This window comes from Candidatus Nanopelagicales bacterium (assembly GCA_037045355.1).
Classification (GTDB): domain Bacteria; phylum Actinomycetota; class Actinomycetes; order S36-B12.
This window is the reverse complement of the sequence record JBAOHO010000012.1, coordinates 1-57671: the sequence shown is the minus strand read 5'-3', so window position 1 is coordinate 57671 and position 57671 is coordinate 1. Positions and strand designations below refer to the sequence as shown.

Sequence of the window (57671 nt, the reverse complement as noted above, 5' to 3'; positions counted from 1 at the left end):
CGAGACGTACGCCGGCGCCGACGTGGTCATCGTCGGTGCCCCGTTCGATGGCGGCACGTCCTACCGCAGCGGCGCGCGGTTCGGCCCTCAGGCGATGCGCTCCACGTGCTACCTGCCCCACGACGGGTCCCGCCCATCCCTGGCGCTGCGGGTGGACGGCCTGCAGGGAGATCTGGACGTACGCGACGCCGGCGACGTCGAGATGTTCAGCGGCGACGCGGCCCGGTCATGTGCCGACCTGGAAGAAGTGATCGCGACCGTCTGCGCCAATGGCGCTCTGCCGCTGGTGCTCGGCGGCGATCACACCATCACATGGCCGGATGCGACGGGTGTCGCGCGCACCCACGGCTGGGGTCGGGTGTCGGTGATCCATTTCGACGCGCATGCGGACACCGGTGACATCGAATTCGGGTCACTCATCGGACATGGTCAGCCGATGCGTCGGCTCATCGAGTCCGGAGCGGTGCGTGGTGACCGGTTCCTGCAGGTCGGACTGCGCGGCTATTGGCCCGGCCCCGAGATTCTGCAGTGGATGGCGGAGCAGGGGATGCGTTCCTACGAGATGACCGAGATCGGTGCCCGCGGGCTCGACGAGGTCATGACCGAAGCATTCGCGATCGCGACGGACGACTGTGACGGCGTGTTCCTCAGCGTCGACATCGACGTGTGCGACCCCGGTCATGCACCTGGCACCGGAACACCGGAGCCGGGGGGACTGTCGGCGCGCCAACTCCTCGATCAGGTTCGGCGCATCTGTTACGAGTTGCCGGTCGTCGGTATCGACGTCGTCGAGGTGGCGCCGCCGTTCGATCATGCCGATATCACCGTGTTGCTCGGCAATCGGGTCGTGCTCGAGGCGCTGAGCGCCATCGCGCGGCGCCGCAAAGACGACCGGGACGCAACCACTTGGGATCCGCGACAGCCGCTGCTCGCCGACCGCTTGCCCGGCGAGGGACCCGGCGAGGGACCCGGCGAGGGACCTGGCGAGGGACCTGGCGAGGGACCTGGCGAGGGATAGGTGTTGGTCAGGTAGGTGGCCGGCGCGCGCGCATGGCCGGAGAAGCCACACCCTTCGAAGCGTTGCGGGCCGACGGGGTTTCGGGTGGGCCACTGGCGAGCGACGGCATCGCCGCCGGGGGCGCCCCGATGGTGATGCGCCGTAGCCGGCGGATCGGGGGATCCGGGTCAGGCGCGGCGCGCCGCCAACTGGACGATCTCCGCTTGCTGCGTCGGGGTGGCCTCCGGGACCAACACGGTCACCTCGACGAACTCGTCGTCCACCACCATGGCCACCCGGTTCTGGGACGGTACTGCGAACGCTGCTTGGGCCCCTTTGACGGTGGTCGGAACCGCGGGACCGAGGTTGCGTTCGGTGTTCAGACGGGACTGCCGGAACGTGAACTCGGGGTCCGCGGTGATCGTGCGCGTGATCACCAGCGCCTCGGCGTCGGTCGCGGTCCACTGGCACTGCACGGAGTTCGCGTCAGACTCGGGGACACTCGGCTGGTCCTGGAATGCGATACCGGTGATGTCGGTGAGGGCCTCGCTGGTGAGCAATGGACACTCCTGAGAGCGGTCCGGCATCGTGCTGGGTAGAGAGCCGACGGGGGTCGGCGCAGCGTTGTCCTGGGCAGATACGCAGCCCGCGAGACCGACGCCGACCAACGCAGCGAGCCCAACCCCACCTGCCGCCCTCCAGATCCGCATCCGGTCAGCGTACGCGCGGTGTGCGTCCGGTCACAGGGTTTCGCTGTTCCCCGCATTCCTGACCCACCCCTACACTGTGCAGGTGGGACGCGGAGACGGACTGCTGAATCACCACCTCCCTGGGGACGACCAAGGCCCCCAGGATGCCTGTGGAGTGTTCGGAGTCTGGGCGCCCGGTGAAGCCGTGGCACAGCTGACCTACTTCGGCCTGTATGCACTGCAGCACCGCGGACAGGAGTCCGCCGGTATGGCTGTCAGCGACGGCTCCCACGTCGTGGTTTACAAGGACATGGGGCTCGTCTCCCAGGTGTTCAACGAGGCCGCTCTGGGCAGTCTGCACGGACATCTCGCCGTGGGCCACTGCCGGTACTCCACGACCGGTGCCAGCGTGTGGGAGAACGCCCAGCCCACGTTCCGGCCCACCGCCAACGGAATGATGGCGTTGGCCCACAACGGCAACCTCACCAACACCTCCGACTTGGCGGAGCGGGTCGAGCAGCAGGCCGACCACTCCGGCGAACTCCCCCTGGGCGCCACTGCCTCCGCGAGTTCCGACACCGATCTGGTCGCGGCCCTGCTGGCCGCGCACCCCGGTGAGAGTCTCGAAGCGGCGGCGTTGGCCGAGCTACCCAGCCTCGAGGGCGCCTTCTCGTTCATCTTCATGGACGAACACACCTTGTACGCCGCCCGGGACACCCACGGCATCAGACCTCTGGTCTTGGGTCGACTCGAGCGGGGTTGGGTGGTGGCCAGCGAGACCGCCGCCCTCGACATCGTCGGGGCGACGTTCGTGCGTGAGGTCGAGCCCGGCGAACTGATCGCGGTGGACGCCGCGGGACTGCGGTCGACGCGATTCGCGCCGGAGCAGCCCCACGGGTGCCTGTTCGAGTACGTGTACCTGGCGCGCCCCGACACCACCATCCGTGGTCGCAGCGTCGAAGCCGTCCGCACCGGCATCGGACGCAGGCTCGCGCGCGAGGCCCCCGCCGACGCAGATCTGGTCATCCCGGTGCCCGAGTCGGGGCGCTACGCCGCGATTGGTTACGCGCAGGAGTCCGCGATCCCGTTCGGCGAGGGGCTGGTCAAGAACGCCTATGTGGGGCGCACGTTCATCCAACCGTCCCAGTCCATCCGCCAGCTCGGCATCCGGCTCAAGTTGAATCCTCTGCGCGGCGTTATCGAAGGCAAACGCCTCGTCGTCGTGGACGACTCCATCGTGCGCGGCAACACCCAGCGCGCGCTCGTGCGGATGTTGCGTGAGGCGGGTGCGGGAGAGGTTCACGTCCGGATCTCCAGCCCTCCCGTCAAATGGCCGTGTTACTACGGCATCGACTTCGCGACTCGGGCCGAACTGATCGCCAACGGGTTGTCCATCGACCAGATCCGCGACTCCATCGGCGCCGACTCCCTGGGATACGTCACCCTCGAGGGCCTGACCGCAGCGACCGAACTACCGGCCGAGCAGCTGTGCCGAGCGTGTTTCGACGGCAAGTACCCGGTGCCGCTCCCCGAGCCGCAGCGACTCGGCAAGGACCTGCTCGAGGTCTGGCCCAGCGAGGACTCCGTCCGGGCCGGTGTCGTCGACACCGACAGCATCGCGCCGCAGCCGGTCGTCGATGGGTCGCCACCGGCGCGCACCGGACGCACCGGAGTGGTGCGGTGACGGTCGGTCCCTCGTCGTACGCCGATGCCGGAGTCGACGTGGCCGCCGGTGAGCGGGCAGTCGATCTGATGCGGGCCAGTGTGGCGTCGGCCCAGCGCCCCGAGGTCCTCGGTGAGTTCGGGGGTTTCTCCGGACTGTTCGACGCCTCGGCCCTGCGCGACTTCCAACGACCTTTGCTGACCACTGCCACCGATGGCGTGGGGACCAAGATCGCCGTCGCTCGGGCGTTGGATCGGCACGACACCATCGGCCGCGACTTGGTCGCCATGGTCGTGGACGACTTGGTCGTCACCGGAGCGGAACCGCTTTTCCTGACGGACTACATCGCGTGCGGCGTGGTCGACCCCGAACGGATCGCGCAGATCGTGTCCGGAATCGCGGTGGGTTGCGCCGAAGCGGGTTGTGCGCTGCTGGGAGGCGAGACCGCCGAACACCCCGGCCTGATGGAACCTGACGAGTACGACTTGGCGGCCGCGGGAACCGCGGTGGTGGAGGCCGACCAGATGCTCGGGTCGCACCGCGTGGTTGCGGGCGATGTCATCGTCGGTCTGGCGTCGTCGGGCCTGCACTCCAATGGCTATTCGTTGGCGCGCGCTGTCCTCATGACCGACTCCGCCCCGGGCCTGGACACCCACGTGGCCGAGTTGGGCCGCACCATCGGTGAAGAACTGCTCGAACCCACTCGGATCTACACCCGCTGGTGCCTGGACATGACCCGCGCCGGGATCGGTGTCCATGCCCTGGCCCATGTCACGGGGGGTGGACTCGCCGCGAACCTGGCCCGCGCGATTCCCCCGGGGATGACCGCACTCGTCGATCGTGGGGCCTGGCGACCGGACCCCGTGTTCGATCTCATCGCGCGCACCGGCTCGATCGAGCGCGACGAGATGGAGATCGCCTTCAACATGGGCATCGGGATGGTGGTTGTCGCGGATCCGGAGGCCTTGGCGACATTCTTCACGCGGTATTCCGTCCTCAGCCCGGTCGTGATGGGGCAAGTGCGGGCGTCCGAACCGTCGGATGTCGCGACAGCCGCGCCCAAGGGGGGATCGGGCGGCATCGTGATGGTGCAGGGCGAGTACCGCACCTGACGGCCCCCGCCGGGCGGCACCCACCTTATGGCTCAGTGCGATGCGCGCGAGCCCAAGACCGCGCGCCGATCAGCGCCCGATCAGGGACCGATCAGAGCGCGATCAGGGGTTAGCGGGATTCGTCGTCGACGTACTTCGCGTAGGGGTCCTCGAGGTCAGCGTCCGTCTCGTCAGCCGGGGCGGAGGTGCCAGTATCGTCCGGCTCGCCCTTGAGTTCAGCTTCGAGTCTCTGCAGATCGGTGTCGGGCCCGCTGTACTTCAGTCGGCGGGCAACTTTCGTCTGCTTTGCCTTCGCACGGCCGCGCCCCATGGCTCGACCCCCTCGCCCGGTGGTTTGGGGCCGCTCTCGCGGCCCGGTGCATGCCTGTCGGTTCGGCTCACTTTACCCGTTCGGTCCGGCATTGGGCGACTGCTGTGGACCCGCGCCACCCCTCGTCAGTGGGCTGAGAGCACGGCGACTGGGGGATTGCGTGGCCGATTTGTGATAATCGGTTGCCGCGGGTAGGTACCTGTGCAACATTCAACGCACACGGCGGGCGGTCCGCAGGACTCGGGGAGGGTCCGACCAGCCGGTTGCGAGTGAGGAGCCACTATGGCCGGACGTCCCATTGACGGCGATGAACTGTTGACACCGTCGGAGGTGGCCGCCCTGTTCCGGGTCGACCCGAAGACCGTCACCCGGTGGGCCAAAGCAGGCAAACTGACCTCGATCCGCACCTTGGGCGGGCACCGACGCTACCGCGCGCACGAGGTTTATTCCCTGCTGGACCGCACCACCGGGGTCCGCACCGAGCCGCGTCCCGAACCAGTCGAGCCCCGGCCCGCCGCCCAGGTTCGTCCGATGCCGGTCCGCACGACCGTCCCGCGCCCGGGGGTTCCCCGTCAGATGGGCCAGCAGGTGCCCCAGCGGCCCCCGGCCCGCACCATCAACCTGGCGGCGACTCGGGATCCCTCTCCGCGCTGAGCAGGTCCCGCCAGATCCCTGTCCGCGCTGAGCCCGAGTTCCGCAAGGCCCGAGTTCGCAAGCGTCACTGCGCGCGCCGCCCGGTCAGCCAGGCGGGCCGCTGCTTCCCAACTTGCCGATGACCTGTGACTCCGACATCTGCTGCATGAGTTTGCGCAGGGCGGGCGGCAGGGTTGGGTTGTCCTCCTCGACCAGATCCAATGAAACCGCGTTGCGACCCCACTTGTTCAGTGTCTGATTGATGCTGGCGACAGCTCGGTAGGCCGTCTTGGCCACCAGCCGGGCTTCGGCCCACATCTGCTCGCGCTCGCGCAGTGCCTTGTCGATGGCCTGCCCTTGGGTCGGGGAAGCCGTGAGTTGGAACGCCTTCTGCAGGGACTCGCGCAGGTCGATCCGGTAGTCGTGCCCCACGCGCTGGAAAATCCCCGGCCTTTGGTTCATGCCGTTCATCAGATCGCACACCGCGATCACGAAGCTCGACACCGGCCGGAACAGGGTTTCACGCGGGACCATGGGCGGCCGGGTTTCGGGAGCCCCGAACCACCACGGGCGGCGCACGAACATCGTGTAGGCGAACTTGTTCACGGGGTCGTCGTGGTGCACCACCATCAAGTGCATTCCGGGGGTGTCGGGAGCCTCGGCGGGTTCGGGGACCACGATCATTCGCCGGGCCGGGTCGATCGCGCGGGGCTGATCGGCCCAGGCGTGCCAGGCCCGACTGCGGAACGGGACCCCGAGATACAAGCCCGCGGTCACGTCCATGCTGTCCAGCCGAGCGACACCGCCGACCGCTGCCACATCGAGTGCGACCTGGGCCCCGAGACTCTCGCCGAACTGGTAGAGCCGGGGTCGGCGCACGGGGGGGATCCGCCGGATTCGATCGCTGATGGCCTGCAGGACTTCGGCCTGCAGCCGGGTGCCCTCGCTGGTCTTGTCCAAGGCCAGTGCCGAGGGAACCATCGCGTACTGCGGAACGACGATCGCGCAGTTGCCCCGGGTGAGGTACTCCAGGGCCTCGGCCATGACGTAGTTGACATATCCGACGCCCGTGGGCGAGGCGACCACGATCACGGATCGCTCGAACCCGCCCAGTGCCTCCAACTCGGCCACCGCCAACTCCGCGCGGTGCGAGAGCGCCCCCTCGCGGGGTATGACAGCGCGCACGGGAGCCACGGCAGCTTCGCCCATGACATTGGAGATCTGGGAGGAGTCCAGGGCCATGAGGACGAAGCGGCGTCCCTCCTTGCCGATCGCATCGAACTCCACCAGGCTGGCCGGTCCGCACGAGACGGTGGCGGAGTTGGGTGGAGCGGGATACGCCGGTTCGAGGATCTCGTTGGCGCGCAAGGTGCGCTGCCGCACCGCGCGTAATGCCACCAGGCCCACCCCTGCGAGACCAGCTCCGGTGATGCTGTGCGATAGCCAGACGCCGGTGTCGCCCGTGTCCGTGCCGATGAGTTTCGCCAGCCCCCGGTTGATCAGGTGGGCCGCGGTCTGCTCGGTGACGGCCAGAACGGTGATTCCCGTCGCTGTCCCGAGCGAGATGACGCCGATCGTGGCGATGGCCTTGGCGCCGCGCACGTGGCTGACGGCATGCCGATCGTGTTCGACCCAGCCGAACTTCTGGGCCCTGCGGTTGCGACGGACCATCGTCCCGGCCGCCATGGCGGCGCCGGCACACAGATCGATCGTGAGGGTCGTGGCGATGCTCGGTTCGCGTCCCAGGAGTTCGTGGGCGATGACATCCGATGTAGTCACCATGCCGCCGGCGAGCGCAGTGGTGGCCACGCTCTTCGTTCCCGCCCACACGCTGGCCAGAACGAGATTGTCGCCTGAGCGGGGGCGCACGACCCGTTCTGCCACATAGGCTCCCGTGCCGGCCACGGCCGCCCCGACCAGGAGCGCCCGCCACCCCGCCCGGCGACCCGGCAGACCTGCCACCGCGCTCGACAGCCCCGCCCACGTCGTCGCTCCGAGGGCGTACTGCGCGGTCGCGTTGGTCCCGACCACGACAGCCTGCTGCATCGGGGTTCGGGGCAACAGGCCGCGCGCGAACGAGGGCGCGATGGACCATGTGGCCTGCAGGAATCCCGTGCGCACGGCCGGGTCGGTCGAGAACTGCTGGACCGGTTCCGGGATCAGTTTCGAGATCCGGGCGAACAGCGACATGGGCTCATCATGCCGTTCCTGACCAGCCGACGCGTGGTGCATCGGACGTGCGGCGGGATGAGGGGCCGACAAGGCAGGAGGGGCGGCCAAGGGATGGGGGGGGGGGACGAGGGACGGATAAGGAGCGAGAGCGGGAAAGGGCGAGAGCGGGCAAGGAATGGTCGAGCGCGGAGGTGGTTGTGATAAGTATGAATGCTCAACAACTTCCAGCGCTGTTCCTCGGCCATGGGGCGCCACCCCTGCTGGAGGACCCGGTATGGCCCGGCCAGTTGCGCGAGTGGGCCGACAGCCTGCCTCGTCCCACAGGGATCCTGATCGTCAGCGCGCATTGGGAGTCAGCGCCGGTGGCGCTGAGCAGCCCAGCGCCCGGCACACCACTCGTCTACGACTTCTCCGGCTTCGGTGCCCACTTCTACCGCATGCAGTACGCCACCCCCGACGCGTCCCAGCTTCTGAATCTGGTCACCGGCCGATTCGCCGCGGCCGAACGCCCGCTCGTGATCGATCGCGGGCTCGATCACGGCGCCTGGGTACCGCTGAAGGTCATGTACCCCCACGCCGACATCCCCGTGCTGCAACTGAGCGTGCCCAGCGAGGATCCCGAAATGCTGATGGCTCTCGGCGCCCGCCTGCGGTCTTTGCGGGACCAAGGGGTGCTGATCATCGGATCCGGCTTCCTGACCCACGGTCTACCGTTCCTGCGCCCCCAGGACTGGCAGGGCACCGCGCCGCCGCCAGGCTGGTCGCGGGACTTCGACGACTGGGCCGCCGAGGCGCTGGCCCGCGGTGACGTGTCCGAACTCGCCGCCTTCCGCTCGCGGGCGCCGGGGATGCCCTACGCCCACCCCACCGCCGAACACTTCCTGCCCTTGTTCGTGGCCCTGGGCGCCGCCACAGATCCCGAGTCGCCACCGACGACCGAGATCGACGGGTTCTTCCTCGGCCTGTCCAAGCGCTCGGTGGCTCTGGCCTGATCCGCGGTGCTCTAGTCTGTGCGGAGCCGGACCAACAATGGAGACGCAGCCATGGAGACTTTCTGGGACTTGTTCGCGACCACCGTATGGATCTTCCTGCTGTTCGCGTTCATCCTCGTCCTGTTCTACATCTTCTCGGACATCTTCCGGGACCACACGATGGGTGGGTTCGCGAAGGCCATCTGGATCATCTTCTTGATCCTCATCCCACCGCTGACGTCCCTGGTCTACCTGATCGTGCGCGGTAAGGGCATGCAGCAGCGCGCCCTCGCCGAAGCCGAGGCGGCTCAGAAGGCGCAGAGCCAATACATCCAGCAGGTGGCGGGCGCTACGGATCCGGCCGAACAGATCGCCAAGGCCAAGCAATTGCTCGACCAGGGAGTCATCGACGAGGCGGAGTACTCGAAACTGAAGGCCAAGGCCCTCGGCGACGCCTGATCCGCCGAAGCGGCCTATTGTCGCGGCGGAGGCCCAGCAGGCACTGCCCGCACGGTCGCCCGACCTCACTGGCAGGGCCTGACCCGGCGGTCGCGCCGGACTGTTCGACGGGGCGTGATCAGCCGCGTTTGGCCTGGATGGTCGCCACGAGGTCCGCATCGAGTCCCAACTCAGCCGAGAACTGCAAGGCCAGGTCGCACGCCATGTGCGACCTCTTGTGACCCTCGACGTCGATCACGACATCGGCGGCGCGTGCGTAGAACGGTTCCCGCTCGCGCATGACCTCCTCGGCACTGCGATCGGTGGCGAGCGTGGGTCGGCGTGGGTCCTGCGCCGTCTTCGCCACGAGGCGCTCGATGCTCCCGCGCAGCCACACCACCGGACCGCGGTCGCGCAGCGCGGAGACCTTCCGTTGACTGAAAACCTCGGTCCCGTCCTCAGCGAGATCGACGATCACTCCACCGCCGCAATCGACGATCACCTTGTCCATGGCGCCGATGCGTTCGATGACGGCGAACTCCCTGTTGCGGAATGAGGGCCACCCATGTTCGGCCACATAGTCGGGAATGGTCATCCCGGACTCGTACTCGACGAGGAGGTCGGTCGACAGGACCGGGCGCTTGGTGAGGAACGCGAGCCGGCGGGAGATGTTGGACTTCCCCACTCCCCGCATGCCGATGAGTGCGACGTTCACGCAGGCACCCTATGGTCCTTCGGTGGCCGTGGCACGCAGCACGACCAGACCGTTGAGAGTGCCAACGAAGAAATCCCCGCCAGGCCCGAGGTAGGCGGCGGCGTAGTGGTTGTTGAAGGACACCCCGGCTCCCGCCAGCCGGGTCCAGGATGGGGCGCCGGTGGCGAGGTCGACGGCGGTGAAGTACCAGCCGTCCGTGCCCATGATCTGGACGGGCTTGCTGTAGGTGAGCACGACATTCTGAGTCAGCGATGCCTTGGACACCACCGACGGTATGCGAATCTCCTCGTTCTGCCATTGCAGCTCGCAGGAACCGGTGCGCGGATCCACCCGGACTGCGCTCAGGCCCGCCTCGACACTGCCTCCGGCGACGGTGGTCATCACGGCCGGGGCGTAGCCGTAGTTGTTCTCGACGACCAGTGTGTTCCCGGCCGCGATGAGGGCGTTCTCGGTGGCGGAAGTCTCAGCGGAGAACACTGGCTGCCGACACGTCACTGCGCCGGTGTCGGTTCGTGCGACGACGACGTTCATCTGAGGATCGGCGTTGTCCGTGATCGCTACCAGTCGTCCGGCTGCGAATACCGTCGGGGTCGTCCCGGATGCTCGACTGGTCTGGCCGGGTTTGCGCCGGGAGCCGGCGTCGTACTCCGTGCGCCACGTCACGGCAGGAGGTTCGTCTCGTGTCGCTTCCAACCGGTACAGCGCCGCTCCAGTGACGACATAGATGCCGTCGCGCGTCACGGCGAAGGAGTTCTCGATCGTTTCCCCGCCCAGGTTGATCGCGCGCGGCTCGGCATCCCCACCGGCGATCCCCACGGTTCCGCGGCTGCCGACGTACCAGTAGCGGTCCGGCTGGTCGGAGGCAGTCGGGTCGGCGGCCGGGCTCCAATCGGGGAGGACCGAGGTCACCTTCTCGTCGGGCAGGAGAGTGTCCGCGACCGGGATCGCGGCCGCCTCAGTGATCGAGGGGCTCGGCCCACCGGTGTCGAGCACACGCAGCGTCGTACCACCGGCCGGGAAGATGATCCGGTCGCGGCTGTCGAGAACGAAGTAGCCGCCGCCTGCGAAGTCGGTGAGGTTGGGGGTTCGTTCGGCGACCTCCTGTTGGGCCAGGACCGTCAGAGTGCTCGGGTCGACGACATAGGCCACAACGCGAGTCAACGTGTTGCACAAGGTGACCAATCGGCCGCGTGAGTCGAAGGTGATGGTGGCGCAGTCCCCGCCGGTGAACAAAGACTCGACGGGCGCACCGGCGGGTTGCCGCGGTCCGTCGAACCAGTAACTGTCGGTGCCCCACGAATCGTTGTGGATGCTGTTCCATGGGTTCGCCGCCAGTTGCGGGTTCTGGGGCGGTGGTGGCGTTTCGGGGATCCCGGACAGTGGCGCCCGTCCTTGTCCTCCGCTCAACACAGCCGCCAACGGGTCGGCGGGCAAGGCCCGCGATGTCGCGCCGATGGCAGCCACGAGGGTCACGCCCACGCCGAACGCGACGATCCACCACCACCATCGGGAAGGTGCAGAGGTGGACGGATGCCGCAGGGAGGCGATCAGGACTCCGGTGGTGGTCAGCGCCAGGAGCGTCGTGATCAACCAGCCGACGCTGACGTGGTGCAGCGTGCCCATCGGGCGCAGGGATGGGATCAAGCCCACGGCCAGCACAGCCGGCTGGAGCACGAGTGCACCGATCCCCCGGTTCCCCCACCCAACCCGCCACGCCGCCAGCAACAGCAGAAGCACCAAGAGGGCGCTGGCGATCCAACCAAGGCCCTGGGCCGTCACATCGGCGATCCGAACGAACGCGATGCTCTTGCCCAGGATCTGGGAGCCGACGAAGAAGTTGGAGACCACCAACGCCGGAGCCACGACGAGAAGAGCCTCCGCCACCAGGAGGACGGATCCGACCCGGCGCAGTCTGGTTACCGTGGACGCGCCCATGTCGGTGACGCTAGCGGAGGGCGAGATCGGCGGGTTCGTCGGTCGGCATGCCGCGGGTCGGCGACCGCGCCGCCGACTGGGTGCCCGAGTGCGACTGGGACCCGAATGGTGGTGCGTGATAGCCGATGGACCAGTGCAGGCGAGGTAGGTTCGAATCGTTGCGGTGTCGCGAGGAGGTCCCCGATGAGTGTGGCACTGGGCGGCTGGATCCTGGCGGGTCTCGGCGTGGTGCTCGCATTCACGGGAGCGCGCTGGCTCTGGTTGACCGGAGCCATCACCGGAGCCGCGGCCGGCTGGCTGGTGATCACCTGGCTACTCCCCGACCTGGGCGCTGCGGTGAGCGTGCTGGGCGTGACGATCCTGGCCGTGGTCGTCGGCTATGCCACGCGGCGTAACCCGCAGGCGATGGCCCCGGCGATCGCAGCGGTGCTGGTGGGGCTGCTCGGACTCGCCCTGCTCGAGGCATGGGCTCAGGGGAACTTGCTGTGGCAGTGTGCGGGCTTCGTGCTGGGGGCGGTGGTCGGCACGCTTGTCGTTCGGACGTCACACGAGGGCGCCGTCCCACTGGTGACCGGGATCGGTGGTGGTGGCTTGGTGTGGACTGGGATCCTCCAGGCCTTTCCGTCCGCTCCTCGGTGGTTTCCCGTCATCACCGCGATCGTGGTCGGCGTTTTCGGATACGTGGCCCAGATGTCGATGGCGGGTAGTCCCGACAGCCCCGACAGCCCCGACAGCCCCGACAGCTCCGGCAGTCCCGGCGCGGCAAGACGCCCTGGGCAGCGAGGTCCCGATACTGAGTGACTGGTTCCCGCTGACTGGCGACCGTTGCCCGCCTGATGCCCCCGTTGCCCGCCTGATGAGCGTTGGTCGCGGTTACGGCAGGTAGCGTCGGGCTCCCGCGTACTCACCCCAGCGCACGGGAACGATCCGGACGTGTCCTGCGGAGTCTGGCGCTTCCATCATCTTGCCGTTGCCCACGTACAGCGCCACATGATGGACGTAGTTCCGATTCCCCCAGAAGATCAGATCGGCGGGCTCGAGGTTCTTGCGGCTCACGGGCTGCCCGGACCTGAACTGCGGATCGGCGTCTCGGGGGATCGTCATGCCGTGGGCGCGGAACAGGTTCCAGATCAGTCCGGAGCAGTCGAATCCCCACGCCGACAACCCGCCCCACGTATAGCGCAGGCCGAGGAAGCGTCGTCCCTGGTCGAGGATGGACTGGGCAGTGGGTGTCAGCGGCGGCCCGACGTCCTCCGCGCGGATGCTCCCAGGGCCATCGGGGGTCACTACCCGGACCCAGTCGGGACCGGTGTCGTCATCGGTGGGCTCGGGGACCGAAAGGCGGGTGCCGTAACTGACCCGCACCGGACCCTTGGCCACTCGGACAGACGCCCGTTTCGCCAGGACGACGACGTAGTCCGAGGTGTCCCTGATCACCGGGACATCGCCCGGAGGACGCAACTGGCGCCGCGGCAGCCAGCCGGGATAGCCCAGCGGATCTTGGGAGTCCGGTTCCTCGGGGAGGGCGACCTTGACCCACTTCCCTTTGCGGTCTCGGACGATGGCTCGTTGTGCGTAGAGAGCTTGCGTCTGGACGTTGCCCACGAGCCAGCGCCGGTCGGCGGCGGAGCGCATCGAACGATTCCACCGCACCAGATCCACCGGGTTCTTCAGGGACGGACGGTCGCTGCGCCGGTGAATCCCGGGGGCCCGCCACAAGGTGGCGACGGACACATCGATCAAAGCCGTCGACCCGACGGGGTACTGGGTACCGTCGGCGCGCGCCGGGCCGGTGAGCGACACCACGAAGGTGAGCGCCGTGGCACCCGAAATTGCCGCGGACAGTGTCAGGCGTCCGCGGGGATTCGGCCAATTCCGGAAGCGGGTCGACATGGGGATCAGTGTGTCAGGCATTCCCGGCGGCAGGGCATGCGGCCGAGCGTCTTCGCCGGCTGAACTCGCGACTGCTCTAACGGGACGCTTCTAGGAGGTGGCGTCGGCGACCTGGATGTCGAAGTTGACGGTCGACCCCTCGATGGATGTCACGGTGACCGTGACGGGCAGCGATTCGCCGGCTTCGGTCAAGGTGCATTCCAGCTTCGCGCCGACCTCTGCCGGTAGGTCGCCGGGGCAGGTGACGGAGTCGGGGGACTCGCCCACCTGAGCGGCCAACTGCTGGGAGATCTGCTGCTCCACATTCGCCTTGTCCACCGAGGCAGAACAGGCTGCCAGGCCGAGGATGAGGGGAATGACCAGGACTGCCGGTTTCCAGATGCGCATGGTGTCCTCCGCGGGAGGCGGGCCGTTCCCGACCTCTGCCGGGGACGTTATCAGTCCGGGGCCCTCGGAGGGGAGCGCATTTCGGTCCTCTCACCAGTTGGACAACGGCAGTGGCGGCTCCCTCATTGTCCGGGCAGTCGGCACATGAACCGAGCCCGGGCGCTCACCCACACTCACAGATCCGGGATGACGTCACCAGATCCGGGATGAGTCACCAGATCCGGGATAACGTCCACATCATGTCCATGAAACTTCGTGCAGGCGCCGTGGCCGCACTGGTGCTCGCGCTGACCTCCTGTAGTTCCTCGCCGGGGCCGCAGCCGACCGAGGCGCCGTCCGCCGCCGCGGCGGCACCATCAGCCGGCCCCAACGGTGTGGCCGATTTGGCACCGACGGAGATTCTCGCGAAGACCGAAGCGGCGATGCAGACGGCCACGAGCGTCACGATCGACCTGGACGACGGCCTCGGTGAATCCGTCATCCGCATCGGTCCTGACGGGTCGAGCGGCACCCTTGGCGGGGACTTGGGGGCGACGGAGATCGTCGAAGTCGCAGGGACCGTCTACGTCAAGGGCGAGGGCTTGGCGGAGCAGTTGGGAGTGGCCGCGCCCGCGGACAAGTGGGTGGCTATTCCGCCCGACGATCCGCTGGCGGCGCAGTTCACGTTGTTCGACTCCCCGAGCGATTTCGTGGCGTCCTCCGGGTTGCTGACCGCGGAGACGAAGATGACCAAGGTCGGTCCGCGGGACATCGCCGGGGTCGAGGCGGTGGGTCTGCGGTCCAAAGACCGCACCCTGTGGGTCGCCACGAGTGGTGAGCCCTACCTTGTCGCCGTGACCCCACCGTCCGGGGAGCCGGGCAGCGCGGTGTTGCGGGACTTCAACGTGCCGGTGAACGTCGTGGCACCGCCTGCCGATCAGGTGGTTGACGTCACGACTCTCAGATAGCCCGGACGCCGGTCCTTATCCGGGCCTAGTGCTTATCCGGGCCTAGTGCTATCCGGGCCTAGTGCTTATCCGGGCCCAGTGAAGGAACTCAGCTGAATCGGACGATGGCCGTCAGAGAACGCGCCAGATCCGACCGCTCGGACGATGTGGTATCGGTGACCGGCGCGGCGGCGTCGCGGGCCTGTTGCTCGCGTTCCTTACGCCAGCCGGCGCGGCGCGATCGGGACTCCTGCCTCGCTCGGCGAGCGGCGCGGGCAGCCTCGTGTCGGGCACTGCGCGCGGCGCGAGCGGCACGCGAACTCTTGCTCTGATCGGTCATAAGATCCCCTGTCATCCCCTCATCGGGGGTCGACATCCCCCGTCAGTGTGCGCTGTGACAGCTCGGAAGTACAGAGCGGGGCCTTGACTCGCCCTCACCGATCCGGGGTCGACCGCGCTGGTGGCCCGATTCGGGAGGTGTCAGGCACAGTGGATACGAGGCGTAACTGGAAGGTTGCGCGGCGTAGCCTGAGGTTATGGACAGTAGGCGTCCCGAACGCCTGCACCGGCGGTGGCGTCGCGCCGCCGGGTGGTTGTTGTTGGCCATCGCGGTGACCTTGCCGGGCAGCGTGGCGGCGGCCGCGCCCGCGCCCGCGCCCGCCGTGTCCGACGCACGCGCCGAACTGATCCAGCGGACTCCGGCCCCCGGTCGACTCATCCAGGTGGCTGGGTTGGGTCATCAGCACCTGTGGTGTCGCGGACCGATCCCCGGCCCTACGACTCCGACGGTCGTGGTGATCTCCGGGGCGGGGGATTTCTCGTTGTCGTGGCGACAGGTCCAGTCACGGCTGGCGTCTCACAACCGAGTGTGCACCTACGACCGAGCCGGGCTGGGGTGGAGCGCCACCGGGCCCAGCCCCCGCACGGGGGCCACCATCGTCGACGAGTTGACCGATCTTCTCGCCGCGGGCGACATCCACGGACCTCTGGTGATGGTCGGGCATTCGATGGGTGGGATCTACGCGCGGATGTTCGCAGCGCGACACCCAGCACGGGTCCGCGCGGTGGCCTTGATCGATCCCGGCGACGAACGGCTGGACGTCACTGTGCCGGCTGCGGAACGCGCCGGGATGCGGGCGGGGACGGCTGCGGCCGTCACCCGTCAACTCGCGTCCGGACGGCAATGTACGGCTGACGTTCTTTGCCCACGACCTGTCACTACTGCCTCTCGTGGAGGACCTCCCGTTGCGCGACGCGCGAACCTACCGTCGGTTGCAGGCTGCCCGATGCCGAATGTGGCGCACGGTAGCCGCGGAGGGCCTGGGAGCGGCCACGACCTGGAAGCAAGCGCGCCGGCTCGACCTCGGAGCGGGTTCACTGGGACATCGACCCGTCGCGGTGCTGGTCAGTGACGCGGATGTGCCCTTGGTGGCTGACCCGGCCCTGAACGCCGTCGTACTTCGCCAGTGGCGAGCCCTGCAGCGCACCCAGGCGCAACTCAGTGACCGCAGCACGTTCGCCGTCGCGCCCGGCAGTTCCCATCTGATGATGCTCGACCGCCCGGGTTCCGTGGCCCGCACGATCCGCTGGGCGCTGCACCGGGTCCGATGAGGACACTCCCGCAGCCAGCCCGGGAACCTGCCGGAGATCCTCGGCGCCTCCAGGGGTGCTCGGACGGCGCCCAGCACCACGCCCTCCGGTGTTCGTCGCGGAGATTCGCGGCACGCGGCGCCGCTTCTACCCTGGTCATGTGCCCCGCTGGATCGCCGCCCTCCTCGACGTCGTAGCCGTGGTCGCTTTCGTCGCCCTGGGGCGCTCGTCACATTCCGAGGCGCTGTCCTTGGCGGGGCTGCTGACCACCAGCGCCCCATTCCTCATCGCTCTCGCTCTGGTCTGGGTGGTTCTGCTGGCGCTGCGCCGCGACCCGGCGTCGTTGCTGGCCGGTGTGGCCGTGTGGCTCGGGACATGGGGGCTCGGCATGGTCATGCGGGCGACAGTGTTCAGTGCGGGGACCGCTGTCGCGTTCGTCGTGGTCGCGGCCGTCTCACTCGGGGTCACCCTGATCGGGTGGCGATTGGTGGTGTGGGCGGGGAGCCGGGCATCGCTCGGGCGTCGCGGGCGGGCTGGCACGCCTGCCGAGCGAGGCTGAGTTACGGTGACGCCATGAGTGTTTCCGCATCCAAGACCGTCACCATCAACGCCCCGCTGGACCAGGTGCTCGCCACCATCCGCGATGTCGCCGGCCAGAAGGACTGGTGGCCCGGGACCATCTCCTCCGACGTCCTCGAAACAGATTCCGAGGGGCGGCCGACCAAGGCTGCCCTGGTCAACGACGTCAAGGTCGCGAAGGATTCATTCGAGCTGGACTACACCCACTCGGACACCGGGATGGCGTGGACCCTGGTGGCACCGAGCAAGGCGCAGAAAGCCCAGACCGGTTCCTGGGAACTCAAGGACAAGGGCGGCAGCACTGAGGCGACCGTCTCGCTGACTGTCGACTCATCGCTGCCGCTGCCGGGATTCGTCCAGAAGAAGGTCATCGGGGACACGTTGAAGGGCGCCACCGAGGGACTGAAGAAGCACCTCAACGGCTGAACCCGGATCCGGCCCTGCCGGACCGCGTGGGCCCGATTCACCCGCTTCGAAGCGGTTCACGTTGGGGGGATCACCCGTCGGACGGGGACTCGTCGTGGTCCTGGGGGTCCTGGGGGTCCCGACCGGTCACCGACCGATACAGCAGGCGCGCTTGCTCGGCGAACAGTTCGGGGAGGCGTCCTGCGTCCGGGATGAGTTTCGCGTCAGTGCCGAACCCGACCTGCACCCGACCGTTGTAGCTGAAGATGCAGATGGTCATCGGCTGATCACCTGAGCTCGGAGCCCACCCGAGCACCCCGTCGACAGGTGTCCCGGCGAGAGCGATCTGAGTCCTCGGCCCCGGCACGTTGGTCAACACGCCGACGGCCTTGTTCGCGAAGAAGTTGGTCAAAAACACACTCAATCGCTCTGGGGTCTCCGAGATGACCCGCTGGACACCGAAGGTGACCACCGCTTCCTGTGAGTCCTTGATCTTGCCGATACGGCGATTGACCTCGCGCAGCCGTTCTTTGGGGTCGTCGATGTTCAGCGGCATCTCGAACGCGACCAACGCGAAGTGGTTGCCCAGTTCCTCGGGCATGCCGGGGTCGAACGGCCTGAGGCTCACGGGAATCATCCACATGACCTCGTCGAGGTGCTCGCCCTTCAGGTGGAGGTACTGCTGCAGGGTTCCGGCGACCACGGTCAACAGGACGTCGTTGACCGTCGTACGGGACCGTCGCCCGACTTCCTTCACCTTGTCCAGCGGGAAAGCATCGACCCAGTGAGCAGTCTTGGCGACCCCGGGGGTTCCGCTCCACACCGTGTCCACGCTGGGACCGGCGAGCCCGAGTTTGGCCACGGAGTCCACCGTGTTGACGGCTTCGTCGGGCAGCGGCGCGAAGGCGGTGAACGCGTCGACGAGCCGGGCCGGATCACCGACGACACTGAGCGCCTCGTCAAACATCGACTGCCCGCTCGACGCCACGGACTTGACCGCCCCGCTCACTTGACCGGGTACCGCCGCTACCGCATCCGGGATCGCCTGCGCGGTTCCGGTGGGATCCGACGCTGCGGCAACGACCCGCCCCACCACCTCGGTCGCCGAGTCCCGCAACGCGTCGACACCGCCCTTGACCGTGTCAGCGGTCGCACGTCCGGTCTCTTGAACAGAGTCTGTGACGGCACCGAGTGTGTCCAGGACCGGAGTCAACGGGCCCCTCGAGGTGGAGTCCTCGACTCGTCCCCGGCCCACCGTGGCCGAAATCGCCGCATCGCCCTCGACGGGGTCACACAGCCCCAGGAACACCTGGGTCAAGCGGACACCGTCGGCGATGGAGTGGTGGAACCGGGCCATGACGGCCGCACCACTTGTTCCGTCGGGGAAGATGACGTCGTCGATCAGATGGAACTGCCACAACGGCTTGGACTTGTCGAGTGGCTTGCTGCGTTGGGCTGCGACATAGGCCTGCACCGCGTCGATCGTCGCGGGGGCCGGCAAGTCGGCGCGGATCAGGTGATTGTCGAGATCGAAGTCCGGGTCCGTCACCCAGAAGTGACCGTTCTTCTTCTTGACCGCCTTCGCAGAGAACACAGGGAACCGATCGACCATCCGCTCTTGGACCACCACAGCGACCGCATCCCAATCGGGACGTTCCCGAAACCACATGATGGAGTCGATGATCATCAGGTTGTTGGGGCGGTCCATGTTCAGCCACAGGGCGTCTTGGACACTGATCGGGGTCTGAGTCATGGGGTCCACGTTAGCCGCGTCCCCCGACGCTCTGCGTGGCGAGCGCAGCCGCATAACGGCAGGGTTCCCGGCGGCGACACTCTGGCCAGCGCAACCTCGGATTCCCTGATCCACCGGCCACCGGGCGCCACCCTCGCGGCGCCGTGTTCACCTGGCGCTAGCGGTGGATCTCGGGGTTCACAGAGGCCTCGCTGGGTTCCGTGCCCCCTGCGGCGATCTCTTCGTCGCTGGTCTGTTGCACCTGGAATCCGTAACTGGGCCCCCGCAGTTCGGACTCACTAGGCAACTCGGCCTCGATGTCGTCGGCGGTGGTGGCGTGCAGCATGAGCCAGCCGGCCCAGGTCAGCAGCACCACGATCGTGATTCCGGTGGCGATCCCCGACCAGGGATCGGGAAGCACTGTCACCTTCAACACCACGAACCCGACGAACGCCGCAGCGGGCAAGGTCAGGAACCACGCGATCACCATGTCGCGCATCACCCTCCAGTTCACCCGGCGCCGCTCGCCGACCCCCGATCCGACGATGGACGCCGAAACCGCCTGGGTCGTGGAGATCGGAACGCCCAGGTTGGTGGCCCCTTCGATCGAGCTGATCGCTCCCAGGTTCGCCGCGAATCCCGACGCTCGTGTGATCCGGGTGATCTTCAACCCCATCGTCTCGATGATCTTCCAGCCACCCCAGATGGTGCCTGCGGCGATGGCAGCGTGCGCGAGGAACACCACCCAGATGGGGGGCTCCAAAGAGGACGCATCGGTATCCACCAGGTAGCCGCCGGCGAACAGTGTCGCGGCGACAACACCCATCGTCTTCTGGGCGTCGTTGGATCCGTGCCCCCACGAGACCCACGCGGACGACCCGACCTGTGCCCACCGGAAGAACTCGGAGTCCTCGTGGATCTTGAATGCGCGCTGTAACAGCCGTACGAGTTGTACGGCAATGATCGCGATGATGAACGCGATGATCGGTGACGCGAAGATCGCGGCCACCGTCGTCTTCACCGAATCCCAGCTGATCGCGCCGAGACCACCGGCGGAGATTCCGGCGCCGATGAGACCCCCGATGAGTGCGTGACTGGACGATGACGGCAGCCCGAAGTGCCAGGTGAGGTAGTTCCAGAAGACCGCTCCCAACAGGGCCGCCAGGGTCATGCGTACTCCGAGTGGAACTCCGCCCGACGCCACTGACGGGAGAGCGTCGATGGCCACGGTCTTGGAGATCGTGTTGGCCACGGCCGTGCCCACGATGAATGCCGGCAGGAAGTTGAAGATCGCCGAGAGCCACACCGCCGTCTTGGGTTTCAGCGAGCGGGTGGCGATGACAGTGGACGTCGCGTTGGCTGCGTCGTGGAAACCATTCGTGAAGTCGAACAGGATGGCGAGGGCCACGGTCACGATGACAGCGAAGAGGATCACATCCATGGCGTGACCCTGTCCGCGCCCCTGCTGCCGGTCCAGCCGAGCAGAGCATCGTGGGCGTGCCGCCTTCAGAAGTTCGCGTTGCGTTCACCCGTCACGGGCGCAATGCCACCCCGGTCGCGATCTCGAGGACACACAGTGCCGCCAGGCGGACGGTACGTTGGTCGGCCGTGTCGGCCGTGGCGTCGACCTCGGCGATGTCCAGACTGACCACCCGCGGATCCGCCGCCGCCAGGCGGGCCGCCGAACGCAGCTCGGCCGCGGAGATGCCACCCGGCACAGACGCCGGGCAGGCGGGGGCCACACTCCGGTCACAGACATCGACGTCGAGGTCCACGTGGATGCGGCCGCCTGAACCAGCGCCCGCGATGTCGAGGGCTTCGGCCATGACGTCGGGCCACGGCCGGCGGTGCAGCGTGTCGCGGTGAACGACCGTGATCCCGTAGTCGCGGGCTCGTTCGGCGTAGTCGTTGCTGTTGGTGAAATCGTCGATCCCGATCTGGACGACCTGCGCACCGGCCAGGCCGGCTTCGATGAGACGGCGCACGGGGGAGCCGTTGCTCCGGCCGTCCCGCAGATCGTGGTGTGCGTCCAGGGTCACCAGGCCATCGGCCCGGCTACCCCGGGCGACGGCGAACGTGATCGAGTTGTCGCCGCCCAGGGCCAGTAGTGGTGTCTCAGGGAGAGCGCGCACCGCCGCGATGGTCCGCTCCTCACCGTCCGGGCCATCGGGGTCGGCGACGTCACCCAGATCGAGGATGGCGAGCGAGCTCAAGTCGATCCCGGCGGAGTCCACCCATGTGGAGTACCGCTGGAGAGCGGTTCGGATCGCCGCCGGCGTGGTGTACGCCCCGGTCGCTGAGATCGATGTCTTGTGCGCGGGAACCCCCAGCAGTGCCAGATCGACCACCGACTGCGGTGTGTGGTGCCATCGGGCGGTGGAGGCCGCGATCCATGCCGCAGCCCGGGGCCAACGAGGGTCATCGGCCATGGTGGTCCTCACGCAGCATCGGTCGACCTTTGCGCCACACCTGGGCGATCAGGTCCACTCCGGGACGGTACGCCAGGTGCAGGTAGGACGGCGCCGCCAGCAAGACGAGGTCGGCTGGTCCTCCCACGGCGAGCCGACCGAGTTCGGGTCGCCGCAGGGCAGCGGCACCTCCTGCAGTCGCCGCCCACAGGGCTTCCGCGACCGTCATGTTCATCTCGCGCACGGCCAAGGCGATGCACAGCGGCATCGACGTCGTGTAGCTGGTGCCCGGGTTGCAGTCCGTAGCCAGGGCCACGGTCGCCCCCGCGGCCAACAGGCGGCGGGCGTCCGGATAGGGCGAGCGCGTGCTGAACTCCGCGCCCGGCAGCACGGTGGCCACCGTCCGGGAGCCCGCCAACGCGTCGACGTCATCGTCGGACAGGTAGGTGCAGTGATCCGCCGAGGCGGCCTCCACGGCAACTGCGACCTGAACACCGGGCCCGGGCTGCAACTGGTTGGCGTGGACCCGAGCGGGCAGTCCGGCTGCCGCTGCCGCAGTGAGGATCGTCGTCGCTTCCTCGGCGTCGAATGCGCCTCGGTCGCAGAAGACGTCGGCCCAGGCCGCGTGCGGCCGACAGGCGGCCAGCATCGGTCCGGACACCAACTCCACGTAGCCCGCCCGGTCCTCGGCGTATTCCGGCGGCAGCACATGAGCGCCGAGGAAGGTCGTCTGCGCGCTGAACTCGGCGGCGATGCGCAGGCTGCGTTCCTCGTCTCCGACGGTCAGGCCGTAACCCGACTTGATCTCGAAGGTCGTGCTGCCCTGGCGGATCAGTTCGGTGACGAGCCGAGCGGTGTTCGCGCGCAGCTCGTCGTCCGTGGCCGCTCGGGTCGCGGTCACCGTGGTGCGGATGCCGCCGGCGGCGTAGGGCAGTCCGGCCATTCGGGCCGCGAACTCAGCCGCCCGGTCGCCCGCGAACACCAGGTGGGCGTGACTGTCGACGAACCCCGGGATCACACCGGCGCCCGCGCAGTCGATGCGGTGGTCGGCGGCGGGGGCCCGCGCCGCGGGTCCGATCCACTCGATCACCCCGTCCGCCATGATCAGTGCGGCGTCGCGGTGTAGGCCCAGGGCAGCGACGTCCGCGCCCTCGGGGTCGGAGTCGATCTCGCGGTCGTCTGCCGCGGCGTCGTCGGGGGTGTTGGTGACGAGTTCACCGATGTCCGTCAGAAGGACCGAATCACCGGCCACGTCAGGCCTGCGAGTCTTCCCGCATGGGAATCCGCACTCCACGCTGTTCGGCGACCTCGACCGCCAACTCGTACCCGGCGTCGACGTGGCGGATGACGCCCATGCCCGGGTCGTTCGTCAGCACCCGCTCCAGCTTCTGAGCCGCGAGGTCTGACCCGTCGGCGACGGACACCTGCCCGGCGTGGATCGACCTGCCCATCCCCACGCCACCGCCGTGGTGGATCGACACCCACGACGCGCCCGACGCCGTGTTGACCAGTGCGTTCAGCAGCGGCCAGTCGGCGATCGCGTCGGAGCCGTCCAACATCGCCTCGGTCTCTCGGTACGGAGAGGCCACGGATCCGCAGTCCAGGTGATCCCGGCCGATCACGATCGGGGCGCTGATGCGGCCGTCGGCCACCATCTCGTTGAAGGCGACACCGGCTTTGTCGCGTTCGCCGTAGCCCAGCCAGCAGATTCGGGCGGGCAGCCCCTGGAACGCGATGCGTTCGTCGGCGGCCCGGATCCACCGCGCCAGTGGTTCGTTGTCGGGGAACAAGTCCAGGACGGCTTGGTCGGTGGCTGCGATGTCGCGGGGATCACCGGACAACGCCGCCCACCGGAACGGTCCCTTGCCTTCGCAGAACAGCGGTCGGATGTAGGCGGGCACGAAGCCGGGAAAGGCGAAGGCCCGCTCGTATCCGCCCAACTGCGCCTCGCCGCGGATGGAGTTCCCGTAGTCGAAGACCTCGGCTCCGGCGTCCATGAATCCGACCATGCCCTCGACATGACGGGCCATGGACTCCCGGGCGCGCACAGTGAATCCCTCTGGGTCCGCGGCGGCCAGTTCGTGCCACGCGTCCGCCGAGACCCCGATCGGACAGTAGGACAGTGGGTCATGGGCGGAGGTCTGGTCGGTGACGATGTCGATGGGAACACCGCGGCGGAGCAGCTCCGGCACCACCTCGGCGGAGTTCCCGACCAGTCCCACACTCCACCCGCGGCGCTGCTCTTTCGCCTCGAGCGCCCGCGCCACCGCGTCGTCCAGGTCGTCGGTCCACTCGTCGAGGTATCGGTGTTCCACACGGCGCTCCAGCCGGGTGGGGTCGACGTCCACGATCAGGCAGGCGCCCTCGTTCAACGTGACGGACAGTGGCTGCGCGCCGCCCATCCCGCCACAGCCCCCGGTCAGCGTCAACGTGCCGGCCAGGCTGCCCCCGAACCGTTTCTGAGCCACCGCCGCGAACGTCTCGTACGTTCCCTGCACGATCCCCTGGGTACCGATGTAGATCCACGACCCGGCCGTCATCTGCCCGTACATCGTCAGGCCGAGGGCTTCGAGGCGACGGAACTCCGGCCACGTCGCCCAATCCCCGACGAGGTTGCTGTTCGCGATCAACACCCGGGGAGCCCATTCGTGGGTGCGCATGACGCCGACCGGTCGACCTGATTGCACCAGCATGGTCTCGTCGTCGCGCAGTGTGGTCAGCGTCCTGATGAGCGCGTGGAAGCTGGGCCAGTCGCGCGCCGCGCGCCCCGTGCCTCCGTACACGACCAGTGAGTCGGGGTGTTCCGCGACCTCCGGATCCAAGTTGTTCGACAGCATGCGGATCGCGGCCTCCTGGGGCCAGCCGACCGCCGACTTCGTCGTGCCGCGTTGCGCTCGCACCGGGATGGGTGTGCCGAGTTCATGTCCCATGGCCACTCCAGACGTCGGGTACAGACACGATCGAACCACGCGGTAGGTCCGGTTGCCGCTCCGCCGACCGACCCGGGTTCGGTTCCCGCGTCACTGCAGTTCGCCGATCGCAGCGGTCACGGCCGCACGCAGCTGACCGGATCCGACGACCTGGGTCGCCGCCGCGATCTCGTCGGCCACGACCCGGTCCGGGCCTGGGCCAGGGACGACCTCACGCAGTGCCGCCACCGCCGCAGCGGTGCCCGGCGCGGGTCGCAGCGGAGCGCGCAGGTCCAGAGCACGGGCTGCCGTGAGCAGTTCGATGGCCAGAACTTGGCGCAGCCCCGCGACCGCGGCCATCAGTTTGCGCCCCGCGTGCCACCCCATCGAGACGTGGTCCTCCTGCAACGCCGAACTCGGGATGGAGTCGACACTCGCCGGGACTGCCAGGCGCTTCAGCTCGGATGCGATCCCGGCAGCGGTGTACTGCGCGATCATGTACCCGGAGTCGACGCCGACTTCGTGCGCGAGGAACGGCGCCAGCCCGTGGCTGCGGGTCCGGTCCAGCATCCGGTCGGTGCGCCGCTCGCTCATCGACGCCACATCGGCCACGGGAATTGCGAGGAAGTCCAAGGTGTGCGCGATCGGCGCCCCGTGGAAGTTCCCGTTGGATTCGACGCGTCCATCCAGCGTCACGACCGGGTTGTCGATGGCGGAGTGCAGTTCCCGGTCCGCGACTCCCATCGCGTAGTCGAGGGCATCGCGCGCGGCGCCAGTGACCTGCGGGGCGCACCGCAGGGAGTAGGCGTCTTGCACGATGTGTGTCTTGTCGTTGCGATGGCTGTCCATGATCGGGGAGTGCGCCAGGAGTCTGCGAAGGTTGCCCGCCGACAGTGCCTGCCCCGGGTGAGGGCGCAACGCCTGCAGATCCGCCGCGAAGACCCGGTCGGTTCCCAACAGCGCCTCGACGGTCATCGCGGTCGTGATGTCCGCGATGGGGAGTAGCTCGGCGAGGTCCGCGAGCACCAGGCACAACATCCCGGTCATCCCGTCGGTGCCGTTGATGAGCGCCAGCCCCTCCTTCTCGGCCAGGGTCAACGGAGCGATCCCAGCGTCCCGCAGCGCATCGGCCGCGGGTCGGACCGATCCGTCCCGGTCCACGACCGACCCCTCCCCGGTGGCGGCAAGTGCCACGTGCGCCAGTGGCGCCAGGTCACCGCTACAGCCCAGCGAGCCGTGCTCGCGGACCACCGGCGTCAGTCCCGCGTTGAGCATGGCGGCGAGCGTCTCGACCACGACGGGGCGGACACCGGTGCGTCCGGTGGCCAGCGTGCGCAGCCGGAGCAGCATCATCGCTCGCACGACGTCGCGCTCAACCCCAGCACCCGAGCCCGCGGCGTGGCTTCGGATCAGGCTGACCTGCAACGCAGCCCGGCGTTCCGGGGGGATGCTCACGGTCGCGAGAGCGCCGAATCCCGTCGAGACTCCGTAGGTCGGGTTCGGCGACGCGGCCAGGGCCTCGATGGCCGCGCGGGTCTGTTCCACGCGGGTCAGGACCGCGGAGGTGACCTCGACTGGTGTCTCGTCGCGGGCCACGGTCACCACGTCGGCGATGCTCACGTCAGCGAGGTCGATCGCCTCCCGGGGAGTACTGGCCGTCACGCGTCTCAACCTGCGCAGGGTTCACTCTGGATCGAGCCGTTGGGGCACGTGACATTGATCCACACCGCGCGCGGGAAGATCGCGCCGGTGAAGTTCGCCCCTTCGAAACTCGAGTTGATGATGATCACGGATCCGAGCGAGGCGTCGGTGAAGTCGGCTCCGTTCATGGCAGTCAGTTGGATCGAACTCGCGTGCATGAAGGCTTGGCTGAAGTCGGCGCCGTCCAACAACCCGCTGCTCAAGTCGGCTGAATACAGTAGGGCGCCGCTGAAGTCCGCGGGTGTCGTCGCGACGACGCCGTAGAGGTTGGCGTTCTCGAGGTTGGCATTGGTCAGGTTCGCATCAGTGAGGGTGGCTCCCCAGAAGTTGGTGTTGATCAGGTTGGTCGTGAGCTTGGGTTTGGCGGTCGAGAACGGGGGTGGCGGCGGGGGCTGGTTCGCGCCTCCGAGGTCAGCGCCAGTCAGGTCCGATCCGTAGAAGTTGGCGTTGCTGAAGTCGCCGTTGTTGAGGGCGGCCTTCTGCAGGCTCGCCCCTTGGAAGTTCGCATCCTCGGCATCGACCTTGGCCAGGTCCGCCTTGTCCAGGTCCACCCCGGTGAGGTCGGTGTCGGACAGTTTTGCGCCCTGCAGGTTCGCCCGCTCGAGGATGGCACTGGACAAGTCGGCGTTACGCAGATCGGCGCCGCTCAGATCGGCAGCGGTCAGGTCGGCCCCGCGCAGGTCCGCACCGCGCATCTTGGCCTTGTGGAAGTCAGCTCGCTTGAGGCTGCCGTGGGCGCGGACCTTCCAGTTGAGTGACGCCTTGGCGCACTTCGCGCGGGGCCCCAGGTCGCAGGTGGCGGCAGTCGCGGGAGGGGCGATGACTGAGGCGGCGAGGGTCACCCCGGCCACGGCGAACGCGGTGATGAGTCGTTGAATCGTCACGCGCTCACTGAATCACGCGGTGGCCCTCGTGTCCCGCGGACCGCCGCCCCAGCTGCCGGCTCAGTCGCTGTGGGCCGGCGCTGCCGTAGGTGACTGCGGCAGTGCTGCGCAGGCGAACCCCACGGCGGCTATGGCGAGCACCGCCGCCAGCGGGAGGACCACAGACAGAATCCCCGCGGCGATGACGAGCACCATCCCGGCGATCAACCAGGCCGGGGCGCCCAGTCCGGTGCGTATCCGGATGAGGATCATTCCGCCGAGGATCAAGAGCCCTGCCGCAGCGAGTGCCGGACCGGCGATCCCATGCAGATGCCCGCCCAGTCCTTCGGTCGCGGTGACGATGGCGGACTTCTTCAAGGCCAGGGCCAGGGCGATGATTCCGGCGATCAGGCTCAGGTGTCCGTAGGAGAACGCGTCTCGGCCCAACCTCGCCTGTTCGGCCCCGCTGCGCGCCGCCAGCGCTGCCAGCATTCCGTCGGCTGCACGTCGGAAGTAGAGAACGTACAACAGTGCGGCACACACCACGCCGATCAGGCCGAGCGCGATCGAACCGGCGGTCGGAGGCGTGCCCGCGATGGCCAGGCCGACGGCGATCAGCGACTCACCGATGGCGATGATGATGATGAGTCCGTGGCGTTCGGCGAAGTGATCCGCCGCCAAGTACCAGCCGCGGCCCCCGCCAGTGAACGCCCCGATGGGGTCGATGATCACCGCGAGCGCGACGAAGACCACCGCCGCCGTCCCCCCGACGATCGCGCCGACGAGCAAGAGCGCCGACGCGACTCCGGCGCTGGCCGCCAGCTGCATGGTCGCCTTCCGCAGTTCGGGTGAGTCCGCCCCCAACAGGCGGAACAGGACGATGTGCAGCGCTCGAACGGCGATGTAGCTGCCGGTGGCCACGATCGCCCACACCCCGCCGGTGAACCAGGCCGGCATGAGCACGGCGACGACGAACATCGCGGCCATGGCTCCGAACAGGGCTGCGGTCGGGGCGCGGTCGTCGACGCGCGCACTCGTGCCCAGCCACGAGTAGGCGACCCAGGAGAAGTACACGAGGCACAGCAGGAGCAACCCCTGCAGAGCTCCATACCCGGTGGGATCAGCCGCCACGAAGGCGGTGACCTGGGTGATCGCGAAGACGAACACGAGGTCGAAGAACAACTCCAGCGTGCTGACGGAGTGCTCCGCATCGGCCCTGACAAGGCGGCTCATGCCGAAATGCCTTCATCCGGTCGAGTGATGTCGGAACCGCTTCGCATGGCCCCTCCCTGGGGGTGTGGTCCGCCCGCCGCCGATCTCGGTGTTTCGGCGGGGATATTACTTTGATATCAAAGTAGTCTGGCAGACATGGCTCGACGGGACAACATCACGAGCGCCCACGATCCGGGCCCTGCGGGCGAGGACAGCGTCGCGGCCAGTGGCTCCGGCTCCGCCGCTCGTGACGCGGGCTCCGCCGCTCGTGACGCGGGCTCCGCCGCTCGTGACGCGGGCTCCGCCGCTCGTGACGCGGGCTCCGCCGCACATGCCGCGGGTCCCGCCGCTCGTGACGCGGGCTCCGCCGCACATGCCGCGGGTCCCGCCGCACATGCCGCGGGTCCCGCCGCACATGCCGCGGGTCCCGCCGCTCATGACAGTGTCGCGGAACTCATCGCCGAGTGGGCCGGGGTGGACCCGGCGATGGATCTGGCCACCGTGGCCATCGTCGCCCGCCTGGGACGGATCAGGACTCACATCGCGATGAGGATGGACGAGGTCTTCGCCGCGCACGGAATCTCCGCGGCGGACTTCGCCGCCATGTCGATCCTGCGCCGCCGAGGGGAAGTGCCCATGCGTAGCGTGGCGGACGGTCTGTACCTCACGGCCGGGACGGTCACACCGCGCATCCGTCGTCTGGTCGACCATGGCCTGGTCCGCGTCAGTCCCGACGTTCACGACGCGCGCGTTCGCCTCGTGGCGCTGACGACCCTGGGAGAACGCACCTTCGATGCTGTCGTGCCGGCCCATCTCGCGACCCAACGCCAAGCGCTCGAGTCGTTGACCGCCGCCCAACGGCTCGAGCTCGCAGGCTTGCTCGCGATCCTGTTGACCGATCTGGAGTCGTGATCAGCCGGCGACCCCGCGCGCGCCGCGTCGAGGTGCTGCCGATTCGCTGAGGACCGGTCGCTGCCGGATCGCTGCCGGATCGCAGCGGGAGGTGATGGGCTCTGGCGGGATGTCTCGGGTGCGGGTGCGGGTGCGGGTGCGGGTGCGGGTGCGTGTGGGGGTGCCTGTGGTGCTGGACACATGCGGCGGAAGTCACAGCCGATTCGAGGCAGGGCCGACAGGGAACCCCGTAGGGTAGAGACACAGCCCCCGCCGCCGCATCTCCCCCGAAGCGACGGCGGGGGCTCATCAATAGTGTGGAGTCAGTTCGGCTTCAGTCCAGGTCAGTTCAGGTCAGTACAGCTCAGTTCAGGGTCGTTCCTGAGAACACTGCGGCACCGGTGCTGCTCCAGGTGCGGAAGCCGACCTCGGAGCCGGTCGGTTCCTTGTACCCAGACGACCGGCAGCCGGAGCTGGTCATCGCGTCCTTGAGGCTGCTGACGTCGAACAACTTGATGCCGTCGATCGAGGCGTACATCGAGTCGCCCTGGGCGATCACTGTGACCAGGTGAGGGCCGTTGACGGTCATGCCGCTCGGCCACTTGACCTTGGCGACCGGATTGCCGCACTCCTTGCCCTGGTTCCAGACCCGCAGCAGAAGAGCTTTGCCGAACGACTTGTTCACGTTCTCGTATCCGGGGTCGTACTGGAACGAGTAGCCGGTGGGTGAGGCTCCGTTGGACAGGCTGGCCCGGGTCCAGATCCCGTAGCCCCACCCAGACCGCAGATCGGCATTGGTCGTGAAGACCATGTCCTGGCTGGAGCGCTTGGTGGTGCTCATCACGCGGGCCTCGTTGCCGTACGTCATGCTGACGTTGTTGCCGGAGATGTCGGCTCGACCGTAGACGAGCTTCCACTGAGTGGCGGGGATCGCCCCGGTGTCGCACCGGTTGAGCACCTGGCGACCGAACTCCTTGGTGTCCTTCGGGCCCTGTCCGGTGACGACCACGCTGAAGACTCCGCAGGGAACACGGTCGAACACGACTTGCCCCGCCCCGTTGCTCACCTCGTGATTGGCGCGGAAGCCCTTGCCGCCCAGCGTTGGTGCGATGGCCACCTTCATGTTCGGGTACTTGGAACTGGAACCGACCGCGCTGTCGAAGTCGACGACGACAACGCCGTTGCTTTCGACGATGCCGATCTTGGGGTCGACCTCAGGCGTAAGTGCCTGGCCGGCTGGATTGATCCGCAGTTCCTTGCTCGTGGCGGTGGCGCCGTCGCTGCTGACGACCCGCACCCACACACTCCAGGTCTTCGTGGAGTCGAGGATCAGATTGTGGCTCAACCCGCTCCCGACGGGATCCCACGTGGGACGGCGGGAGGTGGGGGCGCGATAGCCGACCTCATAGCGTTCGATGCGTCCGAAGCCAGACCAAATCGGCGCCGTCCAACTCAACTGCACCTGATCGGGGTTACCCGGTGCCCGAACCGCAGTCAGCCCACGCGGCTCTGTCGGCTTGCGGCCCTGGAGCAGGACGCTGCTCGTGAAGCAGCCGCCGTACTTGTTGTGTGGCGTGATCTTCGCGACGTAGACACGATCCCCTTCGAGTCCGTCCAAGGACTCCGAGGCGTTGCCCGAGTCGCGGTCGACCAGTGTCTTGCCGTTGGACAGCTGCTTGACGAGGACCCGGTACCCGTCGATGGGGGCGGCGCCCACACTCGCCGGGGGCTGCCATGACAATCGCGCCGAAGTGGCCGTCCGGCTCGCTTCGACCTTGGTGATCCCGCCTGGCGCGAGACGCTCGACGCGGTAGGTGTTCGTCTTGGCGGAACCGCCCACGTCGTCGTAGGCCGTGACCACGACGCTGTACTGGGCACAGGCGCCGGACACTGCCACCGATCGCGATGTCTGGTCACCCGCCACGGTGAAGGACTGATCCTTGCTGCCGTCGAACACGTTGACCACGTAGTGGTCGGCGCCCGGGACGGCCTTCCACGTGATGTCGAGTTGGTTCAGGTCAGCACCGCTGCGGGTGACCTTGAGGTTCCCGGGCGCATCGATGGCCGGCACGGCAGCGACCGCAGCCGGTGCGATCAGGACCGCCGCCGCTGTTGCCGCTGCGGCTGCTCCGGCGAGCGCCCGCCGGAGCATTGTCGTCTTGGTTGTGTCGCTGCTTGCTGTGAGCCGAATACCCATCACTGCCACCTCTTCTGGGCAAGCAAACCCACTTATCGATGCTACTCCGCAGGCGGCGGTCACTCGCGGCGACGCCGTTTCGGCGGACCCGCCAGCGGCTGCCGTGATCCCGCCAGATGCGGCGACATGTGAGCACTGGTTGGCGGGCTCTCGTCATTTTGGGCGCCGCTTCGCCTGCCAGGGGATCGTTGCTGGTGCCCGGCGGGGATTCGTCTGGACGTCGACCGAGGGGTCCGAGGGGTCGGCGGCGTACCTGGTCGTCTAGTTCGCGCACGTTGTGCTGTGATCCCGCCAGGGGCTGCTGTGATCCGGCCAAATGTGGCGACTTCTGAGCACTGGTCGGAGAGCGAGGGCGTCGGCATCTCGCTACGAACCACGATCTCCGACACGGCGAACCGCCCACCGTGGTCCAGGTTGGCGCAAACGAAACTTCGTGCTCGCGCTGGCCGCACCACAGATATGGAAGTAAATGTCGCGATCTGCCACCCGGCAGGGTTTTCACAGGGACCTATGGCCCGAATCGGAACGCGAATCGCACACTCCCGTGGTGGTGGTGCTACACACGAATCGCGACGCTCAGGAGGTCACCATGTCGACAGCTGCCCGAACAGCCTGGGGATCACTCACGATCGTGGGGACGGTGGCAGCACTCGCGATGAGCAGCCTGACGCCGGCCGCGCTCGGCGGCGAAGAAACCGATCAGGCGTTCGACGCTCCCGTCGCGCCCCAGATGACCCAGAACCAGTGGAAACCGGTCAAGGACAACACGACCGTCAACTTCACCGTGGGGCTCAAGCGGCGCGACTCGGCAGCGGTAGATCAGATCGCGGAGGTGTCCGACCCGACATCGCAGCAGTACCGCCGTTTCCCCGATCGATCGGCCATCCGGAACGACTACGGTGCGCGAAGCAACTCCCTCGACGCCTTGCGTTCGAGCGCCAAGTCCTACGACCTCGAAGTCCGTCTGGACCGAACGGGTGTGTTCGCAACGGTCACGGGACGCGCCGGAGACATGGGCAAGTGGCTGGGCAAGCCGGTGAAGGCAGTGGGCGGAGCTGCTTCGGGTCTGGTCTTTGAGATTCTGCGCAGTCAGGGAACGCTGCCGGACAAGGTGTCCAAGAAGGTCCGCGAACTCGTGGCAGTGGACGTCAAGACCGACGCGGATCCGCAGGCGCAGGCCCGCGCACTTCCCCCGTACGAGGGGATCAATGAAGGCACACCGATCAGCTGCTATCCCGAGGACTTGAAGGAGATCGTCTACGGATACAACCAGCTCAGGACCGCCTACGGCGTCGACGATCTGCCTGCGAGTGATTCCGTGGCGAAGAACGCACGAATCGCGATTCTCGCGCTGGAGGATGGATACACCAGCGTGGCTTTGAAAGGCTCCGCGGATTGCTTCGAGGTCGGGCGGTCCATCTTCACCCGCCGTCCTGTCCAGGGGTTGCGGACGCAGTTGCCCCAAGCGACCGAGGGTCAAGTGGACGTCCAAACCGTGCAGGCTGTGCTTCCGGCAGGAAGCCGGGTCGATGTCGTTGAGCAGTCACCGTATGACGGTCGCTGGCACCTGGCGTGGGCCAAGGCGTTCGCGTTGCCCCGGATGCCCGATGTCATCACGGTCTCGTACGGCGTATGTGAACAGGAGTACGAGGGCGGCGGAGGCCTCAAAGGTATGTCGAAGTCGCTGGTTGAGGCTGTCCTGCAGCGCTTGGCGCTCGCGGGCACCTCGGTGTTCGCGTCAGCCGGGGATCAGGGGTCCAGCGACTGTGTCGAGAACAACGGGACGGGCAAGGGCAACAAGAAACTCGCGGTCGACTACCCGGGAACGAGTCCTTACGTCACGTCGGTCGGGGGCACCCGCATCATCCTGGATGCGGCGAACAACCGCACCGGGGAATGGGTGTGGAACTCCACGGCTCAGCTGCCCCCGGACGGTCCGTTGCTGGGTGGTGGCGGCGGCGGAACCTCTCGGTGGTTCGAGCGCCCCTGGTGGCAGCCGAAGTCCATGACGAAGTCGTCGAGCCGAACGGTGCCGGACGTCTCCGCCCATGCGGCTCCTGGCCCCAACTGGCCTTACTTGATGAGCGAGGGTCCCGAGGTGTTACTCAGCGGCGATGGTGGGACCAGCTTCGCGGCTCCGTTCACCGCGGCTGCGGTCGCCGTCATCGTGGCTTCTCAGCGAGCCAAGGGCAAGCCTCCGCTCGGCACCGTGCAGCCGTTCCTCTATCGCCTGAGTCAACAGCACCCGGCGGCGTTCTACGACGTGGTCGATGGCAACAACGACGTATACGACCGGGGTTGCTGCTCGGCGAAGGTCGGCTATGACAAGGCATCAGGTCTGGGGTCCCCGAACTTCGCCCTGTGGCTGGAGCACCTGCCCAAGCCGGGTCGCTGATCCGGGCTGACCGATGCGTCAGCCCAAGTTGTCCCACACCAGTCGAGAAACACCTTGGATCGTGGTGATGCCGTAGGTGAAGCCCTCGGTCCCGCCTGCGCCGACGGGGTCCTTGGTGGTGAGTACGGCGATGACATAGTCGCGGCCCGCACCCTTGACCCAGCCGATGCTGTTGACCTGCCAGGGACATTGGGCGATGGGTTGCGAACACGTGGGCAGGGTCTTCCACCCGTTCTTGTGTGCCACGGTGATGTCCGGGTCCCGAGGGGCGTAGTTGGGTGGGTCGCATGTCGTTCCCCAGGGCCCGCAGGTGATTCCCCAACTCTGGTCCGCCTGGATGTTCTCCATCAGGCCCAGGCCATAGGTTCGTGCCGCCTTGCCGAGGACCGGCTTGCCCTTCTTGCCCTTGGGGTTCTTCTCCGGGGTTCCGTAGGCGAAAGCTCTCATCAAACGCACCTGGTCGGCCGCGGTGGTCTCAGTGTTGCCCCAGCCGTAGTACGTGGGGCTCTCGCACCCGACGTCGGTGTTCGGCATGGGGATCTTCTTGTTGAACTTCGTGAACGCTCGGCACCCGCCCCCGAAGTGAAAGAGCGCAGTGGCTGCGGAGTTGTCGCTCACCTGGATCATCTGGGTCATCAGGTACTGCAAGGAATAGGGGACTCCTGAGGGGATCTCGGTCTTGTCGTCCTGGAACGAACGCAGCCATCCGGCCAAGATGTCGACCTTCATGATGCTCGCCGTGTACTGCGTCGTGTCCGCGTCGGTGTAGACCGAGGTCTTGCCGGTCGTGTTGTCGTAGACCGCGACTTGTACGACTCCTGCGCGGGTTGCCAGGTAGTCCTCCACACCGTCCAGCGGCGCGGCCGCAGCGGGGCCGGTCGAGACAACAGTTACCCCCAGCGCTGCCGTGGTCGCGGCGGCGAGTGTCGTGAGGGTTCTCTTGAAGGAGTTCACACTCCACGGTAGCCCCGATCACCTGCTCGTCGGCGGCGCGCAGCAGCCGGTGGATCGGTGGATTGAAGGTTAGTCTGCCACCGAGAAGCCGGGTTGACGGTGCGAGAACGGAAGCGGGAGAGATGGCCGGGGATCACTTCGTGACGTGCCGTCAGGTGGTGGTCGGATGACGCTGATCACCAAACCCAAGCCGGGGACGCCCAAGTTCGCGGCCATCATCCTGGCGGCGGTCCTCGTGCCGTCTTTCGTCGCCACCGCGATCGGCGGTCAGTACGCCGGTATGGCCTTCGGTATCGCGGCAGGCTTCGTCATGGCCGTTGCGCCCATGTCCCACACGGGTGCCGCCGCCGCGTCTGCGGTTCTGGCCGCAGCGCTGGCAGCCGTGTCGAACGTCGCGGGAAACACCCCTTGGGCGATCGCCGTGTTGATGCTCGTGTCGGCGTTGCTGCTGGGGCTGACGAACCAGCACTCCGCCGGGCTGATGACATTGGCGCCGATCATCGTCATCATCTTCGGCCCCGGTCCGGTGCAACTGGACTGGTGGCAGGCTGGGGCGTGGACCCTGGCAGGCGGCATGATCGGACTGATCATCGTCAAGGTGCTGAAGTTCGAGGCGCCACCACGACCGACACCCGCAGCCGTGGCCTGGCGCCACGCGTTGGTCCTCGGCATCCTGTCGGCGGCCACGATGTACTGGGCATTGGCCAATGGGATATCCCATGGCTACTGGGTGACAGTGACGATCATCGTGGCCCTGCGACCCATGCCGGAGGAACGCGGCGAAACCCTGAAGGGGCGATTGCTCGGCACCGCGCTGGGTGCCCTGGTGGCGCTGCCGATCGTCTTGTTCCTGCCTCAGATGGCTGCTGCCGCGCTGGCCGCCGTTTTCCTGTTCCTGCTGGCCGCGTACTCCATGGGCGGCAACTACTTCATGCAGACGTTGTTCCTGACCCCGATGCTGCTGGTCTTCGCGTCCCTCGGTGATCCACAGAAGGGCTTCACCATCACGGTGGAACGTGTCTACTACACCGTCATCGGGATCGTAGTCGGAGTCGCCGCAGCCTTTCTGTTGGACCGTTGGGATTCGCGGGACACCGAACGGGTGGCCGTGCAGGAGCAGTGAGCCGCGGTCTTCCGGCTGCCGTTTGAGACGCATGCTGGGGAGCAACAGTGTGTCGACGTGTCGCATGATGAGAGTTGACCTGTGCATGGTGTCGTGAGCAACGAGCCCTCACGCTGAACTTGAAGGCCCGAGGTCCTCGTGGACGTGGAACAACCCACACTGGCGCAGCGGTTGGGTCGGGCACCCGATGCGCGGATCGTCATCGTCTCGTGTGACGACATCGGACTGCTGCCCGAGGTGACCCACGGCGCAGTGGACGCCCTGACCTGGGGCGTGGCGACGTCCGGCTCGCTCATGGCGCCGTGTCCAACCGCGGAAGCAGCCGCCACCGAGGTCGCCGGTTTGGATATCGGGGTTCATCTCACCCTGAACTGCGAATGGGAGGGTGTGCGATGGCAGCCGCTGACGCTTGGGGGCAGCCTGTGTCGGCATGACGGCACCATGTTCCGCTCCGTCCCGGGGCTACTGGAGAACGCAGCCGAGTCCGATGTCGCCGCCGAGCTGCGCGCCCAGATCGAACAGGTCCTGGCGTGGGGTGTCGATGTGACGCACCTGACCTCGCACATGTATGCCGTTCAGGATCACTCCCGGTTCCAGGGCCTCTACTTGGAGATCGCCGCGGAGTACCGTCTGCCCGTGCGCCTCAGCGGCTCGGCCACCCACCCCTCTGTGGCTCGCCAGCGCGCTGCGATCGCCGGCGTCTTCACCCCCGACCACCTGATCCCGCTCACGCATGTGGGATCACGGGACGCGCTGATAGCTGCGCTCGCTGACATCCCGCCTGGGGTCACCGAGTTCCACGCTCATCCCGCGCGTGAGACGCCGCAGTTACGCAAGGCGTTCACTGACTGGGAAGGGCGCGTGGATGACCACCGGCTCTATTGCACCGACGAGTTCTTCCGCGCGGCACTGGCCGGGATCGAACTCATCGGATACCGAGAACTCCGGGACCTGATGCGGTCCCCCGGTTAGGCCTGCGGCAGTTCCTGGGCCATCTGCCGGAAGGTTCGGCACGGGCGGGCGCCGAGGCGGGTGAAGTACGACACGGGCCCCACCCAGGCGATCTGCGCGGTGTCGACCCCGCGTTGTGCCAGGTCCGCGCACGCAGCGGACATCGTGGCGGCCCCGACCCCGCGACTCTGATGCTCGGGATCGGTTCCCATCGGCCCCAACCACCCATGGCGCAGTGTCGAATGGGCCATGAAGGCCAATGGCTCAGACCCGGCGAACGCGACGAACAGTGTGCCGGATTCGACCGCGAGGTCGAACTCCACCAGCCACGGTGGCCAGTTCCGTCCGACCAGCTCGCGTGCCGCCGCGACCATGTCCGCGTGATGGGCAGCGGAGGTCAACCGCTCGATCGTGACACCGGCCGGAGGCTCGATGTGGAAGTCGGTGGTCAAGCAGAGGTTGACGGCCTCCCCGGTCTGTCGGGCTCCCCGGTGGGCGGCGAGCGCCAGCGCAGCGTCCCACGCGGCGTCGATGCCCGGCCAGAGGTACCAAGGTGCCTCAGCTCCCCACCGCAGGGATGTGGCGCCTTGCCTCACCATCCAGTCGATTGCGGCATCCAGCAGTTGCGAGGCCACGCCCTGGCGCCGCCTTGCGTCGTCGACGGCGATCAAGCGCACATGGCCGCGTCGACCAGAAGTGCTGCTTCGCAGCGTCGCCGCGAGCACGCCGGAGCGGTCGGGCGTGACGAGCACCAAGCCGGGATCAGCGGCCAGAATCCGGCCCACCTCGGACGGCGACAAGGGCTCCTGCGGTTGTGCTCGGTTCCAGATCTCGACGACCTCGCCCCTGGCATGGTCTAGGTCGGTCAGCCGGACGAGTGGCGCCATGGGGGATCAGCGTAGCCACGCTTGCGGATTCGGGGTGCGCCTGCATTCGCGTCGCGGTAGTTGCGGGATGACCGTGGCAATCGCATCCGGGTCCGTGCCGGCGGGCCTGTCTGGATCTCGAGGATGCGGGGGAGGTCATGACGCTCGGGCGGGGAGCACCGGCCGATGAGGTCAGGCTGGGACTTGGGACCCTCTGACGTCAGACTGGGGATATGGTGCTCAGCGCGGGTCTCTTGCCGTTTCAGTGGATCGAGGGCGATCTGCACGTGTTCCTCACCCATATGGGAGGACCGTTTTGGGAGCACAAGGACGAGGGCGCGTGGTCCATCGCCAAAGGTGAGTACGACCCGGCCGAGGAGGCGCCCGCCGATGTGGCTCGGCGGGAGTTCACCGAAGAACTCGGCATCCCGGCACCCGCGGGGGAACTGATCGAGCTGGGCAGCGTTCGAGTGCACAAGGGCAAGACGGTCCAGACGTTCGCAGTGGAGGTGTCCTGCGAGACCGCGGCCGGACTGAGGTTCCTCGCGAGCAACACGTTCACGATGGAGTGGCCGCGTGGATCCGGTCGACTCGGAGAGTTCCCCGAGTGCGATGGCGCGGCCTGGTTCGACCTGCCCACCGCACGCGCCAAGGTGATGCCGAGCCAACTGCCCATCCTGGCGGCGCTTGTCTCCGCCTGCGACGCCGCGGGTCAGTGATCCGTCCGAGTGTGATTCACAGTCACGCACTGGCTGACGGAAGTAGCCTGAGCTCATGAGGTCGACACGACTGGTGTTTCTGTCCGCCCTGACCGCAGCCACGTTCGGCGCCACCGTCTCCGCGGCGGCCGCCATTCCCGTGTCACCCGCAGCAGGTGAGACGACGCCGACGGCAATGCCGACGTTCCAGTGGGCCGCTGAGCATCCCGGCCAGTTCTCGACGTTCCTGCTCGCGGGGTCTCCCGAGGTGTCCGGCTCGGCCGGCGAGATGTCCGCCGAGAAGATCGACGTCAACTCCAACACCAGCGGCGAGACGAGTTACACGCCCGTGGACCCCATCGACGCCGGTCGAGCGTGGTGGCAGGTGTGCGAGCAGGCGCCGGATTTCTCACGCTCCTGCTTTGCTCCCCGTGAGGTGTACATCCCCATCGACCTCGACGAAGCGCGCCGGTCGTATTCGAGTGCGACGCGCACGGTCCGCGTCAGCCTCAGCGGCAACCTTTGGCGGGGCGGGAGTGCGTCCGTGCGGCTGTCCGCGTCGGGATGGTCGCGGACCTATCGCGCTGAGGTCAGCGGCGGTGGCGTCACTATCGACTCCGCGCGGATCCCTCGTCGCGTCAAGGCAGTGACCTTCTCGGGAGTTGTGTCGATCCAGGGCGTCTCCGAGACATTCCGACTCCCGCGTGTCCGCACCCGCTGACTGCGGTGCCGATGAAGGCCCGCCTGTCGTGATTGGCTTCTGAGGCTGGGAATTTGGTTTGATCGAAACGTGATGGCGTGGTTGTTCGCGGAGGTTCCTGGCTGGGTCCGACTTCTTCTCACGGTGGCGATCACGGTGGCGATCACGGTGGTCATCGTGTGGCGATTCCATGATCGGATCCTCGCGCTGTCCAACGGCGATCCCTGGCCACCGGAGCCCCAGGAAACGGCCGAGGAGTCCGACGGCAAGGCCGACAAAGAGACCGACGACGACAAAGACGACGACGACTCCGGCAAGCCCCCCAAGCCGTTTTACCTGGCCGGGCGGATCATGGCCATCACCACGACAGCCTTCGTGTTCCTCCTGGCGTTCACGCTGAACAACTTCTGGGGTAACGCACAAGACGCCCGGGTCGCGCTCGAAGAAGAAGGCGGCTACTACCAAAGCGCGGTGCTCGCCGCGGCGGGGTTGCCCGATGGACCCCACAAGGACGCTGTCCTCGAAGCTCTGCGTGGCTACGGCACTGCCGTCGTGGAACAGGAGTGGCCGCTGCTGGAGCAGGCGAACAGCGTCGAGGCCTTGAACCTGCACCGCCGCCTCGGTGCCGAGTTGGCCAGGGTGACGGTTCTGGCCGACCCCCCTGCAGAAGTGACCAACGACCCGTCCTGGGGCGCGATCACCACTGCCATCCCGGACATCTTGGATCAAGGAACTCAGCGGATCCACCAGCTCCCCCGGCCGCAGGCCCCCGGCATCATCGGGCTGATCTTCCTGCTGGCGATTCTGAACCTCGCGGTGACCGCTGCCTACCAGCCGGCACCGTTGGTCCAGAACATGGTCCTGATGGGGCTCATGGCGGGGATCGTCGCGTTGATGTTGTTCATCCTGGTCGAAACGAGCAACCCCTTCGCGGGGTCGGGGGCGGTTCTGCCCACGCCGTTCCTGCGCTGAGCGGACCCTCAGCCGAGGACTCTGAGGTCTCGCGTAGATCACCGCTCATCCGAGCACCTGAGCCCAGCTCCGGTCTCCTGAACAACCGGGATTCCGCCCCGCCCAGCTATTTATTACACTGGGCCCGTGGAAAATCCCGGGCCGACGGCAACCAGCCTCCCGCAGGAGGAGCGGTCTGCCGTCAGCCGCCCCCCGTCACCACCGCGGGCGACCAAGCCGCCGGCCACCGTGCGGGGTCGTTACCTGCTCCTGGGCGGCGCAGGAGCCTGCCTGCTGCTCGGGCTCAACGCCGGCGTCCTGCTCCTCGGGCTGCCCGCCCCCTTCAACACCGAGCGCCTCGCCGAAGTCCACGCTCAACTGATGCTCATCGGGTTCCTCGGGACCCTCATCGCGCTCGAACGAGCCATCGCGTTGCGCCGCACGTGGGGTTTCGTGGCACCCGCCGGGACTGCCGTTGGGTCACTGCTACTGCTGTCCGCCGCCCCCGCGGCGGTGGGGCAACTGCTGCAACTGGCGGGCCTGGTCACGCTTCTCTTGGTCTACCGGCAACTGTGGCGCCGCTCGCCCAGCACCGCCGTCGCCGTCCAGACCCTCGGTGCGGTCCTCGCCATGGGGGCAGTCGTCATGTGGCTGGGATCGGTCGCCACACCGGCGCTGTTCCCGTGGTTGGGCGGGTTCCTGATCCTGACCATCGTCGGCGAACGCCTCGAACTCGCCACCGTCGGCGCTCCTCCCCGCAGCGCGGAAGTGCAACTGCTGGTGACGTCCGCCGGCTACGTGGCGGCCGCCGCCGCCACGTTGCTCTGGCCGACGGTCGGGTCAGTGTTCCTGGGATTGGCCACCTTGGCGCTGGTCACCTGGCTGCTGCGGTTCGACGTCGCCCGCCGCACGATCCGGGCGACCGGGCTGCCCCGCTATGTGGCCGTGAACCTTCTGTGCGGCACCGCGTGGCTCGGTGTCGCCGGCGCTGTGTGGCTGTTCGGGGGGCCCGTGGTGGACGGCGCCGCCTACGACGTCGTCGTGCACGCGGTGGGGGTCGGGTTTGCGCTGTCCATGGTGCTCGCCCACGCGCCGATCATCCTGCCCGCAGTTCTGCGGCGCCCCTTCCCCTACCGCCCCGTCCTGTATGTCGCCACCGCCGGACTTCAGGTGGCACTGCTGCTGCGGGTGGCCGGTGATTTCCGCTCGGCGACCCAGCTGTGGCAGGTCGGCGGCATGCTCACGGTCGTCGCGATCCTCGCGTTCGCGGTCATGTCGGCGACGTTGGTGGCACGGCGATGAGGCGAGCCACGTGGCATATGCGCGCCTCGGTGCTCGTCATCGGGTGGCTGCTCGCGGCGGGAGTCGTCGCCTTGCTCCATCGGCAGATCCCGGCGGCGCCGTGGCTGCTCGTGCACCTGCTGCTGCTGGGTGCGGTGACGAACGCCCTGTTCATCTGGACCTCCCACTTCAGCCTCGCGCTGCTGCGCCTGCCCGACCCCGGCACCCGCCGTGCGGAGGCCCTGCGGCTCGCCACGCTCAACGCGGCCATCGTCGCCGTCGTCTCGGGAGTAGTCGCCGGTGTTGCAGCGCTCGTCGGCGCAGGCGCGGTTGTGCTGGCTGCTGCTGTGATCGCCCACGTCGCGACGCTCGTGGGCCGACTGCGCCGCGCGCTGCCGAGCCGATTCACCATGACCGTGCACGCCTACATCGCCGCCGGGCTGCTGCTGATGCCGGGGCTCGCCCTCGGCGCCGGGGTGGCAGTGGGACTCGCCCCCGCCGGGCAGGAGCAGCGCTGGATTCTCGCTCACGCGGTCATCGCGCTCTTCGGCTGGATCGGCATCCCGATCCTCGCCACCGTTGTCACCTTGTGGCCGACCATGCTGCGGACCCGGATGGCGCCCGGATCAGAGCGAGCCGCCCGCACCGGACTGCCCTGGCTGATCACAGGAAGTGTCATCACCGCCGCCGGCGCGCTGCTCGCCATCCGCCCCCTGACCGCCGTCGGCGTGGTCGCCTACCTCCTGGGAGCGGGAGTCACCGCGGTTCCCCTGATCGCCGAGGTCCGGCAACGCGCGCCGCGTTCATTCGCGTCCTGGTCGCTGCTGGCCGGGTTGACGTGGCTGCTCAGTTGCCTGCTGATCTTCGCGGCGCTCACGCTGTTCGTGCCCGACGAAGAGACTCTGACCAGCGCCGCCGGCAGGTTGACCGCCGCCGTCCTGGTCGGCAGCGTCTTGCAGATCCTGCTCGGTTCGCTGTCCTATCTGCTGCCGGTCATGGCCGGGGGAGGGCCCGCCGCGATGCGGTGGCGCAACACCCGTGCTGACACGGCCACGTTCACCCGGCTGGTGAGCGTCAACCTCGGCTTGCTCGTCTGCGTGCTGCCGAGCCCCAGTGTCGTGCGGGTCATCGCCTCCACGATCGTGCTGCTCAGCCTCTTCGCGACCGTCGGGGTGCTGATCACCGCGATGCGTACCCCCAAGCGGTCTGAGCCGGAACCTGAACCGACGCCGGTGGCTCCGGCATCAGGGGTCGCCGTCCACAGCGGCGGGGTCGTGGTCGGGCTCGCCGCTGTCGTCCTCGCCGTGGCGGGCGGCGTCGCGATCGACCCGGCTGCGGTGGGCACCACGGCCACCGATGCCGAGCCGGCAGCCGCCGGAGTCACCGCGACAGGACAGACCACCACCGCCGACGTGACGATCAGTGGGATGCGCTTCACTCCCGCTGTCATCACGGTCCCCGCGGGCAACCGGCTGATCATCAACCTGCACAACACAGGCGACGATCGGCACGACCTGGTCCTCGACACCGGGCAACAGACCGCCCGACTGGCTCCCGGCGAGCGCGCGCAGCTCGACGTCGGCGTGGTGGGGCGCTCGATCGAAGGGTGGTGTTCGGTCGCGGGTCATCGCCAGATGGGCATGGTGCTGCAGATTCAGGTCACCGGCGCCGCCCCAGTCGCTGCGGCTGATCCGCACGCCGCGCACGGCCACGGCGCGGGTGATTCGGCCACGCCGTCGGACACCGCCGAACCCGCGGCGGCTGGTGGACAACTCGACTTGATGGCCGCGCCCGGAGCGGATTGGCGGCCGCGTTCTGCCGTTCTGCCGCCCGCCGGCCGTTCCCGGGTGCACCGCGTCCGGATGGTCGCGACCGAGCAGGAACGAGAGGTCGCGCCCGGCTTCACCCAGACCCGGTGGACGTTCAACGGCACCGCGCCTGGACCGACCCTGCACGGCCGCGTGGGGGACCGCTTTGTCATCACCTTGGTCAACGACGGCACCATCGGGCACTCGATCGACTTCCATGCCGGGGCGCTTGCGCCGGACCGCCCCATGCGCACCATCGAGCCCGGCGAACAACTGACCTACCGCTTCACCGCCGAGCGCGCCGGAGCGTGGATGTACCACTGCGGGACGATGCCGATGTCGATGCACATCGCCAACGGGATGTTCGGAGCCGTGATCATCGACCCACCCGGGCTGCCGCAGGTCGATCGCGAGTTCGTGCTCGTCCAGTCCGAGGGGTACCTCGGGGCGCGGGGTGAGACCGCGGACGCCGCCAAGATCGCCGCCGGCACCCCCGACATCGTCACCTTCAACGGCTATCCCATGCAGTACGACCACCACCCCCTCCAGGCCCGCAGCGGCGACCGGGTCCGCATGTGGGTCGTGGACGCGGGACCCAACGAGCCGTCGTCCTTCCACGTCGTCGGGGGCCAGTTCGACACGGTCTACCAAGAAGGCCGGTACCTGCTGCGGAACTCCCGAGACAGCGGCAGCCAGGCCCTCGGCCTGCTCCCCGCAGCGGGCGGATTCGTGGAGTTCGAGGTCGACGAACCCGGACACTACCCCTTCGTGTCCCACATCATGTCCGACGCGGAACGAGGGGCCCACGGCATCCTGCACGTGCGCTGAGCTTCGGCCGTTCCAGCGGCCCGCCTCGCGACTCCCGCCTCCTGCCTCGCGTCACGCGAGCGGCGAGCGGTCCGGCATTCTGGACCCGTGGCGGTGACGACGCTCAGGCAGCGACTCGACACGTGGTTCGACCTCACGTCGCGCGGGTCAACCGTCGCCCGCGAGTGTCGCGGCGGGGTCGTCACGTTCGCGGCGATGGCCTACATCCTCGTACTCAATCCCCTGATCCTCGGCACCGTGCGCGACCGGGACGGCGACCTGATCGGAGCAGCCCCGGACCAGGCCACCGCCATCGCCCTGGTCATGGCCGCTACCGCCTTCATCGCCGGCGTGCTGAGCATCATCATGGGGGTGGCCGGACGCCTGCCGATGGCCGTGGCGGCCGGGTTGGGCCTGAACAGCTTCATCGCCCTCACCCTGGTCCCGACCATGACCTGGCGAGATGCCATGGGCTTGGTCGTCCTCGAGGGACTGGTGATCCTGGCCTTGGTCCTGACCGGGCTGCGCCGCGTTGTCTACCGGGCAGTCCCCGCACCGCTGCGGTACTCCATGGGGGCCGGCATCGGTCTGTTCATCGCCTTCGTCGGACTGACGAACGCGGGATTCGTCCAGGTCAATGGCCCCCAGATCACGATGGGCGACGACGGCAGGATCCTGGGGTGGCCGCTGGCCGTCTTCGTCGTGGGGCTGCTGCTCATGATCGCGCTTGTGGCCCGTCGCGTCACGGGAGCCATCCTCATCGGGATCGTGGCCACGACGGTGCTGGCCGTGGCCGTCGAGGCGGTCGTCGGCCTCGGACCGAGCGATGCGGACCACCCCACCGGGTGGAGCCTGACCGTCCCCCGGATCCCGGAACAGCCGTTGGCGACTCCCGATCTGTCGCTGATCGGGCAGTTCGACCTGCTGGGGGCCTTCAGCGCGGTCGGCGTGGTGGCCGCTCTGGTAGCGCTGTTCTCGCTGGTCCTTCCCGACTTCTTCGACACCTTGGGAACCGCGTTCGCCCTGGCCGACGAGGCCGGGATCGTGGCGGACGACGGTGACATCCCGCACCTGCAGTCGATCCTGGTGGTCGACTCCCTGGCAGCCGGAGCCGGTGGCGCGTGCTCGGTGTCCTCCAACACCACTTACGTCGAGTCCGCGACCGGCATCGCGGACGGTGCCCGCACGGGCATCGCCGCGCTCGTAACCGGCGTCTTGATGCTCATGGCGATGTTCCTGGCGCCGGTGGTCGCGATCATTCCCTTCGAGGCCGCGGCACCCGCTTTGGTGATCGTCGGCTACCTGATGCTGACCCAGATCAGGTCCATCGACTTCCTCGACATCGGGCAGAGCCTTCCGGCGTTCTTCACGATGATCGTCATGCCGTTCACGATGTCGCTCACCAACGGTATCGGCGCCGGGTTCATCGTCTACGTCGTGGTGGCCGCAGCCCAGGGCCGAGCGCGGTCCGTGCCCTGGCCCACCTGGCTCGTCGCCGGCATCTTCGTGCTGTACTTCCTGATCCCCACGTTCCAGCTCATGTAAGTACTGCTCGCCATTCTTCGTGCCTTTCATGTCGAGCCGGGCGTCTCGACCCGGCGACAGTCGCTCGTCGCCGGGTGGGGGGTCAGTGATGGAGATAACCGAAAGGGGGCAATCGTGCAGGCAGTCGTGAACGCCCGATCAGAGATCGAACAGTGACTGACCCCAGTAGCCGCCTGGCTGGACCCCCGGAGGCACGGCGAAGACCGAACTGCTCAGGTAGCGGACGTACTCGTTCATGAGGTCGGACTTCGACAGCCGCATCTGGAGGGGAATGAACTGCTTGTCCAGGTCGCGCTGGAAGGCGAGGAAGAACAGCCCGGCGTCAAGGCGCCCCAACCCGTCGCTGCCGTCGGTGTAGTTGTAGGCGCGGCGCAGGATCCGCTGCCCGTCATTGGCGGACGGATGAGCCAGCGCCATGTGGGAGTCCGCCGCGATGAGCGGTTGGCCGTCACTGCCGGCCATCGTGAAGTCGGGGGTGTCGAACTCGCCGCCGCCGGACAGGGGGGAGCCTTCTCGTTTGCTCCGCCCGAACACCGCCTCCTGCTCCCGTAGCGAGGTTCGGTCCCACGTTTCGATCGTCATGCGGATCTTGCGCACTGCCAGGTAGGTGCCGCCAGCCATCCACGCCGGGTCGTCGGTCGGGGCGACCCAGAGGAATCGGTCGGTGTCGGCGGGGTCACCGGTGATATTGGCGGTGCCGTCCTTGAACCCGAAGAGATTGCGCGGCGTGGCATCGTCGGGGGACGTCACGGAACTCTTGCCGAAACCCGCCTGCGACCAGCGGACAGTGGTGCGCCCGAAACCGATGCGAATCAGATTGCGCACGGCGTGCACCGCGACCTGCGCGTCGTCGGCGCACGTCTGGATACACAGATCGCCACCGCTGATCGCCGGATCCGTCATGTCGCTGGGGAAGTGCGGCAGCTCCCGCAACCCGGGCGGGCGGTCCGCGGCGATCCCGAACCGGTCCCGCCCGCGCTGGTCGCCAAAGAGAGTCGGGCCGAAACCGATCGTGACGGTCAGACCCGACGCAGGCAGGCCCAACGCCTCGCCCGTGTCCTCGGGCGCAGCGTCATAAGACCCGCCCAGGGCACCGAGGGCGTCGATCTCCCGGCCCTGGGTCATGGCGGCCGCAGCCTCGGTCCACTGCCGCAGCAGGTCGATGAGGTCCTCGCGGGAGTCCGTCGTGACATCGACCGCCGCGAAGTAGAGGTTGTTCTGCATCGGCGTCGTGATCCCCGCCTGATGCGCTCCGAAGAAGTCGAACCGACGGTCGCCGGCCGGCGCCTCCCCTGCTTCTCGCGCGAGCGCCACGCCGGCAGCCCCGATGCCTGCCGCGGTCGCGGCCCCGGCACCGAATACCCCCAACAACGCGCGACGCGACAAGCCCGTGCGAGCTGTCCCCTCCTCAGCCGGTTCGCGCATGTCAGCGCCCTTGCAGCACGGTGACAGTCAAGGCGGACAGCGGCTCGCCCAAGGCATCGACCGACGTCGCGAGTTCCCGGATCTGCTTCGGGGTCAGGTCGGGGTACAGGACGAACCCGTCGCCGCGACGATGCCGGTCGAGGGCGCTCTGGATGTTCGCGAACTCCTCATCCAAGGTCGCGGCGAGTTTCGGGTTCCGATCCGCCACCACCGGACGGACTCCGGCGTACATCACCTGAGCACCCTCGAGATTGGCCTGGAAGTCCCACAGGTCCGTGTGCGACCAGGCTTCCTCCTCGCCCGTGATCTTCCCGGTGGCGACCTCGTCCAGCAGTTCCTTGGCGCCGTTGCCCAACTGATCGGCCGTGAAGGTCAGATCCTGGGTCCGGTCTGCCAAGGTCGTGGTGTCGGTGACGAGTTGCTCGGCGAGTTTGTCCCGCTGCTTCTGCGTCAACGGCTGGTACCCGCTGCGTGGTGGCCACAGGTCCTTCTCGATCCGATGCCACCCTGTCCACTTCTGTCCCGGCTCGAGGTCGGCCTCGCGGGCGTCCAGGATCGGGTCGAGGTCGCCGAAGGATTCCGCCACCGGCTCGATCCGCTCCCAGTGCATGCGCGTGGGCGCATACAGCGCCCTGGCGGTGTCGTCGTCCCCCGCCTGGTACGCCGCGGCGAACTCCTTGGTGTCCTTGAGGAGTTGGTCGGATTGATCGCGCACGTAGGCGGCGTAGTTGGCCGTGGCCCGTTCGATCACCGCCGAGTCGTCGTCTGATGTCGGCATCGGCACGCCGGAGTCGTTCACCGCGAAGTCGGAGCGGATCCCGTCACCGGTCATCCCCGGCTTGCAGGCCAACTGATACGAGCCCGGGGGCAACTGCACCACGAGATCCCGGGTGAGGCCGGGCGCGATGTTCTCCGCCTCGCCCATGACCCGCAAGCCGTCCTCGCCCAGGACGTAGAACTCGGTGACCTGGCTGCCCGTGTTCGATACAGCGAAGCGAACGACCCCTGAGGCGGCATCCGCGGCACTGACCTCACACGATTCGTCGCTGCTGGCCACTGAGACCACTCCGGTGTCGGCGCTCTGAGACGGGGTGGACGACTGGCAGGCGGCCACGGTGACGACGAGCAGTGGCACCGCGACAGCAACGACCCCGGTTCGGACAGACAGATCCACGGACCCTCCAGATTCGCGACCCCACCCTGAGGTCAAGTTAGGTAAGCCTAACCTTATGAAGGGACTGGGGGCCTCTGGGGGCCGTTCGGTTACCGGCCCGCTGGTTCGACGTCCTTCAGGCAGAAGAACCAGTCGACACACTCGACACCTTCTTCGGCGCCTTCCATGCGTTCCTTCGCGGTGCCGCAGGAGCCCGCCGGCGGGACGATCACGCGGTCGCCGGGGCGCCAGTCCGCGGGGGTCGCCACCGCATGCTGGTCCGCGGTCTGCAAGGCGATGATCGCGCGCTTCAACTCATCGAAATTCCGACCCATGCTCAGGGGGTAGTAGATGATCGCGCGGATCACAGCCTCGGGATCGATGATGAACACCGCACGCACTGCTTGGGTGCTCGACTCGCCCGGCATGATCATGCCGTATTTCGACGACACCTCCATCGTGATGTCCTCCACCAGCGGGAAGGTCACCTCGACGTCCTTCATGCCGTTGAACTCGATGCGCTCCTTGATGGTCCGCAGCCACGCGATGTGGCTGAACAGGCCGTCCACCGACAGTCCCAGCAGCTTGGTGTTCAGCGCGGCGAACTCGTCCTGCATGGAGGCGAACGTCATGAACTCGCTGGTGCACACCGGAGTGAAGTCCGCCGGGTGGCTGAAGAAGATGACCCAACTGCCCGCGAAGTCCTCGGGGAACGACACGTCGCCTTGGGTGCTCTTCGCGGTGAAGGCCGGCGCCTTGTCGCCGATCCGGGGCATGGGGGTCGTTGCGGGCGTGGGGGTCGTTGCGGGCATGGGGGTGGAGTCCTGAGTGAGGGTCATGGGTCTTCCTTTCGCTGGCCATGATACCCCAGGGGGTATCTGTGGGTGGCGTCAGAGGTGTGACACGAATAGCTCTTGCGCCATCTGCACCTGGCGAATCGACGAGGCTGGCGGCCAGCCTCTGCCGAGAAGTCCGTTGTCGGACCATTGGCGCGTAGGGCAGGACTTTGGTCCCCGCAGCGTGCAGGGAATCCGGCCTACCTTGGACGTAGGTGTCGGAGTGTGAGCGAACACGTCTGGCCCGTTCGGAGCGAGGTGCGGCGTGGTACTTCGACGGTCCCGCGGGGCGACTCTCTTGGTCGTTGCCGTGGCACTGGTTCTGGGTCAGTTGTTGGTGCCGGCTTTCGGTCGGGCCTCCTCCACGCCGGGTCTTGAGACGTCCATCGCACTGCCCGGATACCCGAGTTCCACCGTCGGTGGTGTCACCGGTCCGGATGGCAACCTGTGGGTCCCCTCGACTGGCGGCCAGATCTACGTGGTCAACCCCACCAGCGGGGCCGTGAACACAGTGACAATCGGCAGTGGCTACAACCGGATCACCGGACTCACCGCTGGGCCCGACGGCAACATGTGGGGCACTGTCCTGCAGCAGACTTCCACCAGCGCTCATGTTGCGGTCGTCCTCATCTCCCCGAACGGTGTTGTCATACCTTTCACGTCGGGGATCAGTTCGACCGATGGGCTCGGTCAGATCGTGACGGGGCCGGACGGCAACCTCTGGTTCACCGAAGGTCCGAACAAGAGGATCGGGCGGATGAACCCCTCCACCTACTCCATCACGGAGTACACGACACCCTTCGAGCCCGGAAGGCTCACCGCTGATCCCTCCGGCTATGTGTGGATGTATTCCAACCTCAGCGGCTCGGGATTCACCACCGAGTTCGGCAGGATCTCCACCAGCAACTTCTCGATTCCCACCTACAACTTCGGATACGACGTCTACGACATTGCCATCGGCCCCGACGGCGCCGTCTGGTACGCGGAGACCACCAACGTCGCTGTGCCGACCGTCACCAAGTGGTTCCCCGGCGGCACATCAGCGACCTACCCCGTGCAATACGCGGGGGGTGGGCTGACGTTCGCCGCCGACGGGGGACTGTGGGTCTTGGAGTCCACCGGTAGTCAAGGCCAGGGGAATGCGCAGCGACTCAATCCTGCGACCGGTGCCGTCACCGACACCTACACGTTGGACCCCAGCCTGGGACTCGGCGGGGTCTTCGCCGGCCCGGACGGAGGGCTGTGGGGGAGCGGATCGCGATCACTGACGCGGCTGTCGACCTCGGTGAACCCCACGATCACGGGACCCACCATCAGCGGGCAGCCCTACCAGGGGTACCCGCTGGTCTGCGGGGGCGACACCTGGGGGAGCGTCACCGCGCCGATCACCCCGACGCAGCGCTCCTACACGTGGTTCCGTACCGGAACCGCCGCCCCCGTCGGCAACGCGAGTACCTACACACCCGTGGCGGCTGACGTCGGCAATGCTCTTTCGTGTCGCATCACCGCCACGTTGCCGGCGGTTCTCACGCCGCAGATCGCCACCAGTGGACCGGTGAGTGTGCAGGCCCGACCGATCCCGGTGGTGGCATCGGTCGCAGCCTGATGAGGGGCCTTCGGCCGGTGGGACCGCAGTCGACTATCAGCGGCACGGGATTCGTCACCGGAGCTCTGGTCGAATTCGGGGATACGGAGGCCACCGATGTCACGGTGGTGTCCGCCACGGAGATCCAGGCGACGACCCCGCCGGGCGCAGTCGGTGACGTGGACGTGATCGTCACCAACCCGGACGGAACGGCGGCGACCCTTCCGGACGGTTACCAGTACCTGCCCCCGGACCCGCCCACCATCGCGTCGGTACTGCCCACCTCGGGTCCCTCAGCCGGCGGTAACCAGGTCACGATCACCGGTTCCGGCTTCACCGCCGCAACGACCGCCCGATTCGGTGGCAGTGCGGCGACCGTGTCCGAATGGTCCGCCACCGCACTCACGGTGACGGCGCCGGCGGGCAGTCCCGGGGCCGTGAACGTCAGCGTCACCGACGTCGGGGGTACCGCCACCCTCACCAGCGCCTACACCTACACCGGGCCTCCCGCCATCACCGGCGTCCAGCCGGCATCGGGCGACGACCAGGGCGGCACATCCATCACCGTCACCGGATCCGGGTTCACCGCCTCAGGAGCATCGGTCACGGTGGGCGGTGCGGCTGCCACCAGCGTGACGGTCGTGTCCAGCACTCGGATCACCGCCGTGACGCCGGCCGGGACTCCCGGCAGCAGCAACGTCACCGTGACCAACCAGTGGGGCAGCGCGACCCTCACCAACGGCTTCACCTACGTGTCCACGCCACCGACGATCAGCGATGTCTCACCAGGGTCCGGACCCGCAACCGGCGGCACCGAGTATCACCATCACGGGAACCGGATTCGTCGATGGCGCGACCGTACAGGTGGGAGGGCGTAACGCCACCAATGTGGTGCGGGTTTCGGCCACGGAGTTGACGGCGACAACCCCCAGCGGTCAGCCGGGCTCGGCGTCCCTGGTGGTGACCAATCCCGACCAGGGTGTGGCCACGGCATCCTTCACCTACATCAGTTCCCCCACGGTCACGTCTGTCTCACCGGCGTCGGGTGACGACGCTGGGGCCACACAGATCACGATCACCGGCACGGGCTTCATCGACGGTGCCGCTGTGACCGTGGGCGGGTCGCCGGCCACCGACGAGTCGGTGGTCTCGGGGACCCGGATCACCGCGGTCACCCCCAGCGCTCCGGGCAGTTGCGCATCGACCTTCCCGTGCACGGTGAATGTGACCGTGACCAACTCGGACTCGGGGACCGCCACCCTGGTGGACGGCTTCACCTACGTGGCCGTCCCGCCTGAAGTCGACGCCGTCTCGCCGTCGTCGGGACCGCTCGTCGGCGGCAACGTCGTCACCCTCACAGGCGCTCGGCTTCCAAGACGGCGCAGCGGTTCAGTTCGGCAGTCGGTCCGCTTCTGAAGTCTCCTTCGTGTCCGCGACGGAACTGACCGCCACTGTGCCGTCAGTGACCCGCGCCCAGACAGTGACGGTGACCGTGACCAACCCGGACGGCGGGACGAACAGTCTCGCGAATGCCTACTGGTACCTGGCGGATCCACTCGTCCAAAGCGTCGCGCCGTCCTCCGGGCCGACATCCGGCGGCACGACGATCACGATCACAGGATTGGGATTCGAACCTGATCTGCGTGTTCTGGTCGGAGGGGCTGCGGCCTCCGATGTCCAGTACGGCTCCTCGACGTGGCTGACAGCTGTGGTTCCCGCCGGCTCGGTTGGTGCGGTGGATGTCGAGGTGGTGGACCCCGACGACGAGAGCGCGCTGCTGGCGGATGGGTTCACCTACACCGCCGAGCCGACACCGACGCCTACGCCCACGCCTTCACGCCCACTCCGACGCCCGACGCCCACGCCGACGCCCGACGCCGACCCCCACGCCTTCCGCCCACCCCGACGCCGACCCCAACTCCGACGCCAACGCCGACACCCACGCCGACGCCATCCCCATCCCCCTCGACCCGAACGACCCTGTCGGTGTCGGCGAAGACCCTGAAGGGCAAGCGTGTCCGGTTGACGATCACCGCCTCGCCGGCGGCTGCGCGCCGGGCCGAGATCTATCGCCGGTCGGGCAAGAAGTGGGCCCTCGTCCAGCGAGCGCCGACCTTCCCCTCACGGCAGTCGGCCGCCGTGGTCACCGTGGTGAAGAGGGTCAGCCCCGGCACGAAACTGAAGACCGTTCTGCCCGCCACAGCCAGTGCGACGGCCGCCTCGGACGTGGTCCGCGTCAAGAGCCGCTGACCCGGCAGCGATAGGTGGTGGTAATGGCCCTTTCCACGGCGGGGTGGCTCAGCGGCCGACCACCGTCAGGTCCACGTCCGGCTCCAGGAGCAGTCGCACCCCGCGGCCGGTTGTGCAGGACAGGACATGACCACCCGCGCGCCGATCCGAGGTGAGGCCGTGCAAGTGCACGCCCACCGGCGCCGCTCCGCTCAGATCCGGCCCGGTGCGAAAGCCCACGAGTTGGGCGCCACGACCCGACAGGTCGAACTCGGTCTGATCGGTGGTGACGTCGGCGAGCGCGGCCCACGGTCGCTCCTGTCGCGGCACGCTGCGGGTGGTGAGTTCCGTGAAGTTGCCTCGCACCTTGACTGCCACCAGGCCACGCGTCGTGCCGACGGCGTCGTCGATCACCTGCACCAAGTTGGTGCACTGCGCGCCGGCGGGGAGTCGTCGCTCGATGACCGGGTGGAACTCGATCGTCTGCGCGAACGGAGTGCGTCGTGATAGTGACACCTGCTCCGGCTTGCCGCTCGTGGGTACCCGATACGCGGTGCCGCCCATGACGACGAGCTCACCGTCGAGCGCATGGAACGTCCCCAGTCCGATGCTGCGCGGGGTCACCACGCGACGCAGGGGCGCGAGACCGGAGTAGTTGGGGGAGTTCAGCCACGCGTAGGTGCCGATCTGGCGCGCCTCGCCGCGGGAGTCCGTGGGTCCGCCGAGTACGACGCCGTTGGCTGCGGGCAGGGCCAGGGCCACTGCCGTCACCGCTGCCGTCGCCACTGCGAACAGCGCGGTCGTGAGCCGGAACGTCATCCGCACACTCGCCTCCTTCGGTGGGTGGCCATTCTGACAGGTGCCCTCTCGACCGATTCACCATCACCGCCAACCCTGACACCGGACCCGACCAACCCCACTGGCTCATCACCACCACCCCCGACACCAATGGAAACGACGATCTCCATGAAACGACGTCAACGAATCGGAGTCATCGAAACGGGTGCGCGTGCGGAGTGGTCCGTCACCAGTCCTCGCCCGGTGGCGGCGGAGCGGTTGCGGTGCGGTCCCGGCCGTCGCGCTTGGCGCGGTACAGAGCGGCGTCCGCGCGGCTGAGCAGGGTGTCGGGGTCGTCGCCGGGTTGCGCAAGCGCGACACCGATGGACAGGGTTACGGGTACGGTCCCTCCGGTCGTCGTCACCGGTGCCCGCACCGCGGTGTGGATCTTCTCTGCGATGGCGACCGCGTCATCGAGCCGGTCCACCGCGGGCAGGACGGTGATGAACTCGTCTCCGCCGTACCGCGCCACAAGGTCACCGGCGCGTACCGTCGCCCGGATGCGGATGGCGACCTCCCGGATGACCTGATCGCCGACGACATGGCCGTGGGCGTCGTTCAGCGGCTTGAGGGAGTCGAGGTCGAGGAAGAGCACGGCCACGCCACGGCCGGTGTGGGACGCGTCGAGCAGCAACGCCTCCACTCGAGAGAACAACTCGCGCCGGTTCATCAGCTCGGTGAGCGAATCGTGCGCAGCGAGGAACCGCAACTGGTCGCGGACCTGGCGGGACTCGGTCACGTCGATGAACTGCGACACGAACGAGGTGGCGGTCCCGGTCTCGTCCCGCACGACGCCGATCGAGTGCTCGACCCAGATGCGCCGCCCATCGGCGCGGATCATCCGGTGCTCGCGGGTCACGGATCGCTGGCCGCTGGCCAGGAGGTCCGCTCGCATCCGTCGGTCGAGGTAGTCGTCGTGTGCGTCGAGCACATCCCCAACGCCGTGCTCGGTCAGCCACGCCTCGTCGTGGCCCAGCAGTCGGCACAGCGCCGGGTTGACCTCAAGGAAGTCCCGTTCTGGGGACACCACAGCCATGCCGGCGGGTGCGGACTCCAGCGCTGTGCGGAACCGCTCCTCACTGCGAGCCAACGCCTCCCGGGTCTGTCGCTCGACTTCGATGTCACGTGCCGCTGCGACTCGCCCGACGACCGCACCCGTCGAGTCGGTCACCGGGCGCAGCGTGACGGCCATCCACCGATAGGTGCCGTCCTCCGTGCGCCAGCGCGCCTCATACTCCGCACGCTGACCGTCGTTGGCGTGGGTCCCGGCCGTCCGCATCTGAGCCACGTCGTCGGGGTGCAGAAAGGACGTGACGGGCCTCCCAATGAGGTCGTCAGGGTCCAATCCGTGGAGGTACTGCACGGACGGTGACACCCACTGCAGTACCGCGGACGCGTCACCGAGGGCGACCACGTCGGAGGCGTTCTCGGCCAGCAGTCGGTAGAGCTGTTCGGACTCGGCCAGCTGCTCCCGCGCGGACCGAAGATCGGTCACGTCGAACCCGACGCCGCGCAGGACGGTCGACCCGTCCGCCCGCGCGACGCACTGCGCACGGACTCGCATCCACACCGACGACCCGTCCTGCCGAGTCGCGCGCAGTTCCTCTTCGGTGCGCTGACCAGGCTCGAGCGCGAGGATCGCGGAGAGTCGGTCTGCGTCGTCTTCGGCGATCTGCGAGCCGAACAGCGCGGGATTCTCACGCAGTTCGCCGGGTGTTTGGCCGAACAGCCCCTGGATCGTGTCGCTGATGTACTCAACCGCACGGTCGGGTCGAGTGCGGACCTCGAACACCACGCCACCGCCGGCCTCGACGACCGCCTCCACCCAGCCTCGGGGCTGATCAGCAGGGACGCTCACACCGCCCCCTCACCGTCGGACGCCTTGGTCCATCGACCTCTTGCCACACCAGTGCTGAGTCTAGTGCCGGGCGACGAACGGAGCCCGCCCGGCGAGATCGACCACGTTGTACGGTCGTGGGTGCCGATGCGAGGCGAGCGACAGGGAGGCGGACATGGGGAAGGCCACCAGAACTTTCGGGGCCGCGTTGGCCGGGCTCACTCTTGTGCTGGCAGCGGCCGGACAACGTGTCGGCTCCGCCGCACCGGCGACGGCCGAGGTGGCCTCCATTGGGACGCCCGCTGTCCGGATCACCTCGGTGAAGGTGCGGTACACCGCACGAGAAGTAGTGGCGAAAGTCGTCTTGGGGCCACGCGGGGCAGTGGCCGAGACGATAGCCGGCGGCGGCAGCGTCTGGACGAAGTTCTTCTTCCTCGGCGGACCCACAGTGGTACTCAGACGCAACGAGTCGAACCCGCAGATCCCTCCCCGGGCGCCGATCAAGACCTTCCGGAACTCGCAGCGGATCAACTGCGGAGCCACCGTCGCGGCCGACCCCGACCGCGATCGCTATGTGTTCACTGTGCCCATGGACTGTGCGCCCGGCGCGGGCAACAAGGTCCGCGCGCAGGCGGCCACCTACATCCCCTTCTACTCGTCCATCACCCCTCCGACGTCCAGAGGCTGACCTTCCGAGCAAGCCACTGACAAGCCTTCCGAGCAGGCCACTGACAAGAGCGCCTCGACCACGATCAACTCAGAAGCTGTCGGTGTATCAGGGGCAAGGGTCACCGAGAGCCACCTGGCCTCTCACGTCCCCCCCGACGGGTGATGCATCCGGCCGCGCACTCCACCAGACTCGGTCGGCATCGACAAGGTCGTCGTGGATGTCTCCGGTGACAGGGACCTGGACCACGAGGCGCAGGTGCGCGGCTGGTTCCTGCTCCACTGATGCCACCCGCAGCGCAAGAAGTACTGAGAAAACCAGCAAGGACACGAAACCAGCAAGGAAACGAACCAGCAAGGAAACGAACCAGCAAGGAAACAAGGCGAGAGGAAGCGACATGGGACTGCGAGATCGAATCCGAGGCGACGAAGGCTCCCACAACGCGCGATATCAGATGCGCGAGAAGTTGATGTCCATCGGTGACGACTTCTGGATCGAGGACGAGAACGGCCAGCGGGCCTTCAAGGTCGACGGCAAAGCCGTTCGGATCCGTGACACGTTCGTGTTGCGCGACGCTGCGGGACAAGACGTCGCCAAGATCCAGGAGCGCAAGGTTCGGGTGCGCGACACCATGGAGATCGAACGACCTGGGGGGAACGTCACCGTCAAGAAGGCCCTCGTGGGCCTGCGTGACCGGTTCGCCATCGACGTCGAGGGTGGCCCCAGCATGAAGGCGCAGGGCAACATCGTTGATCACGAATACGAGATCGAGGCCGATGGGGCCACGGTGGCGACCGTTTCGAAGAAGTGGTTTCGCGTCCGTGACACCTATGGCGTGGAGATCGCACCGGGTCAGGATGCCGCGCTGTTGTTGGCGATCACCGTGTGCATCGACAGTCTGACCAGTCCTTGACCGCTACCGCGCAGTTGACCGCAGGTTCCGCCTGGCCATCCAAGCCATGACGTCGTCGACTGGGCGGCCGGTGCGCAGAGCCTCAAGCGGTGTGCAGCGGGTGCGGAATCCCCGATCAGGGTGAGCGCCGGGGTGTGCTTCTGTGCGCGCCTGGTTCCAGCAAACGTGCCGCGAAGAGGGGTTCCCCGAGCTCTTGGAGGTCGCGACGCGACGAGACGCCCAACTTCCGATAGATGGAACCCGTTTGGGTCTTGATCGTCTCTGGGGAGACGAACAGCGAGTCCGCGATCTCGCGAAGTGTCGCTCGTGTCAGGAGTCGCTCGAAGACGCGCCGCTCGGCTTGGCTGAGATGGGCGAGCCGGAATTCACCCTCCACGGTCTCGTGCGCCATGGCCACGAGGTCGGCCAGGAGCGGCGAAGTGTCGAGTCCTCGGGCCGCCGCCACCGCCGCCTCGAGGTGGTGTCCGGCCTGGATCCGGTCGCCCAGGATCGCCTGGGCGGCAGCGGAGAACGCATGGCTGATCACGTTCAGCCACGGAAACACCGGTCCGAACGTCAGTACCGCCTCGTGTGCTTGGCGAAGGCGCTGTGCCGCCTGGGCGTCTTCGCCCGAACGCGCGGCGAGGAATGCCGCGGGACCCGACAGCAGTGCCCCCGACGCAAGGAAGTGGGTGAGGCCTCGCTCCTCCCAGGTCTGCAGGGCCTCTCGCACCAATCTGTCTGCGGTTGCGATGTCACGGCGAGACAGTAGAACGGTCGCCAACAGTGCTTTGGTATGCCGA

The 57671-nt window shown here is 67.6% G+C and carries 54 protein-coding genes and 1 pseudogene (1 of these 55 running past the window's edge); 29 read left to right on the top strand and 26 right to left on the bottom strand.

The window, feature by feature from the left end:
• On the top strand, positions 1-1018 hold the 3' portion of the coding sequence (speB, locus tag V9E98_05075; protein ID MEI2716357.1) for an agmatinase. 74 nt of this gene lie to the left of the window's left edge; only the last 1018 of its 1092 coding nucleotides appear in the window; its start codon lies beyond the left edge, outside the window; the stop codon is at positions 1016-1018.
• A gap of 167 nt (positions 1019-1185) precedes the next feature.
• Here the strand turns inward: speB and V9E98_05070 are convergent, their stop codons facing one another.
• Positions 1186-1707 carry a DUF3558 family protein gene (locus V9E98_05070; GenBank protein MEI2716356.1) on the bottom strand — a complete coding sequence of 174 codons (522 nt, stop codon included), beginning with the start codon at positions 1705-1707 and terminating at the stop codon, positions 1186-1188.
• 82 nt (positions 1708-1789) lie between these two features.
• Here V9E98_05070 and purF point away from each other — a divergent pair, with 82 nt between their 5' ends.
• On the top strand, positions 1790-3370 hold the full coding sequence (purF, locus tag V9E98_05065; protein ID MEI2716355.1) for an amidophosphoribosyltransferase: 1581 nt from the start codon (positions 1790-1792) through the stop codon (positions 3368-3370).
• Positions 3367-4461 (top strand): phosphoribosylformylglycinamidine cyclo-ligase, encoded by a 1095-nt coding sequence (gene purM, locus V9E98_05060; protein MEI2716354.1) that lies wholly within the window; start codon positions 3367-3369, stop codon positions 4459-4461. Before purF ends, purM begins: the two co-directional genes overlap by 4 nt.
• Positions 4462-4570: 109 nt before the next feature.
• Here purM and V9E98_05055 read toward each other — a convergent pair whose 3' ends face one another.
• Positions 4571-4771, bottom strand: a complete 201-nt coding sequence (locus V9E98_05055; protein MEI2716353.1) for a DUF3073 domain-containing protein — start codon at positions 4769-4771, stop codon at positions 4571-4573.
• 282 nt (positions 4772-5053) lie between these two features.
• Between V9E98_05055 and V9E98_05050 the strand changes: the two are divergent.
• A pseudogene (locus V9E98_05050) lies at positions 5054-5227 on the top strand (BldC family transcriptional regulator).
• 282 nt (positions 5228-5509) lie between these two features.
• Here the strand turns inward: V9E98_05050 and V9E98_05045 are convergent.
• Entirely contained in the window at positions 5510-7594 is a 2085-nt protein-coding gene (locus V9E98_05045) for an alpha/beta-hydrolase family protein (protein MEI2716352.1), read from the bottom strand.
• Between the two features lie 188 nt (positions 7595-7782).
• Between V9E98_05045 and V9E98_05040 the strand changes: the two genes are divergently transcribed.
• Together V9E98_05040 and V9E98_05035 are read left to right on the top strand one after the other, a co-directional pair.
• A complete protein-coding gene (locus V9E98_05040; GenBank protein MEI2716351.1) occupies positions 7783-8568 on the top strand; it encodes a class III extradiol ring-cleavage dioxygenase in 786 nt (261 codons plus the stop codon).
• Positions 8569-8619: 51 nt separating this feature from the next.
• Complete coding sequence (locus tag V9E98_05035) at positions 8620-9006, top strand: SHOCT domain-containing protein (protein ID MEI2716350.1); 387 nt, start codon at positions 8620-8622, stop codon at positions 9004-9006.
• 118 nt (positions 9007-9124) lie between these two features.
• Here V9E98_05035 and V9E98_05030 read toward each other — a convergent pair whose 3' ends face one another.
• Together V9E98_05030 and V9E98_05025 are read right to left on the bottom strand one after the other, a co-directional pair.
• Complete coding sequence (locus tag V9E98_05030; GenBank protein MEI2716349.1) at positions 9125-9700, bottom strand: shikimate kinase; 576 nt, start codon at positions 9698-9700, stop codon at positions 9125-9127.
• Between the two features lie 9 nt (positions 9701-9709).
• A complete protein-coding gene (locus tag V9E98_05025) occupies positions 9710-11635 on the bottom strand; it encodes a hypothetical protein (GenBank protein MEI2716348.1) in 1926 nt (641 codons plus the stop codon).
• Between the two features lie 183 nt (positions 11636-11818).
• On the opposite strand from V9E98_05025, the gene V9E98_05020 reads away from it, so the two are divergent.
• A complete protein-coding gene (locus V9E98_05020) occupies positions 11819-12436 on the top strand; it encodes a hypothetical protein (protein MEI2716347.1) in 618 nt (205 codons plus the stop codon).
• Positions 12437-12508: 72 nt separating this feature from the next.
• Here the strand turns inward: V9E98_05020 and V9E98_05015 are convergent, their stop codons facing one another.
• Positions 12509-13528: an NlpC/P60 family protein gene (locus V9E98_05015; GenBank protein ID MEI2716346.1), complete on the bottom strand. Its 1020-nt coding sequence runs from the start codon at positions 13526-13528 to the stop codon at positions 12509-12511.
• A gap of 90 nt (positions 13529-13618) precedes the next feature.
• Positions 13619-13915, bottom strand: a complete 297-nt coding sequence (locus V9E98_05010) for a DUF4333 domain-containing protein (GenBank protein ID MEI2716345.1) — start codon at positions 13913-13915, stop codon at positions 13619-13621.
• A 245-nt stretch (positions 13916-14160) separates the two neighbouring features.
• Here V9E98_05010 and V9E98_05005 point away from each other — a divergent pair, with 245 nt between their 5' ends.
• Positions 14161-14862, top strand: coding sequence for a hypothetical protein (locus V9E98_05005; protein MEI2716344.1), 702 nt, complete (start codon positions 14161-14163; stop codon positions 14860-14862).
• Positions 14863-14950: 88 nt separating this feature from the next.
• Here V9E98_05005 and V9E98_05000 read toward each other — a convergent pair whose 3' ends face one another.
• Positions 14951-15196, bottom strand: coding sequence for a hypothetical protein (locus tag V9E98_05000; GenBank protein ID MEI2716343.1), 246 nt, complete (start codon positions 15194-15196; stop codon positions 14951-14953).
• Between the two features lie 181 nt (positions 15197-15377).
• Here V9E98_05000 and V9E98_04995 point away from each other — a divergent pair, with 181 nt between their 5' ends.
• The 4 genes from V9E98_04995 (at position 15378) to V9E98_04980 (ending at position 17436) form a co-directional block, all read left to right on the top strand.
• A complete protein-coding gene (locus V9E98_04995; GenBank protein ID MEI2716342.1) occupies positions 15378-16253 on the top strand; it encodes an alpha/beta fold hydrolase in 876 nt (291 codons plus the stop codon).
• Positions 16240-16452, top strand: a complete 213-nt coding sequence (locus tag V9E98_04990) for a hypothetical protein (GenBank protein MEI2716341.1) — start codon at positions 16240-16242, stop codon at positions 16450-16452. Before V9E98_04995 ends, V9E98_04990 begins: the two co-directional genes overlap by 14 nt.
• A gap of 139 nt (positions 16453-16591) precedes the next feature.
• Complete coding sequence (locus V9E98_04985; protein MEI2716340.1) at positions 16592-16990, top strand: DUF3054 domain-containing protein; 399 nt, start codon at positions 16592-16594, stop codon at positions 16988-16990.
• A gap of 14 nt (positions 16991-17004) precedes the next feature.
• A complete protein-coding gene (locus V9E98_04980) occupies positions 17005-17436 on the top strand; it encodes an SRPBCC family protein (protein MEI2716339.1) in 432 nt (143 codons plus the stop codon).
• A gap of 70 nt (positions 17437-17506) precedes the next feature.
• Here the strand turns inward: V9E98_04980 and V9E98_04975 are convergent, their stop codons facing one another.
• From V9E98_04975 to V9E98_04940, 8 genes are all read right to left on the bottom strand, one after another.
• On the bottom strand, positions 17507-19168 hold the full coding sequence (locus tag V9E98_04975; protein MEI2716338.1) for a WS/DGAT domain-containing protein: 1662 nt from the start codon (positions 19166-19168) through the stop codon (positions 17507-17509).
• A 157-nt stretch (positions 19169-19325) separates the two neighbouring features.
• On the bottom strand, positions 19326-20588 hold the full coding sequence (locus tag V9E98_04970; GenBank protein ID MEI2716337.1) for an inorganic phosphate transporter: 1263 nt from the start codon (positions 20586-20588) through the stop codon (positions 19326-19328).
• Between the two features lie 91 nt (positions 20589-20679).
• The gene (locus V9E98_04965; protein ID MEI2716336.1) at positions 20680-21576 is read right to left on the bottom strand and encodes an arginase family protein; all 897 of its coding nucleotides are present in this window, start codon (positions 21574-21576) and stop codon (positions 20680-20682) included.
• On the bottom strand, positions 21566-22807 hold the full coding sequence (gene hutI, locus V9E98_04960) for an imidazolonepropionase (GenBank protein MEI2716335.1): 1242 nt from the start codon (positions 22805-22807) through the stop codon (positions 21566-21568). The genes V9E98_04965 and hutI overlap by 11 nt, the downstream gene beginning before the upstream one ends.
• Before the next feature lies 1 nt (position 22808).
• The gene (hutU, locus tag V9E98_04955; protein ID MEI2716334.1) at positions 22809-24485 is read right to left on the bottom strand and encodes a urocanate hydratase; all 1677 of its coding nucleotides are present in this window, start codon (positions 24483-24485) and stop codon (positions 22809-22811) included.
• Between the two features lie 90 nt (positions 24486-24575).
• Positions 24576-26126: a histidine ammonia-lyase gene (hutH, locus tag V9E98_04950; GenBank protein MEI2716333.1), complete on the bottom strand. Its 1551-nt coding sequence runs from the start codon at positions 26124-26126 to the stop codon at positions 24576-24578.
• Positions 26127-26131: 5 nt separating this feature from the next.
• The gene (locus V9E98_04945) at positions 26132-27049 is read right to left on the bottom strand and encodes a pentapeptide repeat-containing protein (GenBank protein ID MEI2716332.1); all 918 of its coding nucleotides are present in this window, start codon (positions 27047-27049) and stop codon (positions 26132-26134) included.
• A 60-nt stretch (positions 27050-27109) separates the two neighbouring features.
• A complete protein-coding gene (locus V9E98_04940) occupies positions 27110-28261 on the bottom strand; it encodes a low temperature requirement protein A (GenBank protein MEI2716331.1) in 1152 nt (383 codons plus the stop codon).
• A 135-nt stretch (positions 28262-28396) separates the two neighbouring features.
• Here V9E98_04940 and V9E98_04935 point away from each other — a divergent pair, with 135 nt between their 5' ends.
• Positions 28397-29152 carry a MarR family transcriptional regulator gene (locus V9E98_04935; protein ID MEI2716330.1) on the top strand — a complete coding sequence of 252 codons (756 nt, stop codon included), beginning with the start codon at positions 28397-28399 and terminating at the stop codon, positions 29150-29152.
• 343 nt (positions 29153-29495) lie between these two features.
• Here the strand turns inward: V9E98_04935 and V9E98_04930 are convergent, their stop codons facing one another.
• On the bottom strand, positions 29496-31328 hold the full coding sequence (locus V9E98_04930; protein MEI2716329.1) for a fibronectin type III domain-containing protein: 1833 nt from the start codon (positions 31326-31328) through the stop codon (positions 29496-29498).
• 547 nt (positions 31329-31875) lie between these two features.
• Here V9E98_04930 and V9E98_04925 point away from each other — a divergent pair.
• On the top strand, positions 31876-33723 hold the full coding sequence (locus tag V9E98_04925; protein ID MEI2716328.1) for a S8 family serine peptidase: 1848 nt from the start codon (positions 31876-31878) through the stop codon (positions 33721-33723).
• Positions 33724-33741: 18 nt separating this feature from the next.
• Here V9E98_04925 and V9E98_04920 read toward each other — a convergent pair whose 3' ends face one another.
• Entirely contained in the window at positions 33742-34677 is a 936-nt protein-coding gene (locus V9E98_04920) for a serine hydrolase (GenBank protein MEI2716327.1), read from the bottom strand.
• A 166-nt stretch (positions 34678-34843) separates the two neighbouring features.
• Here V9E98_04920 and V9E98_04915 point away from each other — a divergent pair, with 166 nt between their 5' ends.
• A complete protein-coding gene (locus V9E98_04915; GenBank protein ID MEI2716326.1) occupies positions 34844-35800 on the top strand; it encodes an FUSC family protein in 957 nt (318 codons plus the stop codon).
• A 144-nt stretch (positions 35801-35944) separates the two neighbouring features.
• Entirely contained in the window at positions 35945-36772 is an 828-nt protein-coding gene (locus tag V9E98_04910) for a ChbG/HpnK family deacetylase (protein MEI2716325.1), read from the top strand.
• Here the strand turns inward: V9E98_04910 and V9E98_04905 are convergent.
• Entirely contained in the window at positions 36769-37638 is an 870-nt protein-coding gene (locus V9E98_04905; protein MEI2716324.1) for a GNAT family N-acetyltransferase, read from the bottom strand. The genes V9E98_04910 and V9E98_04905 overlap by 4 nt on opposite strands.
• A 212-nt stretch (positions 37639-37850) precedes the next feature.
• On the opposite strand from V9E98_04905, the gene V9E98_04900 reads away from it, so the two are divergent.
• The 6 genes from V9E98_04900 (at position 37851) to V9E98_04875 (ending at position 45407) form a co-directional block, all read left to right on the top strand.
• Positions 37851-38336, top strand: a complete 486-nt coding sequence (locus V9E98_04900; GenBank protein MEI2716323.1) for an NUDIX domain-containing protein — start codon at positions 37851-37853, stop codon at positions 38334-38336.
• 55 nt (positions 38337-38391) lie between these two features.
• Complete coding sequence (locus V9E98_04895) at positions 38392-39036, top strand: hypothetical protein (GenBank protein ID MEI2716322.1); 645 nt, start codon at positions 38392-38394, stop codon at positions 39034-39036.
• Positions 39037-39105: 69 nt separating this feature from the next.
• On the top strand, positions 39106-39987 hold the full coding sequence (locus V9E98_04890) for a hypothetical protein (GenBank protein MEI2716321.1): 882 nt from the start codon (positions 39106-39108) through the stop codon (positions 39985-39987).
• A 126-nt stretch (positions 39988-40113) separates the two neighbouring features.
• The gene (locus V9E98_04885; GenBank protein ID MEI2716320.1) at positions 40114-41268 is read left to right on the top strand and encodes a hypothetical protein; all 1155 of its coding nucleotides are present in this window, start codon (positions 40114-40116) and stop codon (positions 41266-41268) included.
• Positions 41265-43883 carry a multicopper oxidase domain-containing protein gene (locus V9E98_04880; GenBank protein MEI2716319.1) on the top strand — a complete coding sequence of 873 codons (2619 nt, stop codon included), beginning with the start codon at positions 41265-41267 and terminating at the stop codon, positions 43881-43883. The genes V9E98_04885 and V9E98_04880 overlap by 4 nt, the downstream gene beginning before the upstream one ends.
• 87 nt (positions 43884-43970) lie before the next feature.
• On the top strand, positions 43971-45407 hold the full coding sequence (locus tag V9E98_04875; GenBank protein MEI2716318.1) for an NCS2 family permease: 1437 nt from the start codon (positions 43971-43973) through the stop codon (positions 45405-45407).
• Positions 45408-45545: 138 nt separating this feature from the next.
• On the opposite strand, the gene efeB is transcribed toward V9E98_04875, so the two are convergent.
• The 3 genes from efeB to V9E98_04860 form a co-directional block, all read right to left on the bottom strand.
• Positions 45546-46832, bottom strand: coding sequence for an iron uptake transporter deferrochelatase/peroxidase subunit (efeB, locus tag V9E98_04870; GenBank protein MEI2716317.1), 1287 nt, complete (start codon positions 46830-46832; stop codon positions 45546-45548).
• A gap of 1 nt (position 46833) precedes the next feature.
• Complete coding sequence (gene efeO / locus V9E98_04865; GenBank protein ID MEI2716316.1) at positions 46834-48006, bottom strand: iron uptake system protein EfeO; 1173 nt, start codon at positions 48004-48006, stop codon at positions 46834-46836.
• Between the two features lie 89 nt (positions 48007-48095).
• Entirely contained in the window at positions 48096-48824 is a 729-nt protein-coding gene (locus V9E98_04860; GenBank protein MEI2716315.1) for a peroxiredoxin, read from the bottom strand.
• A 307-nt stretch (positions 48825-49131) separates the two neighbouring features.
• Between V9E98_04860 and V9E98_04855 the strand changes: the two genes are divergently transcribed.
• The 5 genes from V9E98_04855 to V9E98_04835 are packed head-to-tail and all read left to right on the top strand — an operon-like array spanning position 49132 to position 52656.
• Positions 49132-50427: a hypothetical protein gene (locus V9E98_04855; protein ID MEI2716314.1), complete on the top strand. Its 1296-nt coding sequence runs from the start codon at positions 49132-49134 to the stop codon at positions 50425-50427.
• A complete protein-coding gene (locus V9E98_04850; GenBank protein ID MEI2716313.1) occupies positions 50427-51284 on the top strand; it encodes an IPT/TIG domain-containing protein in 858 nt (285 codons plus the stop codon). Before V9E98_04855 ends, V9E98_04850 begins: the two co-directional genes overlap by 1 nt.
• Entirely contained in the window at positions 51184-51822 is a 639-nt protein-coding gene (locus tag V9E98_04845; GenBank protein ID MEI2716312.1) for an IPT/TIG domain-containing protein, read from the top strand. Before V9E98_04850 ends, V9E98_04845 begins: the two co-directional genes overlap by 101 nt.
• Before the next feature lie 10 nt (positions 51823-51832).
• Positions 51833-52411, top strand: a complete 579-nt coding sequence (locus V9E98_04840; GenBank protein MEI2716311.1) for an IPT/TIG domain-containing protein — start codon at positions 51833-51835, stop codon at positions 52409-52411.
• The gene (locus V9E98_04835) at positions 52393-52656 is read left to right on the top strand and encodes a hypothetical protein (protein ID MEI2716310.1); all 264 of its coding nucleotides are present in this window, start codon (positions 52393-52395) and stop codon (positions 52654-52656) included. The genes V9E98_04840 and V9E98_04835 overlap by 19 nt, the downstream gene beginning before the upstream one ends.
• Before the next feature lie 48 nt (positions 52657-52704).
• On the opposite strand, the gene V9E98_04830 is transcribed toward V9E98_04835, so the two are convergent.
• Together V9E98_04830 and V9E98_04825 are read right to left on the bottom strand one after the other, a co-directional pair.
• Positions 52705-53454: an acetolactate decarboxylase gene (locus tag V9E98_04830; protein ID MEI2716309.1), complete on the bottom strand. Its 750-nt coding sequence runs from the start codon at positions 53452-53454 to the stop codon at positions 52705-52707.
• 205 nt (positions 53455-53659) lie between these two features.
• On the bottom strand, positions 53660-55330 hold the full coding sequence (locus V9E98_04825) for a PAS domain S-box protein (GenBank protein ID MEI2716308.1): 1671 nt from the start codon (positions 55328-55330) through the stop codon (positions 53660-53662).
• A 154-nt stretch (positions 55331-55484) separates the two neighbouring features.
• Here V9E98_04825 and V9E98_04820 point away from each other — a divergent pair, with 154 nt between their 5' ends.
• A complete protein-coding gene (locus V9E98_04820; GenBank protein ID MEI2716307.1) occupies positions 55485-55997 on the top strand; it encodes a hypothetical protein in 513 nt (170 codons plus the stop codon).
• A gap of 87 nt (positions 55998-56084) precedes the next feature.
• Here V9E98_04820 and V9E98_04815 read toward each other — a convergent pair whose 3' ends face one another.
• Positions 56085-56306 carry a hypothetical protein gene (locus V9E98_04815; GenBank protein ID MEI2716306.1) on the bottom strand — a complete coding sequence of 74 codons (222 nt, stop codon included), beginning with the start codon at positions 56304-56306 and terminating at the stop codon, positions 56085-56087.
• A gap of 67 nt (positions 56307-56373) precedes the next feature.
• Here V9E98_04815 and V9E98_04810 point away from each other — a divergent pair, with 67 nt between their 5' ends.
• A complete protein-coding gene (locus V9E98_04810) occupies positions 56374-56889 on the top strand; it encodes an LURP-one-related family protein (GenBank protein MEI2716305.1) in 516 nt (171 codons plus the stop codon).
• A gap of 115 nt (positions 56890-57004) precedes the next feature.
• Here V9E98_04810 and V9E98_04805 read toward each other — a convergent pair.
• A partial coding sequence (locus tag V9E98_04805) for a LuxR C-terminal-related transcriptional regulator (GenBank protein ID MEI2716304.1) occupies positions 57005-57671 on the bottom strand: 667 nt, incomplete at its 5' end.

What these genes read in the sequence shown, in the direction of transcription:
- V9E98_05070 (MEI2716356.1), bottom strand. Translation starts at nt 1,707, where the DNA reads ATGCGGATCTGGAGGGCGGCAGGTGGGGTTGGGCTCGCTGCGTTGGTC.
- V9E98_05055 (MEI2716353.1), bottom strand. Translation starts at nt 4,771, where the DNA reads ATGGGGCGCGGCCGTGCGAAGGCAAAGCAGACGAAAGTTGCCCGCCGA.
- V9E98_05045 (MEI2716352.1), bottom strand. Translation starts at nt 7,594, where the DNA reads ATGTCGCTGTTCGCCCGGATCTCGAAACTGATCCCGGAACCGGTCCAG.
- V9E98_05040 (MEI2716351.1), top strand. Translation starts at nt 7,783, where the DNA reads ATGAATGCTCAACAACTTCCAGCGCTGTTCCTCGGCCATGGGGCGCCA.
- V9E98_05035 (MEI2716350.1), top strand. Translation starts at nt 8,620, where the DNA reads ATGGAGACTTTCTGGGACTTGTTCGCGACCACCGTATGGATCTTCCTG.
- V9E98_05025 (MEI2716348.1), bottom strand. Translation starts at nt 11,635, where the DNA reads ATGGGCGCGTCCACGGTAACCAGACTGCGCCGGGTCGGATCCGTCCTC.
- V9E98_05020 (MEI2716347.1), top strand. Translation starts at nt 11,819, where the DNA reads ATGAGTGTGGCACTGGGCGGCTGGATCCTGGCGGGTCTCGGCGTGGTG.
- V9E98_05015 (MEI2716346.1), bottom strand. Translation starts at nt 13,528, where the DNA reads ATGTCGACCCGCTTCCGGAATTGGCCGAATCCCCGCGGACGCCTGACA.
- V9E98_05010 (MEI2716345.1), bottom strand. Translation starts at nt 13,915, where the DNA reads ATGCGCATCTGGAAACCGGCAGTCCTGGTCATTCCCCTCATCCTCGGC.
- V9E98_05005 (MEI2716344.1), top strand. Translation starts at nt 14,161, where the DNA reads ATGAAACTTCGTGCAGGCGCCGTGGCCGCACTGGTGCTCGCGCTGACC.
- V9E98_05000 (MEI2716343.1), bottom strand. Translation starts at nt 15,196, where the DNA reads ATGACAGGGGATCTTATGACCGATCAGAGCAAGAGTTCGCGTGCCGCT.
- V9E98_04995 (MEI2716342.1), top strand. Translation starts at nt 15,378, where the DNA reads ATGGACAGTAGGCGTCCCGAACGCCTGCACCGGCGGTGGCGTCGCGCC.
- V9E98_04980 (MEI2716339.1), top strand. Translation starts at nt 17,005, where the DNA reads ATGAGTGTTTCCGCATCCAAGACCGTCACCATCAACGCCCCGCTGGAC.
- V9E98_04975 (MEI2716338.1), bottom strand. Translation starts at nt 19,168, where the DNA reads ATGACTCAGACCCCGATCAGTGTCCAAGACGCCCTGTGGCTGAACATG.
- V9E98_04970 (MEI2716337.1), bottom strand. Translation starts at nt 20,588, where the DNA reads ATGGATGTGATCCTCTTCGCTGTCATCGTGACCGTGGCCCTCGCCATC.
- V9E98_04965 (MEI2716336.1), bottom strand. Translation starts at nt 21,576, where the DNA reads ATGGCCGATGACCCTCGTTGGCCCCGGGCTGCGGCATGGATCGCGGCC.
- hutU (MEI2716334.1), bottom strand. Translation starts at nt 24,485, where the DNA reads ATGGGACATGAACTCGGCACACCCATCCCGGTGCGAGCGCAACGCGGC.
- V9E98_04940 (MEI2716331.1), bottom strand. Translation starts at nt 28,261, where the DNA reads ATGAGCCGCCTTGTCAGGGCCGATGCGGAGCACTCCGTCAGCACGCTG.
- V9E98_04935 (MEI2716330.1), top strand. Translation starts at nt 28,397, where the DNA reads ATGGCTCGACGGGACAACATCACGAGCGCCCACGATCCGGGCCCTGCG.
- V9E98_04930 (MEI2716329.1), bottom strand. Translation starts at nt 31,328, where the DNA reads ATGGGTATTCGGCTCACAGCAAGCAGCGACACAACCAAGACGACAATG.
- V9E98_04915 (MEI2716326.1), top strand. Translation starts at nt 34,844, where the DNA reads ATGACGCTGATCACCAAACCCAAGCCGGGGACGCCCAAGTTCGCGGCC.
- V9E98_04905 (MEI2716324.1), bottom strand. Translation starts at nt 37,638, where the DNA reads ATGGCGCCACTCGTCCGGCTGACCGACCTAGACCATGCCAGGGGCGAG.
- V9E98_04900 (MEI2716323.1), top strand. Translation starts at nt 37,851, where the DNA reads ATGGTGCTCAGCGCGGGTCTCTTGCCGTTTCAGTGGATCGAGGGCGAT.
- V9E98_04895 (MEI2716322.1), top strand. Translation starts at nt 38,392, where the DNA reads ATGAGGTCGACACGACTGGTGTTTCTGTCCGCCCTGACCGCAGCCACG.
- V9E98_04880 (MEI2716319.1), top strand. Translation starts at nt 41,265, where the DNA reads ATGAGGCGAGCCACGTGGCATATGCGCGCCTCGGTGCTCGTCATCGGG.
- efeB (MEI2716317.1), bottom strand. Translation starts at nt 46,832, where the DNA reads ATGCGCGAACCGGCTGAGGAGGGGACAGCTCGCACGGGCTTGTCGCGT.
- V9E98_04860 (MEI2716315.1), bottom strand. Translation starts at nt 48,824, where the DNA reads ATGACCCTCACTCAGGACTCCACCCCCATGCCCGCAACGACCCCCACG.
- V9E98_04850 (MEI2716313.1), top strand. Translation starts at nt 50,427, where the DNA reads ATGAGGGGCCTTCGGCCGGTGGGACCGCAGTCGACTATCAGCGGCACG.
- V9E98_04845 (MEI2716312.1), top strand. Translation starts at nt 51,184, where the DNA reads ATGTCTCACCAGGGTCCGGACCCGCAACCGGCGGCACCGAGTATCACC.
- V9E98_04830 (MEI2716309.1), bottom strand. Translation starts at nt 53,454, where the DNA reads ATGACGTTCCGGCTCACGACCGCGCTGTTCGCAGTGGCGACGGCAGCG.
- V9E98_04820 (MEI2716307.1), top strand. Translation starts at nt 55,485, where the DNA reads ATGGGGAAGGCCACCAGAACTTTCGGGGCCGCGTTGGCCGGGCTCACT.
- V9E98_04810 (MEI2716305.1), top strand. Translation starts at nt 56,374, where the DNA reads ATGGGACTGCGAGATCGAATCCGAGGCGACGAAGGCTCCCACAACGCG.